The following is a 50,371-nucleotide window of genomic DNA, read 5'->3' as shown; positions in this document are numbered from 1 at the left end:
AGAGCAGCAAGAACGGGTCGAGGTCGAGAAGGCCGCCGCATATGCGGTATGGAAGGAGCGCAACGGTCACTTGGCCACGCAGAAAGCGAAGCGAACCAACATCAAGGTGAACTGGGTCGCTACTTCCTTGAAAAGGTCGCCTACTTCAAGTCGCGCTGACCCTATCAACACGTTCATCGGTGGCTATGCAGGTCACTAGCAACAAACCGCATTCCAAACAACTTAACGAGGTACGTATTGTGACGGCATTGGTAGCCAACTTGGTAGAGACCTACTCCAGCCGAGGTGCTTACAAGGGCGCCATTAGCGCTTGGCGGGTTTCAAGTGATATGGCCAACAAAATCTCCACCGTCATTGGGGTTTACAAGTCTCAAGTCGTGGTTGTCATCGAAGGCTGCCAGCTGAAACTCTCGGCACCTGATGCCAATGAACTACACGATGACGGGTGTGATGGTCGTTACTTCGTGGTCGGTGGAGACGTTTACGAAGACACCAAAGCTTGGCTAAAGCCGCATCCGTGGTTATTCAAGTCACTGGCCAGCGTACAAGGCCCACGCTACCTGAGCCTCGAAGAGGCCAACCAGATACCTTCAGGCAGCGTCATACTGAAGTAAGCCATATCTACACATCTTGATAGATAAGGTGAGGGAGGCTCGCGCCTCCCCCACTCAACACCACACCTCACACAAGCTCTCTGCCTGCGCCAGAACCAGCTGAGCAGCCTCTTCCTGCTGGTCTGGCGGGTACTTGTACTTGCGCAGGATGCGCTTGACCATCAGCCGCAGTTTGGCGCGCACGCTTTCGCGGCTGCTCCAATCCACGGTCACGCTACGGCGCAGGTTGGCTGTCAGCTCATGGGCTATCTTGGCCAGTATCTCGTCCCCCAGCTCACGCACTGACGCCTCGTTGTTGGCCAACGCATCATAGAAGGCGAGCTCGTCATCGTTAAGGCCCAAGGCCTGCCCCCGCTTGCTTACGGCGGCAAACTTCTTGGCCATGTCGATCAGCTCCTCGATCACCTGTGCGGTTTCGATGGAGCGGTTCTGATAGCGTGCGATCACCTTGGTCAGCATCTCCGAGAACTTCTTCTCCTGGGAGAGGTTGGTCGCGAACTTCGACTTGATCTCCCCCTCCAGCAGTCGCTCCAGCAACTCCACCGCAAGATTGCGCTCCGGCAGGTTGCGCACCTCGGCCAGAAACTCATCATCGAGCAGGCCGATATTGGGCTTGTCGAGCCCCACCGCTTCAAACACATCGACCACATCGCCCGATACCACCGCATTGCCGATGATCTGGCGAATGGCCAAGTCGCGCTCTTCGTCGGTTTTCTTCTTTTGGGAGATCGCCTTCTTGGTCAACAACACTTTGACCGCCTGCAAGAAGGCCACTTCTTCCCGCACTGCCTTGGCCTCGTCAAGGGTGCAGCAGAGCGTGAACGCCTTGCTCATCGCCAGCGCGTTGTCGGCAAAGCGCTTCTTGCCATCCTCAAGGCCAAGAATAAAGTTGGCGGCCCCGGCGAGCAGCTTGTGGCCACCGGTGAGGTAGTCGCTGTAATCAAAGCCATGCAGCAGGGCGCGCAGGATATCGAGTTTCTCCTCCAACACCGCGTAGGCCTCATGGGCATCGACGGTCGGCTTGCCCCGTCCTTTGCTGGCGGTGTACTCCTTGATGGCGCTCTTGAGCTCGTTGGCGATCCCGATGTAATCGACCACCAGCCCGCCTTGCTTGTCCTTGAACACCCGGTTCACCCGTGCAATCGCCTGCATCAGGTTGTGGCCCTTCATCGGCTTGTCCACATAGAGGGTATGCACGCAGGGCGCATCGAAGCCGGTCAGCCACATATCACGCACGATGACCAGCTTGAGCGGGTCACTCGGGTCTTTGAACCGCTTCTCCAGCCGTTTCTTCACTTGGGTGGCATGGATGTGGGGCCGCAGCAATGCCTTGTCAGAAGCGCTACCGGTCATCACGATCTTGATGGCCCCCTTGTCGGGGTCCGGGTCATGCCAGTCGGGGCGCAGGGCCACGATGGCATCATACAAGTGCACGCAAATCTCGCGGCTCATGGCGACCACCATGGCCTTGCCATGCTGCGCCTGATTGCGCTCTTCGAAGTGGGCCACCAGATCGGCGGCAACCCGCTCAATTCTTGGCTTGCTGCCAACCACCTTCTCCAAGGCTGCCCACCGTGACTTAAGCTTGGCCTGCTCGCTCTCTTCCTCATCCTCGGCCAACTCATCCACTTCGTCGTCGATGTGGGGAAGCTCTTCGTTATTAAGTGACAACTTGGCCAAGCGTGACTCGTAGTAGATGGCAACCGTGGCACCATCGTCCTTGGCCTGCTGCATGTCGTAGACGTGGATGTAGTCGCCAAAGACGGCGCGAGTGTCGCGGTCTTCCGCTGATACGGGCGTACCGGTAAAGGCCACGAACGTCGCGTTGGGCAGCGCGTCGCGCAAGTGCTGTGCATACCCGACCTGATAGCGCGCAGCCCCTTCTGCAACCTTGCCTGGCGCTTTGAGCGAGGCGCTGAAACCGTACTGGGTTCGATGTGCTTCATCCGCGATGACCACGATGTTGGCGCGGTCGCTGAGCACAGGGAACGTGTCCTCATCCTCGCCGGGCATGAACTTCTGGATGGTCGTGAACACGATGCCACCGGAGGGCCTGTTGCCAAGCTTGTCACGCAGGTCACCTCGCGTACTCACTTGCACCGGCTCCTCGCGCAGCAGATCTTGCGAGAGTGAGAAGACCCCGAACAGCTGGCCATCAAGGTCATTGCGGTCAGTGATGACGACGATGGTCGGGTTCTCCATCGCGGCGTCTCGCATCACCCGGGCCGCAAAGCAGGTCATGGTGATGCTCTTGCCACTGCCCTGGGTATGCCACACCACCCCGCCCTTGTGGCTGCCGTCTGGACGCGATGCGAGCACCACCTGCTCGATGGCCGCCCTGACTGCATGGAACTGATGGTAACCGGCGATCTTCTTGACCAACCGGCCATCATCTTCAAACAGCACGAAGAAGCGCAGGTAATCGAGCAACATGGCCGGGGTCAGAATGCCGCGCACCATGGTCTCCAGCTCGCCAAACTCGCCGTAGGGGTCGAGGTTGACCCCATCCACAGTGCGCCACTGCATAAAGCGTTCGGCATCCGCAGACAGCGATCCCATCCGCGCCTCGCTACCATCGGAGGCAATCATGATCTCGTTGTACTGGAACAGGTCGGGGATCTGCTCCTTGTAGGTCTGCAGTTGGTCGAATGCCTTCCAGATGTCGGCATGCACGTCGGCCGGGTTCTTGAGCTCCAGCACCACCAGCGGCAGCCCGTTGATGAAGAGGATGATGTCGGGGCGGCGGGTGTGTTTGGGCCCCTTGATAGAGAACTGGTTGATGGCGAGCCACTCGTTGGCGGTGGGCTGCTCGAAGTCAACGAGGCGGACAAAGTCCCCCACCGTTTCGCCATCGCGCTGGTACTGGACTGGCACTCCATTCACCAGCAAGCGGTGAAATGCCCGGTTGGCCGACAGCAGCGCTGGGGTATCGAGGTTGACCACTTGGGTCAGCGCATCTTCACGCGCCACCAGCGGCACGGAGGGGTTGAGCCGGGCAATCGCCTCCCGCAAGCGCTCGCGCAGCAGCACTTGCTGGAACTGCTCACGCCACGGGTTATCAGAATCGGGGGCAACGTCGTAGCCACACACCACGCGATAGCCCACCTCGGCCAACCACCCCAGCACCTCTTGTTCCAACTGATCTTCGGTCATGCACCATCACTCATCAACAAGGAGAAACGCCCGTCAGGCGGGCTCGGCGGGTCTCAGTGGCAAGCGCAGTTCGCACGCAGAATCCGCCCTCGGCTGGCAAGGCAATATCAGCCGGTGGGACGAACTGGCAGCCAAGTCAAACGGCAAGACCCACAACGTCAGGCGGGCATCATAACAAAAAGGTTCGAGTGGAACTTTGAGCTGGCTCCATGATGGATAAATCAATACCAGATGACCATCATCCTGCTCGGTCAGGTACTTGTGGCCGTAGGCAAACAGTTGGTAGAGGTCACCCTGGCTGATGCCGTACTTGCCGTCACGGTCGCTGCTATCGAGCCGCTTCCACTTCACATCCATCACCCAACGCTTGTTGCCGTGCTGCAACAAGAGGTCCGGCTGTAACTGGAACATCTCCTTGCCTTGGTGAGAACATAGGTACTGACTCTTTACTTGCCGCTCCAACTTGGCATCGGGCAACAGCTGTTCACGCAGGCACGACTCTACATAGCGCTCGAACAGCTTCTCCATGGGGAACAGCAGGCTGATGCCGCGCCACTCACCATTCAGGGCACTCGGCATGGCACGATAGAGGATGAGCTCACACCACGGCCGAACACCTTGATAGTGAGCCATCAAGCGGTCATGTCGCCACAGTCTGAAGTCCCCTTCCACATCGCGGCTGGCAGGCACATCCACCAGCAAGTGGCGCAGCTCCTGTGCCAACCGCCAGTTGTCCGGGTGCTGAGTCGCATTGGCGACGGTCTCCAGCGCCCGCTTGAGCAGCCGGTTCTCGGCCCGGTCGGGCAAGAAGAGGTCGTAACGTAACGCAAAGTGGTGGCCCCGGCCCGGTGGCTGGCGCATCTGCCGGGCGACATCCAGCTGACCACGCAAGAACGGCTCTGTCGCCTCAAGACGCTGATAGTCACTGCGCACGCCGCGTTTGACCAGCTGATCGAGTTCGGCCAGAAAGCGCGCGATAACCCACTCGTTGAGCGGCATATCAAAGCGTTCCAGCGACGCCTCCGCCGTTTCACGGGGTGGCAGATCCAGGGCTCGCTCCAGCATCCGACGGATCAACTCACGACCATCCTCGAGTGGGTCATCCTCATTGGCGGTCTTGGGCAGGATCTCGATCACCTGCCCGGTGGGGGTCTCTATCACCCCCACGTAGTTGTCCAGTTGCAAGGTTCGGCTATCTTCCACCTGCGCAAGAGCGGGTGCATGACTTACCTTGTAGCGCTGGCTCAACTGACATAGCCAATCGAAATCAACCCGGTCTATATGGGCAAGCGCCAGCGTATTAACAGCGTTATCTCTAACAGTTAGCCGACCATACTCACGAACCGTGATGGGAGCCTTCACTGCGCCCCCTTGTCACCCTCGATGGTCAAGACATAGGCCTCAATACGCCTAAACGCCTTCTCATTGATGCTCCAACGTTGGCGTTGTCCCCCAACCGCTATATCACCAAGCAGGGTCTTGATATCGAGTTTGGGAGGCGTGAGGAACATCGCCTCAGCCTTGCTCTTGCGATGATCATTGAGCACCCAGGCGATGCGCTGCCAGTCCTCAAAGAAGTACTCCTGCAATAGCGGCAGGATCTGATGCTGGAAGATGTATCCCAACTGCGCCAAGGTTGGCTTGGCAGCCGCTTTGAGCGGCATAAAGTAGGCATGACCGAGGCAATGGTCGCGGTCCAACAGCACCTCGATACGCTGGTTCAGCATATGGAGCAAGCGGCCTACGTCTACCTTGTGCCCCTCTTCCTCGATGACCACGCCATCAAGCAGCTCGGCCCTGGGCGGCATCTCCTCAAACACAAAGCGGCGACGCAGTGCAATATCGAGTCCGGCCAAGGAGCGGTCAGCGGTGTTCATGGTGCCGATAAGGTAGAGGTTGTCCGGTACGCTAAAGGGGCGCTTGGAGTAAGGCAGAGTAGTGGTCAGCGCCTCGCTTGCCCCAGCTCGCTTGCTTGGCTCTATCAGGGTGATCAACTCACCGAAGATGCGCGAAACGTTGCCCCGGTTGATCTCGTCGATGATCAATACGCGTTTGTTCGATGGCGTGACGCCAGGTTCACTCTGCGACCCAACTTGTGATGCTGTGGCATTGACCAGAGCAAGCAGCTTCTCCGGGATCAAGGTCGGTGCCTTCAACTCATAGAGCGTCATCTGGCTAAAGCGGCCGTTGATCAGCTCACCGCATGGGAGCGAGGGGCTGAACTGGCATAGCCACTTGACCGGCCTGACCTGCGCGTAGCTGTCATCACCCTCGTAGTGCACGTCACTACGATAATCACCGGTAATCTCGCCGATAGCGCGGAACTTGAAGTTGCCGTCGGTGACCACCACGAGGTCGCCAATCTTCATCCGGTTCACCAGCGTCATCACGCTGGTCACGGTGTAGTCATAGGCGTTGTCTATCTTGCCCACCGACTGCTCCAACACGCGCTGAACGTCGCTGCGTGTCTTACACTCGCTGTAGTCGTGAGAGCTGCCATAGCCCAACCGGATAAGACCCTGCTCAATGCAGTCGTCAAAGATATGGGCATCATCGCCCTGAGTATTGCCAAGCGACATCTTCCAGACCCGGCGCCCCTCCAGCGTCATCGCCTCATGGCTGTCGCTGCGCGTGACTTTGGCGGCCACCGCGTCACACATGCGCTTGAAGACGCCATCAACCACGTCATAAGTCAGTTGGCCATTATCTGGATCACTTTCGGCACGGATCCCCTCCACAAAGTCTTCATAACTGAAGCTCTGGTGGAAGGTCACAAAGTCGATACGTCCCTCCTTGACCAGCTCATCAAAGCGCGCTTTAAGCGCCTTGCGGGCCTCTGGGCTCACATCATCGTCGTGTTGTGCCAGACACTCGGGGTCGAGAATAGCCAGCGCCTTGTTGATAGTGTGGTAGGTCTTGCCGGTGCCGGGGGGACCATAGAGGATCTGGTTGAGTGGGGATGGTGCAAGTTGTGGCATGGGAGCGTCCTGCTGCGATGCGGATGGGGTGGGAGGAGTCATAATCGAGCCATTCGGAATATGGGTAAGTTGATACCGATAGGGGTCAGAGCCTATCCGAGCCAATTGCAACTGATCGCCAGCACATACAGACAACTGCTTGAACATGGTTCCAAAGCGTTTCTGCAACCGGCCAAACTTACCCAGCACGGCGGTAGTGACCTTCTCTCCGGTTGGCAAAACCAGCTCAATAGCTGCATCTGCTTCACCTTGGTCATTCGCTATAACATCCACAGGAAAGAAGGCAAATTGGTGGCGCCCGATGCTGATATAGCCATTATCAACAGCCCCCTGGGTCAACTTGACGACGAGCGTAGCGGAGTGCGCCTCAGTTGCGAGTATCATGCTTGCGCCTCCGACACCATTGCCTCGGCATCCGGCAAGCGCAGTTGACCGGAGATCAGGCGGGGTAGCAGTGTATCGCGCAAGTTGGCGAGGGTTTGGGCTTGCTCTAAATTGGCACGAATCTGTTTATAAAGTGGCGATACTGTAGCTTCAAATTGAACAAGGACCTCAGGTAATGGAATGACGCCCAGCTGAGCCCCTAAGTCTTTCTGAGTCAACAATGGTTGTGACGATCCGCGATTCAAGGCATGGACATCTATTGCGCTCACCCAATGTAGGCAGAAGGCAAATATTGAATCCTCTGCTGGAGTCAGGACGAGGACGTTGTCAGAAGCCCAGAATGGCGGATATGCTACATGCACCTTGCCGAGTGTACCAACGCGTCCCGTGACAATACGTGGAGTCTCAAACAGTGACGCTGATGTATAACCCATTAGACCCGCGCCTCCATACAAAGGGATGTGACACTCATCCGAGAGTTCATCACTCCGCTCAGGAGGTCGCTTTCCACTTGAAATCGAACAAATTTCAGATAGTGTACCGACCGCCCACCCCTGTGGCACCATACCCAACTCGAACTCTTCGAAGCTGTCGGGGAACAGGGCCGCGACCTCGGGGGCCAGACCTGCTGGTTGCTCGCCACGAGCACGGGCATGAACCGGCTCGAAGTCAACAAACCACGACTTGAACAACGCCTGAGCGATGGCCTCCAGCGTAGCGTTGGTCTCGCGTAGCAGGGCGATGCGATCGTTGATCGGTCTTAGTGCTGTGGCGATAGTTCTTTGCTCTGAAAGAGGTGGAGCCCAGAAGCGGATTTGGCTAAATGCAGACTTGTTCAAAATTGGTTGGGCCGAGCCACCTGCAAGTCCACGTATTTCGTCTTTGCGTAAGCTCAAGTTGTAATAGATAAACTCAGGGCAAAACTTAGTTTCATCTACAAGCACTGCATTGATTTGTTGATTAGTCACGCATCGAGATGCCGTTAAGGCTGCCTTCCCCATGTCAGAACCAATACAGGTCACAAGCACGCTACACCGAGGGATGATGCTACCTTTGACAGATTGTGCACCAAGCTCAGAGATGGACCGATTAGCCCGCTCAATCCACATGGAACCATTGAAGTCTGGTGGTGTTACGAAAGGAACATCGCTCCCTTCGAACTCTGGTATGCCCCCCCTCGGAGTCTTTCCAGTAACGATACTACCTGCATCAGCCAGACAGAACTGTTGCCACTCAGAGCCCATACCCCAACCCTCCCAGCTTTTGGCGGATAAGCTGATCCAGCTCAGCCCCCTTGGTAATCTGATCATCCAGTTGCTTGGTCAAGCGAGCCATCTTGTCGGCAAAGGCCTCATCGTCCTCCTCCACCTCTTCGGCGCCCACATAACGACCGGGAGTCAACACATGGCCGTGTTCGGTGATCTCGGCCAAGGTTACGCTGCGGCAGAAGCCCGCGACATCTTCGTAAGGCTGCTCGCACTCCCCGTCCCCTTTCCATGCGTGAAAGGTATCGGCAATACGGGCAATCGCGCTCTCATCGAGTTCGCACTGCACCCGGCTGATCATGGTGCCCAGCTTGCGGGCATCGATAAACAGCACCTCACCCTGGCGGCGGGTCTTGTTCTTGGCGAGGAACCAGAGGCAGGCCGGGATCTGGGTGTTGAAGAACAGCTGCCCCGGCAGGGCTACCATGCACTCCACCACGTCCGCCTCCACCATGGCACGACGAATATCGCCTTCGCTGTTCTGGCTGGAGCTCATGGAGCCGTTGGCCAGCACGATACCGGCGCGGCCAGTTGGCTTGAGGTGGTAGAGCATATGCTGCAGCCAGGCGTAGTTGGCGTTGCCCGCAGGCGGCGTGCCGTAAACCCAGCGCGGATCCCCCTCGAGGCTACCATGCCACCAGTCGCTGATGTTAAACGGCGGGTTGGCCAGCACGAAGTCGGCACGCAAGTCAGGGTGCTGATTGCGGGTAAAGGTGTCCCCGTTCTCGCGCCCGAGGTTGTAGTCCATCCCCTGGATGGCGAGGTTCATGGCCGCCAGCCGCCAAGTGGTCGGATTTGACTCCTGACCGTAGATGGAGACATCACCCAGCTTGCCGCCATGGGCTTCGATAAACCTCTCCGACTGCACGAACATGCCACCTGAACCGCAGCAGGGGTCGTAGACCTGACCATGATGGGGAGCAAGTACTGCCACCAGTGTCCGGACTATGCTGGCAGGCGTGTAGAACTGGCCCCCCTTCTTGCCCTCGGCACTGGCAAACTCGCCAAGGAAGTACTCGTAGACCTGCCCCAGGATGTCACGCGCTTCACCGACATCACTGCCAAAGCCAATCTTGGAAACCAGATCCACCAGCTCGCCGAGCTTGCCATCGGGCAACTGGGCACGGGCGTAGCGCTTGTCGAGGATGCCCTTTAGGCGCGGGTTCTCCTGTTCGATCAGGGTCAGCGCATCGTCAATACGCTTACCGATATCGGCCTGCTTGGCATGGGCCCGCAACCCCTCCCAACGGGCCCCTTCCGGTACCCAGAAGGCGTTCACTTCACGGTAGTAGTCGCGGTCTTCCAGCTCCTCGGCCAGCAGCTCATCGTCACAGTCGTAGAGGAAGTACTCGTCGCTCTCATCGGCAAAGCGGCGGGTTAGCTCGGCACGACGGGCGGCGAAAGAGTCGGAGATGTACTTGAGGAAGATAAGGCCCAGCACGATGTGCTTGTACTCGGCGGCGTCCATGTCGGCACGCAGCTTGTCTGCGGCAGCCCACAGGGTCTTCTTCAGCCCCTCGATACCGGTAGCTTGCGGCTCATCCTTGGCCTGCTTGCCCTTGCCACTGGCTTTCGGTTTGCGTGGTGCTGCAGCGGCGGCTTCGCCTTCCAACACCCGAAGCACAGCACCACCTCGCCCGCGCCCCTTGCGCAGTACGCCCTGTTCCAGCAGAGTCTCGCGTGCGGCGGTAAATACCTCATCGGTCAGGTCGCTGAATTGGGCTTTCAAGGTTTCCATCAGGGCTTGGTTACCGATGCTGCTGCCATCTTCAGGAACGGCGGCCAGCAGCGCCTGGCTGAGCTCGTTGAGGTCGGTCATGGGGTTCTCCGGTTATGCATGTTGCCGTCACAGCCCACCTGCGCGAAAGCCAAGGTGAGGATGCGGGCCAAGTTGTCAGACTGACGGAACGGCGCATGCCGAGCCTTACGGGCACAGCAGGGGCCTATCCAGGGTGGTGGGTCAACAGAAGGCGATGCCGCCAAGGTGATGCATCGGCGAGAAAAAGTCCGGCCCGTCAGTCGTCTATCCATTATCTGGCGGGCAGTTTATACAAATGAACCCCGCAGCACTATGCGTAATGTCACGCGAAAGGTGATCACTGCGCATCGTTGTTATTGCAGAGATGAAATGGTCAACGTCTCACGTTAGCGGGCAAAAAAACAAAGGAAAGGCCATGAATTGGGCTTCCCCACGACCTATCCCATTAATCACGGATGAGTAGGTGCCAAAATGTAACCACAAGCGGATTGGTGGTCACGTCTTGCGCTTAGGATTGGCGTCCATGTTCGTCGCTGGGTAAATGACTAAGTAGACATAGCCGTGGCTGCCAAGGGTATCGGCTTCGCAGGTAAAGCCTCCATGCTGGATAGTGATACGCTGCTGACGTCGGGCATCCAGTTCGCCTGTCAGCAATTTGCCCTCCAGTTCTTTGATGAGGCGAGGAAAGGCAATTTCCAGCTGGTCTATTGCCTCCTTTGCCCATTCACCTACCAGTGATGCCCGATCTGACAGAAAGTGCAGACGATGATGCTCTTGAATGAGACGAGCGCCAAAGCGCGGCGTCACGGTATGGGGCAAGCCCCACTGCGCAAAAATCCGGGTGGACTGGTCTGGCGCTGCGGGTCGGTGTTCGTCATTGGTGTGGGTGGTTGTCGTGGTCATGATTAGCAATACCTCAGTCGAATGTCTATGCGGGTGCCGGGCACGTTGTGCCGCTGGCGTAGTCTGGTCAGGTGCTCTGGAAAGTCTGTCAGGCTGGCCAGTCGCCCCCGGTAGAGCCGTGAGAGATTGACGTAGTCAGGGTGACTCACCGTGATGGTTACCTGATGCCCAGGCTGCCAGCGGCCAAATAGACGGGCTTTGGCCTCTTTGATGGTGGTGATGCCGGGAGCGGGTAACGTCTGCCGGTTACGCAGATGCAGTTTATTGAGCTCGGGGGCATAGCGATGCACTTCGAGCCCGATGATTAGACGGGTCATGTTCGATGATTCCAGTGTTGCAAAGGGCCAGCCTGTGAAGGCTGGCCCTTTATGCTGTGTGTGGATGAGCGAGACGGTTGGCGTCAACGAGCGCAGTCAGCCATCTCATTGATAACCAGTTTGCCATTCAGCCGGTCCAGCAGGTGCAGCGAGCCGTATTGAGCCACCAGCCGGTCTATGGCCATCTGGGCGCATGCCGTTCTGCTGGGCTTATTTTCAGGTATTGCGTAACGAGCGGTGAGCCAGCCACCGAGCAGGGCGATGCGGTATCCGCTCGGGATGTGAGTGAGGGACGTTCCTATCCCCCTACCGTGAATGAGGAAAGGCACGGCCTGGCCGCCGATGCCGATATCGATGCGTTGGCCCTTAAGCTCAAAGGTGGTGATCTCGCCGGTTCGCGGATGTTTGCCGGGCACCTTGATGGTGATGTTCTTAGCCATTTCACACCTCCGGTTTGGCTTCAAAATGGTGGGTCACCGTGCCCGCTTCCGGGTCGATGCTGATAAACGCCGGGGCTTGCGGGTGGTACTGGTAGAGCCGCGCCAGCTCGGTACGAAACGCCTCAACGTTTGGCGCAATCACATGGTGGGTGTCGCCCTCGGCGTAGGTAAAGGTCTCCAGCCTTTCTGTGTTAATCCAGATGCCGAAGTACCACGCATCTTCTTCGGTGTCGTACTGCTGCCAGCCCTGAGCCAGCAGTGTTCGGTCGTAATAGTAGCGGTCAGCCTGATGGCTACCCCGGTCGATGCGGCAGCCGGTCACTGTAAGTTCAAACGGGATACGCCCCGCCTTGTGGGCCTTCTTGACTCTGCGCAGCAGCTTGAGGGCTTTGGCTCTACTACGGCCATTACCGAGTGGTTGCGGCTGCCTGGCCCGCAATCCCAGGTGGGTCATTATCTTCGGCGCGGTGTTGTGGTTGAGCTGACCGATGGCAGTGGTGATCTGCCGAGCGGTCAGGGTCTTGTAATCACGCAGGTCGTGCATGGTTGGGCTTCCTTCAAATGCAAACAGCCCCTCGGAGTGAGGGGCTGTATGGGAGCATGGGTGTGTGCTGGTGGCCGTGGCTCAGGTGTGACTACTCCAATCCGGCTTGTCATTACTACCGTGGTTGACGTAGGCCCCGACAATTACCCGTTGCCACTCACCGACCGGCTGACCCGCTGCATTACAGGCGCAGCGAAAGCGGGCGAAGTTAATCTCTCGTGGCAGGTGCTCACGCATATCCCGTGGACTGACAAAGAGCGTGGTCTTGTGCAACACAGGGTTGGGGGCCACCAGCGGGCCACCAATACGTCGCCCCTCCACATCGTGGGCATAGGCAAAGCCCGGCAGCATCAACTGCTGACTGATGAGCTTGGCAAGCCCTGAGTGAGCACACATGGCCTCCGCTACGGAGGCCTGGCTAAAGCTGTCGTTGAATTCGATCATGGGTGTTTCTCCTTTTCCTCCGGTGAACGGTAAGCAGCTGCCAGCAGCGCAAACTGTTCGACCAGATAGCTGATACTGATGCCCAGTTCATCGCTCACCCCATCCCCTAGACGGTGATGCAGGTGTGCCATGTCATCGGCGACACGTTGGGCTAGGTGGGCCATTGAACTCGGTGGCGAGCTTGCCACTGTCAGGGTGATGTAGAGATCCATCACATCTCTCCCCAGGGTGCTTGCTCCCACAGTGACAGCCGGGTCAGCACGTCTTGCGCCAGCGCCTGCTGCAACTGCTGTATTACCTTCACCAGCCGCGGGGCCTGCTCAGGACTCCCGCTCCATTCGCTCGACTGGTACAGGGCGCAGCAGGTGAATTTGTAGAGGGCTACCAGTTCGGCATCGGTGAGTGGTGCCTGGTGGTAACGATGGGCAGGTTTAAGCGGCCCCAGCTTGTTCGAGCGGTGCTGATGTGGTTCCTTGTGGCCCTGCTGACGCCCAAGCTGATAGCGATGCCAAACAGCACGGCGATTGGCGAGCATCATCAACCGTACCAGCCGGTCAACCCGCCACGTCCAGGTGCTGGTCGTGTCTGCTGGCGGCTGCCACCAGAGGGTGCGCAGTAGCTCCAGGGTGTAGTGCGGTGGCATGGGGGCATTGCAAAAGCGATGTAGCTGCACGGCAAAGGCTAGGTAATCCTTGCGGTCAATCATGAAGGCAGACATTGAGTGACTCCTTGAAATGAACAAGGCCACCTGTAGTGAGGTGGCCTTGCTGGGGGGATCGGAATATCCGGATCATGGTGTTGGCGCGGATGATCCGGGTTTGGGGATGCTGGCGTTATTCGTGCGCCTGCTCTGCGTCTGGGTAAGCCGCATCAAACAGGATGGCGTAGAGCGCACAATCAATGCCGTTGACGGCATCGTGATGCAGGTAATAGGGCGGTGCGTCTCGGGAGCGCTCGAAGTAGTCGCCAAAGCAGCTGAGGCATTCGCGGATCTCGATGGTGGATCCCCGCAGCAAGGCCTCTTCAAGCTGCCTGGCATAACCCTCGTCATCACGCGCCTTGGTGACGGCTTTTTCCAGTAATGCCAGCGCCTCCTCGTTGCAGGCAGTAGCCAGACGATGGCGCAGCTTGCTCAGGGTTTCCTCAAGGGAATAGGGGTTAGGTAATCGCATCGCTCATTTCTCTTTTGGAACGGACTAATGGCGCAGCTGATGCAGCAGCGCATCAATAGCCTCGATACTATCGGCCTGGGTGAGCGGGGAGCCGTTAGGCAGGTGAGCCACGATGGCGGGCTCGGTCTGCATCTCGACGTTGTCTGCCAGCCAACAGCGCAACTCGATGAGGATATCGAGGGCGGTGAGGTGGGTTTTGCCTGGGGTCTGGTTCATAGCTGACCTCTTTCGGCCATCGAGACTAAGCCCTCAGCACCGACCACCAGATGGTCAAGCAATCGCACATCGACCAGCGCCAAGGCTTCTTTGAGGGCCTGGGTAAAGACCCTGTCAGATTGACTGGGTTCCGGGTCACCGCTGGGGTGATTGTGCACCGCGATGATGGCCCCACTGTTGAGCAGTATGGCCCGCTTGACCACTTCCCGTGGGTAGATACTGGCGCTGTCCAAGGTGCCGCGAAACAGCTCCTCAAAGGCCAGTACACGATGTTGGGAGTCGAGGAACAGTGCACCAAACACTTCATGCTCCCGGTCCTGTAGTAGGGTCTGCAGCCGCTCAGCGGCCTCTGTGGTACTGGTGATGGCGGAGCCTTTGGCAAGACGCTTGCGAGCAATCTGATTGGCGATACGCAACAGGTCTTGCTCGGTCACGGGTTCGGTGACGACATAGGTGCCGGGGCATTCCCCGGCTTTGAGTTTGTGGTAACGCATGTGGGGTTCTCCAAATAAACAAAACCCCGGCACACATAAAGCATGTCAGGGTTAAAGGTAGAGCGGTTGTTGGTTCACTGTGAGGGGTGTTCAGTTGGCCTTGGTGGCGGCTTCTGCTCCTGTTCCGGCTGTAGGGGCGCGCTTCACCGGCATCAGCGGTCCGGGGACCAGTACGTTGAGTAGGATAGCGAGCGCAACGCTCAGCCGTTCCGCCAGTTGGTAGGCCGGTCCTATGGTGTCGTAGTCAGCTACCTAGGTGGCCAGCGCCAACCCACTGCCCTCCAAAGCCCGCAGGTAGACGCTGTAGCCCTGAACCGCCAGGCTACTGCCGCGCACCACTTGCGTCTCCCCCTCTCGATTAATCGCCTCCAGCTCAACGGCTATCGGTTGTTTGGGCATCTTGAGCATCCTCATGGGGTAAGGGGTCACTCTCTACGCAATAACCGTGATGAATGCAGGTACGCTGCAGGTTGCTCAGAAAGTCTCCCAGTACACGGGGCTGATCAGAGAACGGGACGGGCCCTGCCTGGCTACGCCAGAAACAGCGGCGCGTGAGATCCACACATATTTCATCTATCGGCCGGCTCATCGTGCGCCAATCCTCGGCATTGGTGAGGGAGAGCAGTTGCCACTGCACCCCAGACCAGCGCAGGTGCAGCGTAACGGTGCGGGCATGGGGGCTATCAGGAGTGAGGTGTAGTAACCAGCGCTGGCCACGGTGGCGCGGTTGTATCTTGGCCTTGGCGGCGACCAGTCCCAGCCACTGGCGCGAGTAGTGGGTCAGCGGCAGTTCGTTAGTCATCACACACCTCCTACTCCCCGCTGACCGTGACGGTGAAATACCCCAACTGGGCGTAGCTAATGAAATTGCTCTGCCACAGGGCGAACAGTTCCCGCGCTTCCACGCCGGGCAGTGGTCCCCAGCCCTGCAGATAGTGTTCGTCGCAGGAGAGGTTGAAGTCGAGCTCTTTGCAGAGCTCGGCATCCTGGCCCAGCCCCTGGTAACTGAAGTCGGTGATGTAATCGAAGACCCAGCCGTGCAATCCCCGAATAAGCCGCAACTCTACCGGATGGACGCCACCCGTCTCGGCACTGTAGCCGGGGCTGCGAAAGTTGAAGGTCAGGGTCGAGAGGTCGGTGAGGTCGCGCTGTTGTTCCCGCACGACTTTGCGCAGTAAGTCAGGCAGCTCGGGGGAAATCGGCAGGGCCATCCCTGCCAAGTGAAATGGCATGGTCATCATGGTGTGTCCTTTTGGTATCGAATGTGAGAACCGTTAATCCCTGAACCAGCGCCAAGCGCGGTAGAGGCCGTAGGTGGCAGCCAAGGGTGCCGCCAGCGAGGTGGCCGAGCTACTCAGCAACGTACCGACTGCAGCGGTCACCACAGTCGTTGCTGATGGATTCAGTGCCGTGCTGGTGGCCATGCTAGGCAGGGCCGCAAGGGTAGGCTGCCGAGCCACAGAGTGAAGCACCTGATGTGCGATACACCCCGTGGCAATCAGCTGGTTAATCTGCTTGCTGTTGTGAAAGCCCTCGATACACCAGAGCACGAAGTGCTCGCAGTTGTTAAAGAGCGTGCTGTAGTGCGCCTCTCCAAGACGGGAGTAAGCACGGTCGATACTCTCCTCCCGGTTGAAAGCTCGTGCACTATGGTGCTGGATGCGATAGCCCCGCCCTTGGCTAAACTCGGCAAGGGTGGCGATAGCTATCTGACCGGAATGTATACCGGCACTGACCCCCTGGTAGTGGATAACCTGATGGTCTCCCAGATAGATACCGTGGTGCTGGTAACCGGTGCGGGGTGAAACGAGGTGGTCCCCCGGTTGTGGTAATGGCATGAACCGTTCCTTAAATAAAATGCGGCATAAAACAGAGGGCACCCGAAGGTGCCCTGATGGTGGTGAATGTGTGGAGGCTGGTGGTCAGGACTGCTTGCGCAGCGTTAAGCTGTTGGCATCCCATACCCAGCGCTGACGAGGATTGCCGGGCAGGTCGAGGGTGAAACCGTTGGGGGCGGGGGTCAGCTTGCCTTCGTCGCTGCAGGTACCAAAGGGCTGTGAAAGCATGGTCAGCGCCCCCGTCTGAGCGACCGCGAACTGATAGAGTACCGGGCATGCCACACCGCCACTGTGCAGCTCAAACAAGACCGCCTGCCCATTGGCCAGCGGCAATCGGTGCGTGAGCGTGATGGCGTCATATTCATCGGTGCGCAGCAGTACCTCACCCCCATACCGGATCTCGATGTTGTAATCGTCATTTTTCACGATGGTAAATGACGCGGTACTTGATGCGGCTGACGAGGGTGCAAAGGAGGGTTCGAAGTAACGGCTACCATCCGAGTAGGTCAGCATCATGCCGTTCAGTGAAACCGGCTGGCTGACACTGGGGATGAGCCTTGGCTCATCTTCATCCAGCGGCATCAACATGATGCGTTCCCCTTTCGAGGTCTCTATCCAAAACTGCATGCTGGCGAAATTGAGGGTGCCCTCAACGTTGGCCGGTACCCGTTTAGTGACCGTTGGCACAGTGAACTGGGGCGCCGCCCAGGTCGGTAAAGCAAACAGCGATAACCATGTGCACCACAGTGCCAGTCTGATTTTTTCTGTCATGTCACTCTCCAAACGAGTTATTCAATGGTGTAAGAGGCATTGCCCAGATTGGTGAAGAGGATGACCTCCCTCAATCGGCACGGCTCGGTCATGACCAGCCGCCAGCTTTCGGTGTAATTGAGCTTGAGTGGGAAATGGGTCCCCCCAAGCTGACCACCGATGTCATTGCGCAGCATCACCCGGCAGTCAGAGGGGGCTATACAATTTCCTTGGTGAAAGCGAGGCTCGTCACATTTTGAGAGAGCGCAGCGCCCCTTCTTTGGCGGCTAACATTTTGATGAATTCAGGGGCCCACTTCCTTCCCGTAACAATATCAATAATCGTCCTGTCGCTCATCTTAGGTACGTTATAAATGAGCTTGATGATAAGGCCACCCAAGCTATTGCCATTTATAGTTGTAAGCGTTTTCCAAAGTCCCATATTACCAACCTTCATGATTCAATTTTGACCATTAACATGTGCATCCGATAATCAACTATCTCTGCAAATCAACCAGTAAAGTAATCCGGCTAAAATCGGGTCAATTATAAGTCCGAGAATGAACCAGCCCCAGAATGAGCGTCCGTTACCAGCCGCAACAAATCCCAGTAATAAAGCAAGTCCAACCCAGATCAGGACTAATGGCATGAGGAGTCTCCTGTAATGTGTAAATGGCAAAAGAAAGCCGGGCCGATAAGGCGAATCTATCGGGTAGGCGAGACATTCGAGTAATGTCAGTGGGAGTGCTGGATCGATAACCAGACTCAGTCAACAAAGTGGCCAGAGGTGAGATCGTGTCGAACTCCTTTCGATGTTGGGGTGACTACTTCACTAAATTAGATCTAATGAGGTGATCCTCATCCCAAAGGGTCCTTAATGTCAATAAGTCCATGGCCAACCATACAGGTTGACTGGAGGACTTATGACAGACATCAACTTTGACGATCTAGCCAAAAGCGTCGGTAAAGCGATTGGACGGCAACGCCAACAAGCGGGACTGACCCAGGATCAAGTCGCAGAGCACCTGGATATCGGGATGGAAGCGGTCTCTCGGATGGAGCGGGGAAAAGTGGTGCCTACCGTGGTGCGGTTGGCAGAGCTCGCCCAGCTGTTTGAGTGTGAGCTTGCAGACTTCCTGCGTGAGACCAGCAACCGCCCCACCGAACAAGGCATTGTGCTCAGCCAACAGTTGGCTAAGCTCGATACAGAGGACAGAGCGCTGGTGCTGGAGGTGGTAGATAAGCTGGTGGCACGATTGGCCCCTTAACAGCTCGCAGTGCGCATCTGTGACTGACTGACACCCGATGCCAGGGTCAATAACTTGGGAGGCCGTAATGGCGCTCCCAAGCAGCTTCACAGCGATATCTGTTTACTCTCCCTTGATAATATCTATCTGAGTTCCTTTTCAATCAGACCGACAGAACAATAACCTAGGTCTGCCAAGGCGAGGTTGGCGTGATGGTCTCTCCATACGCCCGAAGGTCCGACGACCAGCTGGCAATACCGCCAATATTTGCGTATCCAGCTTGGTCAGATAACTCAGCGCATTAATCAGGTTTATGCGCTTGGTTGTATCGCTGTAGTGGACCATCCCAATACCATCAGTTCCCCATTCCCGATATTCCTCCCGCCTGACCTGACAATTGAAATAGCTCCCGTTATTGTCGGACATATCTTCCCATACCTCTCCCAGCGCTATACCCAGCGAGATATCTCGTTGGTGAACTGCCCCATTAAAAATGAACGTAATGTGGGTATGGAAACGTCTATCAACACCGAACTCCAGTTTCCAGATATAGCCTAACAGAGCGGGATATTTGTTCTGTACTCGACGAAGGTAACAATTCCGATCTTCCGTCACGAGGTCTAACGTGAGCTGGTCGTAGTAGTCTTCGTGATAGCCGATATCCAATCGGATGACTAATAGCTTGGCATGCTGGTCGAATAGGCTATTAACATACGTCGCTATACTGAGCTGATTGCGGTTCTTAGCGCGTTTGAGGTTATTGAGGCGCTTACGGTGCGCCTTACTCTTGAACTCTCTTAGAAACGCATACAGCGCGTTATTAATATCCCTGGCTAATTCGTCACCGACATCACTATCGAGATATCGCTCATGGATGAGATGCAATCCATAAACCTCTCGCATATGCGTTAGGAATAGCGCTACCGTTGGATGCGCTGACGATACCTCCTCATGACAATAAAAATAATCACATACGGTATCCAACGCATTAAAGAGTTTGGTTGATAGCCTACGACCAATGCAAGTAATGCGTGACTTACCTGGGGCTGAATAAACAGCCCTGACAATAGGAAGCGCTGTATTTTGGAGTCGGTCTGTTAAGGTTAGGATATCTAATAGCCTGACTGAATTAAACATGAAGGCCTCGCTTAGGCAGGAGTAACCCTACGCTGTGTGATAGACACACGCGTATATAGGGGCGATTGGTGGAGTGGTATTGGCTAACTATGCTGGTGGTAGCATGACCACCACATGGGAGTGGTGTAATGGTACTCGATAGTGGTTATTGGTTGTATATGGGTGGCTGTACATAGCGTAGGAATAGTATTGAATAGAAGTAATGTTTAATGAATGGTAGTGATATCAAATAATAAATATACCTAAACGTGATACGCATGCCTTACCTACGAAAACGCCAAAAACATATATAAGAAGGCATGGCTATTTCCCTAACCCATGAGCCTATCAAGGCATGATTTATAACACTGGAAGTTATGGAGCTCACTAGGGATGGAAAAAATGTATTCAAGACTGGCTGCGATGAATAAGCCAGCTATCAACATCGTGTTCAAACCAACCAATAGAGGACTGACCTATCTTGAAGGGTTTGGGGAATGTCTCGTCATAACGAGGGGACTTGGGATTAAGCCAGTCATAGATAGTAGACCTAGACATGCCAATCTTGTTGATGAGGTCTTTGATGCGCAGGACTTTGATGGTGTTGTTCATGGTGTACTCCTGATGATGTAGTGGGTTGTTTCATCAGAAGAGCGGGCCAGTGAAAAAAAAGATGGTAGTTCAGCGAGCTGAGTGGTCATGATGCCAAATACAAGTATGTGCCTTCATATTGGTAGCTTTCTATGGTTTGGAATGGTCACCCTCTCGGTGCACATAGGTAGCGATAGCCGGAGTAGTAGCCATAGGTAGGAGCATGCACATAGCCCATGGAGAATGAGTGAAAATTCAGATGAGCTTCGCTTTGCCATGCAAAGTCACTTCCCATGTTAAGTGTGATCATGGTTATGTACCGTGATTTTTAGCTAAGTGTGCGAATCGGACATCTAGAAGTCCGCCATTTTACTTCTTTGCATTTTTATCGTGATATTCAGCCGGAGTTATGGTTATTTGATAGACAAGTAATTCATCATCATAGCTAGTGACGTAAAAGGAGAATACTCATGACTGACGAAATTGATGTGATAGCAAAAGAAGAAAGGAGGAAGGTAGATAAGGGAGAAACAGAAGAAATAATTAAAAAGTTTTCAATTTATGAGTATAGCGATTCCCTACTGAAAGCAGCTCAAAGAAATAGAACTTATGCCCATATTGCAGCTACGATAAGTAGAGGTCTTATGCTCAAAACATCTGAAATTGATGACTATAGACTTCATTTTATAAAATCTTTTGGGGTGAATCGGCGCCATTACCTGAAAAGAAGTCGGATTGTTTCGGGTGACGCTGATTTCTTTGAACGAATTTTTATGTTGCTTAGATATATTGGGACTATTCGAAAATACAGTTACTACCATTTACCTATGATTGGTCGGCGGATTTTTGAAATAAGTAATTTGGAAGATGAGCAGAGTGTTAGCAAGGCATTCGAATTAATAAAAGATAGAATGGTAAGTCAAAAGGATTTATTGCCTGTGTATAGTGCGGCACAGAAGAAAGAGATTAGAAAGATACTTAGAAAGCTAATTTTGTCAAATATTAATGCATTTATTTCAGATGAAGACTTTGGGAGGCGTTTCAATGTGCATCCTGCAGTGCCATACTTTATTAAAGCTATAAAGTTTCATAGACTGTCAATTGATGGTGATATTGATTTCAATGAATATTACTCAGATGATGTTATTGGTGGGTTGGTAAGCTTTCTTAACGTTGTCTTTGACTCGAACAGCTATAAAGAAAGTGTAAGGGTGAGAGTGTTTAATGTTGAGCAAAATATTAAATCCATCTTTGGCTACGTAAAAGAAAAAGAGGAAGGAAAAGCTCATTATGTGGTCAGATTTAGTTTGGGTTTCAAACCAGAGATAGAGAATATGTATGCTGAAGATGATGACATCCATATCGAGTCTAGTAATGTAGCTACACCGTCTGAAAAAAAAGACTTGGATAAAGATCCATTGAAAATGTCTTCCCAAACCGAAGGCTTCAAATACAAGCTAGAAGAGTTAGTCGATGGGCGGCGCAAGCTCTTTATAAACTGCTCGAGAAACCCATTATTTAGGCATGTGGATGGATATATTTGGAAGTTGGACTATTGCTCTATCAGAGGATACTACATGCATGTTTTTTTGTTTTTAGGTCGAGGCTGGGAGCATAAACTTGACATAAGAGAGACGATGGGGCAACTCTGGAAAAGCACTATCATAAAGGACGGTAAAGGGGATGTTTTTGCTTATCCTGGAGATAGGTATGAGTTTAATTTAATGGATGGTGACAATAGTTGCCATGCTTTATATGAAGAGTTAGAGGCTCTATTTAGGCAGGATATTTTAGCCCATGTAGACACAACCCGTTCAAATGGTAAAAAAGCACGTTCTTTTGGCAAGGGATCGCAACACAAGCCAGTAAGGAATAGATCTAAATATAAATTTTCGCAACAGCCTAAGGATTAAGATAAATCCACAAAATTGAGCCGTGGATTACTCACGCCAGCTAAAAAAACAAAATTCGCAACTTTTTGCGTTATACTTTCATGGCTTGAGCGAAGTATTGCTCGAATCTGTGCTTTCTGACATGCCAGAGGCGATAAGGGCGAGTATGCCAAGTGGCAAAGGGTCTATCAGGATCACCGGCAGCAGACCACCTGACAGGCAAGGCTAATGGCCAGGGAAGGCGCCGCATCAGCTTTGTGCTCATCAGGTGGCTGCGTAGCATAACGGAGCAGACAACAAGATGGCACTAGCTGTACAGGCTGGGTAAAAATACATGGAGGGTAAACCCGGTGTACCCTCCATAGGCACAGTCTACAAATCACTGAAGAAAGTGCTGTGCTCCCCTACCCCACTTGTAGATGCACAATATTGTCTGGCGGTTGTTCTGATGGGTTTAAAATCCCTCCCCACAACTCCAGCGCCATTTTTTGTTCCGGTAACCGAACCGTATGAACATAGTGAGCCATTACACCAGGTAGAGCATGGCCTAAAATTTGTTCCACGACATGAGGGGCAATCCCAGCCTCGTTTAGGCGGGTCGCCAAGCTCCTTCGCAGATCGTGCCATGTCCAAGGGGCGCTATGCCCGAGCCGCTTCCAAATCCCCCTTCCCCACTGACTTACCGCTTCTGGTCGCTTGAGTTCCCCTAGCAAGTATGGGGATGACTGTGCGGCGGCGGCTTTCAGCAAGGCGTCTATCGTCGGCCGAATAAAATCAGGTATTGGTCTCACGATTTTATTACCTGTTTTTGAGTTAGACGCAGGTACTGTCCATGTACCTTCGGCTAGATTCCATTCTTCGGGTGCTGATAGCCGAGCTTCTTGAGTTCTTGCACCGAACGACAATAGAATCTTGGCCAAATTTCCGTAGTAGCAATATGGACCTAGCTTCTCAGCCCAATCCCATAGTGTTCGCAGTTCTTCTAGCGTCAGAACCCTATCTCGCTTACTTGCTTTTTGCCCAACATCAGCGACGGTCAAGTCATCCAATGCATTACTCACTGCAAACTGTCTGACACGGCAAAACTTCAGAGCATGCTTACAGTTTTGGAAACAATACCCACTAGCCACAGGTGCTACCTTCGAGTATTCGTCAAAGACGCTCAACCAGTGACGAGTATCACAATCTGACAAAGGAAGATCTCCGATACGGGGATAGACCCACTTAGCAAATTGCTGGCGATGCTTCTCACTGTTCGACCTTTTCTTATCGGCGTGATGGCAGAGCCAATACTCGAGTGCATCTTTAACCGTGACAGGCTTAAGCCTTTCATCTTTCCCGATCCTAGTCATCAAGGCGGGATCATTGCCCTCTTCCAACCAAGCTCGACATTGCGCCGCCTTTTTCCTTGCCTCGGAAAGCGACAGCCCCCCCTCTTGGCCGGTATAGGATCCCAGAGTCAGATTTTTTGCCTTGCCTAAAATTCGATAGCGGTACACAAAGCTGACTTTTCCGCTATTCCTCCACAGAACAGATAGCCCATCTCTGTCTGCAACCTTTCTGGGTGTATCATCATCGTGACCACGCAGCATTGCTTTGAGTTTTGAATCTGAGATTGCCATTTTGAACCCACATTTGAACCCACACTTGTCTTATATATCCTAAGATGGCTTTAGACAAGAAAGGTAATTTTAAAGATAAAAATCAGATAGATAGACTACACTTGGGGGCGACATCAAACAGCATTAGACAGATAGTGTGATAATACGGCATGAACTGATTGCTGGCCGCGAGCCGCGACGGCGGTTCAAGGCAGATGCGAAAGGCGCCAGGTAGCAATACCTGGCGCCTTTCCTTTATGCTCTCCCCTCCATTTCACCATGACGACCCCGATGAACCGCACACCTCTGCTGCTGATGGTACTGGTCACCCTGCTGGCCGCTGCTGGCTGGCTCTTCTCGAAAGAGGCGATCCGCGAACTGCCGCCCGCCGCCTTTATCGGCAGCCGCTTCCTGCTGGCGGCGCTGCTGTTGCTGCCCCTCGCCTGGCTGCGTGAACCGCCGCCGACTCGCGCCCAACTGCTGCGCGCCGCCGGCTGCGGCACATTGCTCGGTGCCAGCCTGCTGCTGTGGGTCACCGCCATCAGCCAGAGCGATGCACTGGGCAGCGGCGCCTTTATCATGAGCGTCGCCACCCTGATGGCCCCGCTGGCCGCCTGGGGAGCCTTTCGAGCCAAGCCCGGCCACCACTACTGGCTCACCCTGCCCATCGCCATCGCCGGTTTGCTGCTGCTTTCCAGCAGTACCCACTGGGGCGTGTCGCTCTCGCTGTTCTGGTTTTTGGCAGCGGCCACCACCCTCGGCATCCAGCTTGCCGTCCATCGCCACTTTGCCCAATCCATTGCCCCCACCTGGCTCACCTGCATCCAGCTGGCGATGACCGGCCTGCTCGGCACCCTGCTCTCCCTGCTGACCGAGCAGTGGCCCGAGGCCGGGGTTAGTCACAGTATCTGGGGCTGGTTTGCGGCGAGCGTCTTGATCGCCACCACCCTGCGCTACTGGCTGCTCACCCATGCGTTGAGCAAGATGACCACCGCCCACGCCGCCCTGATGATGCTGCTGGAACCGGTCTGGACTCTGCTGCTGAGCACCCTCTTCTACAACGAACCCCTCGGCGGCGCCAAACTGGCCGGTGCCGGACTGGTGCTCGGCGCTCTGGTGCTCTACCAGCTTCCCCTGCTGCTGCGCAGTGCACGGCTCAAAACGCCCGTCTGATCCGCGTCACCGCCCTGCGGGGCGGTGTCACCATTTCCCTCCTGTTTGCTTATCTTGTCCTGCCAATGCTGACGTTCTGTTAACCGCCTTTAACCCTTGGTATCCAGAGGGTTAAAGGGCATACCTCATGAAAAAATGCCATATGGCCAGCTTGATGAAGGTCACATACCTGCCCCTCTTAGCCCCCTATGATGCCCCCATCATCGGTCTGGACAACCCTGACGATGGCCACACATGGGAATAACAAGAGAAAAGACTATGCAGCAAACCAGCCCCCTCAAGACGGTCACGGTCAGCATATTGGCAACCGCCATGCTGATCTTTGTGGCCCAGTACCTGATAGGCAAACAGGAGATCAGGATCGGCATCGCCATCATCCCGATCCTGCCGATGCTCTTTGCCGTCATCATCGGCATGATTGTCTCCGCCAAACCGGTCAAGGATCGCATCCCCGGCTGGAAACAGCTCTTCACCGAAAAAGAAGAGGGCTTCTGCGGCAAGATGGTAGGCTTCAGCCTGCTGATCCTGGGCACCCAGTATGCGGGGATGATCATCCCCAACCTGAAGATGATCCTGAGCGTCGGCGTGCCGCTGTTCCTGCAAGAGATTGGCAACCTGCTGCCGATCCTGATCGCCATCCCGCTGGCGGTGAAGTTCGGCTTTGGCCGTCGCGCCATCGGGGCCTGCTCCTCCATCAGCCGTGAGCCGTCCGTTGCGGTCATTCAGGGCAAGTTCGGCACCGGCTCCCAGGAGTACATCGGTGTGCTGGCCATCTACCTGTGCGGCTCCGTTATCGGCACCCTCTGGTTCAGCGTACTGGGCAGTATCGCCCCGCTCACCGGCCTGCACCCGCTGGCGCTGGCTGCCGGCTCCGGTGTGGGCTCGGGCTCCATGCTGAGTGCCGCCTCCGGCGCCCTGATCAACGGTCTCGACGAAGCACTGGCCCAACAGGTGCTGAGCATCGCGGCAGCCTCTAACCTGCTCTCGTCTGCCCTCGGCGCCCTCTCCCTCACCTATCTGGGTCTGCCGCTCGCTGAAAAAATCTATGCCCTGACAGCCAAAGGAGAGAAAGCATGAAAAGCATCGTAATGGATATGCGGTTCGTCTTTCTGGCGATCCTGCTGGCCATGTTTACCCAAACCCTGACCAGCGGCACCCCGCTCTGGCTGATGGGTGACAGCTTCATCGCCATGTCGCTGGTGGTGTTCGCTTCGCTGATTGCCAAGCGCTATCTGCCCTCCTCCCTGCCGGCGTTTGCCTATGCCACCATCATCGGCATTCTCATCTGCCTGCCGGAGACCCCGGTGCGCGGTCTCTTCATTGACGCCGTCGCCAAGATCTCCTTCCTCTCCTGCTGCGTACCGCTGCTGGCCTTCGCCGGTCTCTCGGTGGGCGGTCAGCTGGAAGAGCTGAAGAAGATGTCCTGGAAAGTGATCCTGATCTTCATGATCGTCTCCACCTGCTGCTTCTTCGGCGCCTCGCTGGTAGCCCAGCTCGGCTTCTCCATTCAAGGGATCATCTGATGAACAACATCCACATTGAACCGGCCTTGCTGGCCCTGCGCGACTTCAGTCAGGAAGTGCGCCACCATCTGCACACCATTCCGGAGGCTTCCGGCGTCGAGTTCAAGACCTCGGCCTACTGCCGCGAGCTGATGACAGGCTTTGGCTACTGTCTCACCGACTATCCGGGCTTCACCGGTTTCCACGGCGATCTGGTGGTTGACCCGGTACTGCCGACCATCGCCTTCCGTGCCGACATGGATGGCCTCGAGATGCACGACATGAGCGACGTTACGTTCAAGTCGACCCACGAGGGAATGGCTCACAACTGTGGTCACGACTCCCATATGGCGATCGCCCTGACCGCGGCCAAATTTCTGGCCGCCAACCGCGATCGCTTGCAGTACAACGTCCGCTTTATCTTCCAGATGGCGGAAGAGGATATGCGGGTGCCGGGCGCCGAGAAGATGGTGGAGCTGGGCTGCATGAAGGGAGTAGACGAGGTCTATGCCCTCCATAACGACGGCGCCATGGAGACCGGCACCATCAAGTTCAACCACGGTGTGATGTCCTCCTGGGGCTCCGCCTGGACGCTGGATGTGCACGGCATCTCCGCCCACGGATCCACCCCCCACAAGGGGCTGGATGCCATCCGCGAAGCGGTGCGGATCATCGAGGATATGGACTACATCGTCGCCAAGCGCACCAGCCCGTTCAGCCCGGCGGTGTTTGGCTGCGGCATGATCAACGGCGGCACCATCCCCAACGCCATCGCCGACCATGTGCAGGCGCGCGGCACCATCCGTGCCATGGATGCCGAGACCGACCAGATCCTGAAGAACAGCTTCAAGGAGATCGTGGCCCAGAGCGAACTGCGCGGCTTCAAAACCAAGATGGTCTATGCCGGGTATCCGGCGGTCGAGAACCACGCAGAGGCCTGCGCTCGTCTGTTGCAAGCGGCCGTCGACGTATTGCCCTCCGAGGGGATCAACGCTCAGGGTCAGCCGATGACCGGCAGCGAAGATTTCAGCTACATGGTCAACGCCTGCCGTGGCCGCAAGGGGGCCATGTTCTTCCTCGGCAGCGGCTGTCAGGCCAAAGGGATCTGCAACTATCTCCATGCAAACCCCTACTACCTCGATGACGACTGCCTGCTGGTCGGAGCCCAGATCTTTATCAATCTGGCGACCCGCAGCGCTTAATCCCGCCTACCGATAAAACCAGAAGAGAGGCCATGGCCTCTCTTTTTTTATCTCTGCATGTTTGCTCTGTGTACGATAAACAACCCGCGGCTAGAGCCACGGCAACTCCGCCATATTGGCAGTCGGCGGCTGGTTGATAAGGTGCAGCTGTACCGTCTCCCGGCTGATATGGGGGGCGTAGAGGTGGATAAAGTCGTACATGTAGTCGCGCAGGTGGGCATGTTTGCGCAGGCAGATATGGGTGGCGCTCGAGGCGATCAGGTGGTCGATGTTGAGGCTCACCAGAGCCTCCCTATCCCCCTCGTCAAAGGCTACGCTTGCAATCACCCCGACCCCCATGCCGAGCCGGACGTAGTGCTTGATCACGTCGGTGTCGGTGGCGGTCAGCACGGTTTTCGGCGAGAGGCCGTGACGGCTGAAGGCCTTGTCCATCTTGGATCGGCCGGTAAAGCCGAACACATAGGTGATGAGGGGATAGCGGGCCAGATCCGCCATCGACAGCGACTGGCAGTCGATCAGCGGATGACCGTGGGACACCACTACGCTGCGCCCCCAACGATAGCAGGGCACCGCGGCCAGCTCATCGAACAGATACATGGACTCGGTGGCGATCGCCATATCCACATCGCCGCTTTGCACCATCTGGGCCAGTTGGGCAGGCGCCCCCTGATGGAGCTGGATCGCCACATCGGGATAACGACGGCTGAACTCGGTGATCACCGCTGGCAGCTTGTAGCGAGCCTGGGTGTGGGTGGTGGCGATACGCAGCACCCCGCTGGTGGCCAGTTGCTCCCCCAACGACAGCTGGTTGATCTGCTCCACCTGCGCCACTACCCCCTTGGCCAACTCCATCACCTGCTCGCCTGCGCTGGTCAAGCCGACCAAATTTTTCCCTTTGCGGGTAAAGAGGGCGAGCCCGAGCTCATCTTCCAGCATCTTCATCTGCTTGCTGAGGGTCGGCTGGGAGGTATAGAGCTTCTCCGCCGTCGCCGAGATGTTGAAGTTGTTCTTCACAATCTCGGTAAAGTTCTTGAGCCGGGCGATGTTCATCTGGGCAAGGGATCTCGCTGCTGCGGCCAGTGGGGCTGACCTGAAAAAGAGAGAGCGGGGCTGGCCCCGCAACTAACCGCCGACCATACCACAGCGCGGCGCACGATAATCTGCCCTAGGTCAGAAAGCGGCGAGCTAGTCGCTGGCCAGCTTGATCCCGAGCCCGACAAACAGGGTGCCGATACCCCGGTTGAGCCAGCGACCGAGACGCAGTGACAGCCGTACCTTGTGGCTGGCATAGACGGTGGTAAAGACCAGCAAGTGACACCAGATGATGCCGCCCAGATTGAAGATGCAACCGAGCAGGATAAAGGCGAGCGCCTTGTCGGGGGCATCCGGTGCGATGAACTGGGGCACGAAGGCGAGGAAAAAGAGCGCCACCTTGGGGTTGAGCACATTGGTCAGCACTCCCTGCCGGTAAATCTGACCATATGAGAGGGCTGGCAGGGTGGCCCCTCTCTCCATTGACCCCGTAGCCTGCTGGCGCAGCAGAGAGAACCCCAGATAGATGAGGTAGATGGCGCCAGCCAGCTTGATGAGGGCAAACAGCTCGGCCGACGCGCTGAGCAGGGCCGACAGACCTAGGGCCGCCGCCAGCACATGCACCATGACACCGGTGCCGATGCCCAACGTCGCGACCGAACCGGCACGCCACCCTTGCGAGCCACTGCGCAGCATGACCAGCAGGGAGTCGGGTCCCGGCATGATATTGAGCAGCAACCCCGAGACCATAAACAGTGCAAGATCATGAATACCGAACATCCCCGCTCCCCTCGTAAAGAAAAACCAAACAAAAAGGGCTCCGCAGAGCCCTCTTTTCTTTCACTCTGTGGCAGCTGACGCATCATCAGCTGTCCCGCCAGCCATCAGGGCCGCAGCGCCTTGTCCGCCCGCGAGATGCCGCAGACGCCGGAGCGCACCACTTCGATGATCTCGTTGGTCTGGGCGGCAGTCTTGATAAAGGCATCCAGCTTCTCGCTGGTGCCCACCAGCTGTACCGTGTACTGCTCGGGGGTGACATCGACGATCTGGCCACGGAAGATATCCGCCAGCCGTTTCAGCTCGTCACGGGCTCCACCGGCGGCGCGCGCCTTGACCAGCGCGATCTCCCGCTCGATATGCTCCCCTTCGCTCAGGTCGCACACCTTGAGCACATCCACCAGCTTGTGCAGCTGCTTCTGGATCTGCTCCAGCACCCGCTCGTCACCCATGGTGACTATGGTCATGCGCGACAGGGTGGGATCCTCGGTCGGCGCCACCGTCAGGGTCTCGATGTTGTAGCCGCGCTGGGAGAAGAGACCCACCACGCGGCTCAGGGCGCCGGATTCGTTCTCCAGCAGTACTGAAATGATGTGTCTCATCAGGTTCTCTCCGTCTTGCTCAGCCACATCTCATCCATGGCGCCAAACTTGATCTGCATCGGATAGACGTGCTCATCCGGGTCGACCGAGATATCCATGAACACCAGCCGATCCTTCATGGCGAAGGCTTTCTCCATGGCGCTCTCCAGCTCGGCCGGATCGCTCACCGCGATACCGACGTGGCCGTAGGCTTCCGCCAGTTTGACGAAGTCCGGCAGGGACTCCATGTAGGAGTGGCTGTGACGACCGCCGTAGAACATCTTCTGCCACTGCTTGACCATGCCCAGCGCACGGTTGTTGATGGAGATGATCTTGATGGGCACCCCGTACTGCATGCAGGTAGAGAGCTCCTGAATGTTCATCTGCACCGAGCCGTCGCCGGTGACGCAGCAGACCACCGCATCCGGGTTGGCAAACTGGGCCCCCATGGCTGCCGGAATACCGAAGCCCATGGTGCCGAGGCCCCCCGAGTTGATCCACTGGCGCGGTTTGGCAAACGGGTAGTAGAGGGCCGCAAACATCTGGTGCTGGCCCACGTCGGAGGCAACAAACGCCTGACCCTGAGTCACCTTGTAGAGGGTCTCGATCACCTGTTGCGGCTTGATCTGGGTAGCCGACTTTTCGTAGGCCAGACAGTGACGAGAGCGCCACTGGTTGATCTGGCTCCACCAGTCCGCCAGCGCCTCCTTGTCGTTATCGAAGCCACACTCGCGGATCACTTCCAACATCTGCTCCAGCACGGTTTCCACCGAGCCGACGATAGGCACATGGGCCTGCACCGTCTTGGAGATGGAGGTGGGGTCGATATCGATATGAACCACGGTCGCATTGGGGCAGAACTTGGCCACGTTGTTGGTGACGCGGTCATCGAAGCGGGCTCCCACGGCGAAGATGAGATCCGCGTTGTGCATGGTCTTGTTGGCTTCGAAGGTGCCGTGCATCCCCAGCATGCCGATAAATTGCGGATGGACACCGGAGAAAGCCCCCAGCCCCATCAGGGTGGTAGTCACCGGCAGATTCAGCAGCTCCGCCAGCTTGGTCACCAGATGGTCCGCATTGGCGTTGATGGCGCCGCCGCCCACGTACATCACTGGGCGCTGGGCATCCACCAGCAGCTTGGCTGCCCGCTTGATCTGCCCTTTATGGCCAGACTTGGTCGGGTTGTAGGAGCGCAGGGAGACCGTCTCGGGATACTGGTAGGGGAATTTTTCTTTCGGGTTCTGCACATCTTTGGGCAGATCCACCACCACCGGCCCCGGGCGGCCGCTGGCGGCAATGTAGTAGGCCTTCTTGATGGCCTCGGGAATATCGCTCGCCTTCTTGCACAGGAAGCTGTGCTTCACCACTGGGCGGGAGATACCGATCATGTCGGTCTCCTGGAACGCATCCTCACCGATCATGCTGGTCGGCACCTGGCCGGAGAGGATCACCAGCGGAATGGAATCCATATAGGCAGTGGCAATACCGGTAATGCAGTTGGTCGCTCCCGGGCCTGACGTTACCAGCACAGTCCCCACCTTGCCGGTGGAACGGGCGTAACCGTCAGCCATGTGAACCGCGGCTTGCTCGTGCCGCACCAAGACATGCTCCATCTTGCCGTTTTCGAAGAGAGCGTCATAGATGTCGAGCACTGAGCCACCAGGGTAGCCGAAGACGTGCTCAACTCCCTGATCTTCCAGCGCTCTAACCACCATCTGGGCGCCTGATAACATCTCCATGATAAAGCCCTCCAGGCTTTGCTCCGTTTAGCGAATCCCGCCGACGATGCTGTGCTTCCCGGCACGGCCCGATCCGTTTCTTGTTGTTATCTGAATGCAGATCGGCCCAATTCAGCCCCGTCGACAGTAGAAAAAAAGGATTTTTCCGTCATTCACCCGAAAATAGGGTGAAAAACCAACTTAACCCGCTTCATAACGCTTGTCCACGGCTTTATCTGACCAGAACAGTCATACATTTCAACCGGCTATTAACATTCAATGACTTGCTGTAGCGACCATGAGACAAAAGGGAAGGAAGTCGGGGAATGGCCAGCGGATCATTCCGCAGAGGGGAAAAACAGCCACAAAAAAGCCCACCGCTCAGCGATGGGCTTGATGCCGAATGATGACTCAGTTCTCCTGATCCGGCTCCGCCAACCAGATCTGCTGATCCGGATCGGTCTCTTCACTGACCGAAATGCTGACACCCATATCGAGCAACTCGTGCAGGGTGAGATTGTCAGCCAGGTTCATGACTTCGCCGTTTTCATTGGTAAAGCGCATTTGCTCCGTCCTCTCCTTGGTGGGATCGCCTTTCAGTCTAGTCAACAACGCTCACTTGCGATAACCAGCAACTGGATAAACAGTCGCCCCCATCCAGCTCGCTCAGGCGATCACTCACCTCCTCCGGAAACAGGGTGCGCGCCCAGAGCCGCCGCGACAGAGAGGCCACGCTCTCGTCAGCGCCCGCCGCCAGCCAGCGGGCCAGCTCCCCCGCTACATCGGGGTAGCAAACCGCCCCCGGCGAGGCGCTGTCGAGCCAGGTGCGCACCAGATTGGCATCGAGCACATCCATCAGGGTCGCCAGTCCCATCATCTCGAGGGTCTTGCCGTTGGTCAGCTGCTCGAACTGGCCGCCGAGGGGTTTGACCAGCAGTTTCTTGCCGAGGGTGAGCGCCTCGGAAGCCAGCTCGAAACCTGCGTTGGAGATGACGCCGCGACAACCGGCCAGCACGGCGATAAACCCGTGTCGCGACGGCGGCTCGAAGCGCAGATTGCGCCATTGGCTCGGGGTGCGAATGGCGGGGTGAAAGCAGACGAAGCGCTGCTGACCAAAGCGCGACAACAGGGCGGCGATCGCCTCGGTCTGCTCGAACGGCAGATAGACCAGGATCTCGCCGTTATCCGGTGCGGTGGCAATGGGGTCGATCACCGGCGGCAGCAAGGGGTGACCGAAGTGAAACCAGTGCAGCCCGAGCGGCTGATCCACAGGAGCAAAGTGGCGCATCAGCTGGCGGCTGACCCCATCCTCCCCCCAACGCGGTATGGGCCAGTTGAAGCTGGCCTGATGACTGACGGTGAGGCTCGGCTTGCCATAGCGGCGGGCAGCGTGGGCGGTCAGCGGCTCAAAATCGCTCACCACCAGATCGTATTCGCTGCAATCGAGAGACCGCAGATCCCGCCAGAAGGTGAGCGGCGAGGCGGCCTGCAGGGTGCGCCACGGAGAAACTCGCCCCTCGTGACTGACAAAAGTGAGGCCGGGAAAGGCGCGGTAGGCGCCGAACTCCTCCATGTCGAAGTAGCGGTCGGCGGGGCGGCCGCTAAAGAGATAATCCACCTCGACCCCTGCCGTGCGCAGCGCCCGCGCCAAAGTGCGACTGCGACTGATATGACCGTTGCCGGTGCCTTGCACCCCAAACAGTATCCTCATGAGTGGCTCCAGCCGAGCGCCAGCACGGCGCAACCGCCCCCCAGCAGGGCACCGGCCACCAGATCGCTCAGGTAGTGTACCCCGAGCAGCAGCCGGGATGCTCCCACCAGCGCCGCCCAACCAAACAGCAGGGGTGCCCAGAGCGGAAAGCCGGTGGCCAGTATGGTGGCCATCAGAAAAGCGGCGGCGGTGTGGCCGGAGGGGAGGCTGTAACGATCGGAGGGGGTGATAAAGACCGGCAAGCCGACCGGCCGTTGCCGTTTCAGGCTGTTTTTCAGCAGCAGATAGAGGGGCAGTTCGATGACGAAGGCAAGTAGCGCCAGTCGCACCAGCTCCCGCTCTGCTTCCCCCTGCCACCAGAGCAGGGCGGCCAGCACGACGTAAAGCGGGCCATCACCGGTACGGGAAATGAGACGACTCACCCTCGCCTGCTGCCGGTTGTAGCCGTGAAGCAGGCAGACCCGGCACACCTGCAGGTCCCATTGCTGGATCTTGTTCATATCCCCTCCTTCCCTGAATTCTGCTTGCAGAGTAAGAAAGCGGGATGACGTTACGTTGAACAAGGGATAACAGATTTATGAAAAAAGGGCCGAATGGCCCTTTTTAATCTCGATGTTGCGGCAAAATCAGTGGCTGCCGCGCAGACCGGTCTCCATCAGACGGCAGTTGTGGTCCGCCAGACGGGCCATGAAGTGCTCATCCACTTTCAGGCCAAACACCTGCTCGTAGAGATCTTTCATCACGAATGGCTGCCACATCATGCTGAGGAAGGAGATCTTCAGCATGTCGGGATCCAGATTGTCACCCAGCTCGCCGTTGGACTTCATTGTTTCCAGCAGGGCATCGAACTGCGGCAGCTGGCGTTCCAGCAGGCGGTTCAGCACAAAATCCCGGCCCGGGCTCTTCTCGGTCGACAATGCGCTGGAGATGGCAGAGGTCAGCTCGCTGTTGGGCGCCATCACCTGATAGTAGGTGTTGAGCAGCTCGTTGAGGCTGTGATTGCTGTGTTCATCTTGCCAGGCATGGTCGAGGGGCTCGGCGACATCGCCCAGCACCGCTTTGTAAAGACCCTCTTTACTGCCGAAGTAGTAGTGGATCATTGCCAGATTGGAGCCAGCAAGCTCCGCGATTTCGCGTGTAGTCACCTTGCTATAGGGAGTATTGAGAAAACGCTCACGGGCGGCAGCAAGCAACTTGTCACGAATGTCAGAACGTCCGACCGGACGACCAGGTCTACGTTTTTCCATTTAACACCTCAGATAATTCAGCCAATGCTGATAAGTCGATCTGGTTGTGCAGAGAATAGAGCACAGCAGGAATGACCAGATAATCGGTCATGGGCCGAATATGGGACAAGGAAATTTGCAATCCTTTACAATCCGATTAAATACGTCAGCAGATTGCCCCTGACCTTCCGTGTTGACACAGCATAAAAATCTCGATATTGGTAAAAGCGTTATCGACTGGAAGGAATAACAACGTCATGCGTATCGCCACCCCGCTACTACTAATCTCCCTAATCGCGTTAACTCGCGCGGGATCCTTGTAGCCGGGCTAAGGCATAGCCGGAATTTACAAAAACCCGTGCACCCTGCACGGGTTTTTTTATGCCGCCGCAGGATGCACGTTACCGAACTTAGGAAGAGGGAAGTCACATGTCAGATCGGGTCATCATATTCGACACCACCTTGCGTGATGGTGAGCAGGCCCTGGCGGCCAGTTTGACAGTCAAGGAGAAGCTGCAGATCGCCCAGGCGCTGGAGCGGCTCGGTGTCGACGTCATGGAGGTGGGCTTCCCGGTCTCCTCTCCCGGCGATTTTCAATCGGTGCAGACCATCGCCCGCCACATCAAAAACAGCCGGGTCTGCGCCCTCGCCCGCGCCCTGCCCAAGGATATCGACGCCGCAGGTGAAGCCTTGCGGGTCGCCGAGGCCTTCCGCATCCACACCTTTATCTCCACCTCCTCCATCCATGTGGAGAGCAAGCTGAAAAAGAGCTTCGAGGATGTGCTGGAGATGGGGGTCGGCGCCATCAAGCACGCCCTGCGCTACACCGATGATGTGGAGTTCTCCTGCGAGGATGCGGGCCGCACGCCGATCGATAATCTCTGCCGCATGGTGGAAGCCGCCATCAAGGCGGGGGCCCGTACCATCAATATCCCCGATACCGTGGGCTACACGGTACCGACCGAGTTCTCCGGCATCATCCACACCCTGTTCAACCGGGTGCCCAACATCGACAAGGCGATCATCTCGGTCCACTGCCACGATGATCTGGGGCTCTCGGTGGCCAACTCCATCGGCGCGGTGCAGATGGGGGCCCGCCAGATCGAGTGCACCATCAACGGCATCGGCGAGCGGGCGGGCAACTGCTCGCTGGAAGAGGTGGCGATGATCCTCAAAACCCGCGCCGACCTGCTCGGGGTGCAAACCAATATCCGCCACAACGAAATTCATCGCACCAGCACACTGGTCAGCCAGCTCTGCAACATGCCGGTGCAGCCCAACAAGGCGATCGTCGGGGCCAACGCTTTCTCCCATAGCTCCGGCATCCATCAGGATGGGGTGCTCAAGGCGAAAAATACCTACGAAATCATCACTCCCGAGAGCATCGGCCTGACCCAGAACAACCTCAACATGACCTCCCGCTCCGGCCGCCACGTCATCAAGCACCGGATGGAGTCCATGGGCTACGCCGAGAGCAGCTACGACCTCGACCACCTCTACGGCAAGTTCCTGACCCTGGCCGACAAGAAGGGTCAGGTGTTCGACTACGACCTCGAAGCGCTGGCCTTCTTCAGCCAGATCCACGAAGAGCCGGAACACTTCAAGCTGGAGTATCTCGGGGTGCAGAGCGGCAGCTCGGTACTGGCCACCGCCTCGGTCAAATTGAAGGTGGGACAGAATCTGATCTGCGAAGCGGCCACCGGCAATGGCCCGGTGGATGCGGTCTACCAGTGCATCAACCGCATCACCGGCTATGAGATCCGCATCGACAAATATGCCCTCAAGAGCAAGGGCGAAGGGGAAGATGCCCTCGGTCAGGTCGATATCGTCGCCGAGTACAAAGGGCGCAAATTCCACGGCATGGGGCTGGCCACCGACATCATCGAATCCTCGGCCCACGCCCTGCTCCATGTGATCAACAGTATCTGGCGCGCCGATCAGGTGGCCGAGCAGATGGAACGCAATAACAGCATCAAATCAGAAACCGTCTGAACAGGGCCCGGAACCAAACAGACGGGATGGAATGACAGCATCACATCGGAAACCGTCTGAGCAGGACTCGCAGCCACACAGACGGCATGGAATGACAACATCGGGACGGGGAACGTCTGAACCGGCAACCGCGCACAGATTAGCGAAAACCGGACAGAGGGATCTCAAAGACAATATCAGGATGGAGAGTGTATGAGCAGTTATCGGATCGCAGTATTGCCGGGTGACGGCATTGGCCCGGAAGTGATGGCCGAGGCCGTCAAGGTGCTGGAGAAGGTGCAGGCCCAGTTCGGCCTCGCCTTCGAGTATGATCACCACGACGTGGGCGGCATCGCTATCGACAACCACGGCACCCCGCTGCCGCAAAGCACCATCGCGGGTTGTGAAGCGGCCGATGCCGTGCTGTTTGGCTCGGTGGGCGGCCCGAAATGGGAACATCTGCCCCCTAACGATCAGCCTGAGCGTGGCGCACTGCTGCCCCTGCGCGCCCACTTCAAGCTGTTCTGCAACCTGCGTCCGGCCCGTATCTATACCGGTCTGGAACAGTTCTCCCCGCTGCGCGCCGATATCTCCGATCGCGGTTTTGACATCGCCTGCGTGCGCGAGCTGACCGGTGGCATCTACTTCGGCCAGCCCAAGGGGCGTGAGGGAGAAGGGGCGAACGAGAAGGCATTCGACACCGAGGTGTACCATCGCTTCGAGATTGAGCGCATCGCCAAGATTGCCTTTGAGTCGGCTCGCGTGCGCCGTGGCAAAGTCACCTCCATCGACAAGGCCAACGTGCTCGCCTCTTCCATTCTGTGGCGCGAGGTGGTGACGCAAGTCGCCAAGTCCTATCCGGACGTAACCCTCAACCATATGTATATCGACAACGCCACCATGCAACTCATCAAGGATCCGTCCCAGTTCGATGTGCTGCTCTGCTCCAACCTGTTTGGTGACATCCTCTCCGACGAGTGCGCCATGATCACCGGCTCCATGGGACTGCTCCCCTCAGCCAGCCTCAACGAATCGGGTTTCGGCCTGTTCGAACCGGCCGGTGGTTCGGCCCCGGATATCGCCGGCAAGGGTATTGCGAATCCTATTGCCCAGATCCTCTCCGCCGCCCTGATGCTGCGCTACAGCCTGGGCCAGGAAGCCGCAGCTCAAGCCATCGAGCAGGCCGTGGCCCAGACCCTGGCCGAGGGTTACTTCACCGCCGACCTGCATCAGGCCAGCACCCGCCATCCGGTGCAGAGCACGTCCGAGATGGGTAGCCAGATCGCCGCCCGGATCTGAGCCGCATAACAGAGAACAAGGAAGAGAGAAGCAATGGCCAAGACCCTCTATCAGAAAGTATTCGACGCCCACGTGGTACGGGAAGTGGAAGGGGAGACCCCCCTCATCTACATCGACCGCCATCTGGTGCATGAAGTGACCAGCCCGCAGGCATTCGACGGCCTGCGCGCCATGAACCGCCAGCTGCGCCGCCCGGACCTGACCTGGGCCACCATGGATCACAACGTCTCCACCACCACCAAGGACATCGCCGCCTCCGGCGAGATGGCCCGCATCCAGATGGAGACGCTGGCGGACAACTGCAAGGAGTTCGGGGTTCGCCTCTACGATCTCAACCACAAATATCAGGGGATCGTCCATGTGATGGGCCCCGAGCTCGGCATAACCCTGCCCGGCACCACCATCGTCTGCGGTGACTCCCACACCGCCACCCACGGCGCCTTCGGCTCGCTGGCATTCGGCATCGGCACTTCCGAAGTGGAACATGTGATGGCGACCCAGACCCTGAAACAGGGCCGCGCCAAGACCATGCGCATTTCGGTCAACGGCAAGCTGGCCGAGGGCATCAGTGCCAAGGACGTTGTGCTGGCCATTATCGGCAAGGTCGGCCATGCCGGTGGTACCGGCTACGTGGTGGAGTTTGCTGGCGAGGCCATTGCGAGCCTCTCCATGGAAGGGCGGATGACGGTGTGCAACATGGCCATCGAGCTCGGCGCCAAGGCCGGCATGATCGCCCCCGACCAGACCACCATCGACTACATTCGCGGCAAGGAGTTCGCCCCCAAGGGTGAGGCGCTAGAGCAGGCCATCGCCTTCTGGCAGAGCCTCAAGAGCGATGAAGGTGCCCGTTTCGATGCCGAAGTGGTGCTGGACGCCGCCGATATCGCCCCGCAGGTCACCTGGGGGACCAACCCGGGCCAGGTGATTGCCGTCAATGAGCCGATTCCGGCACCGGAATCCTTCAGCGATCTGATGGAACAGCAATCCGCCCGCAAGGCGCTCGCCTACATGGACTTGCAACCGGGCCAGAAGCTCTCCGACGTTGCCATCGACAAGGTGTTTATCGGATCGTGCACCAACAGCCGCATCGAGGATCTGCGTGCCGCAGCCGCCATCGCCCGCGGTCGCAAGGTAGCCGCTGGCGTGCAGGCGCTGGTGGTGCCGGGCTCCGAACAGGTGAAGGCGCAGGCCGAAGCCGAGGGGCTGGACAAGATCTTCATCGAGGCCGGTTTTGAGTGGCGCCTGCCCGGCTGTTCCATGTGTCTGGCCATGAACAACGACCGGCTGCAACCGGGAGAGCGCTGCGCCTCCACCAGCAACCGCAACTTCGAAGGGCGCCAGGGCCGCGCCGGCCGCACCCATCTGGTGAGCCCGGCCATGGCCGCCGCTGCCGCCGTCACCGGCCGCTTCGCCGACATTCGCGCACTGTAAGAGGACATTTAGATGACAGGATTCAAACAGCATAAAGGGATCGTCGTCCCCCTCGACAGCGCCAACGTCGACACCGACGCCATCATTCCCAAACAGTTTTTGCAAAAAGTAAACCGCATTGGTTTTGGCAAGCACCTGTTCCACGACTGGCGCTTTCTGGACGATGCCGGCCAGCAGCCCAACCCCGAGTTTGTACTGAACCAGCCGCAATTCGCCGGTGCCAGCATTCTGCTGGCCCGCGAGAACTTCGGCTGCGGGTCTAGTCGCGAGCACGCCCCCTGGGCGCTGGCCGACTACGGCTTCAAGACCATCATAGCCCCGAGCTTTGCCGACATTTTCTACGGCAACGCCATCAACAATGGCATGGTGCCGGTACGTCTGAAGGAAGAGGAGGTCGACGCCCTGTTCCAGCTGGTCGCCGTCCAGCCGGGTATCGAGATCGAGGTGGATCTGGAAGCCAATCAGGTGCGCGCTGGTAGCCTCAGCTTCGGTTTCGAAATAGATGAGTTCCGCCGTTACTGCCTGCTCAACGGCTTGGATGCCATCGGTCTGACCCTGCAGCACGAGGCCGCCATCAGCGCCTTTGAGGCGAAGCAGCCGAGCTGGATTTAACGCGCCAGTTGCAAAAAAACGAGTAGAATCAACAGGGAGCTTCGGCTCCCTGTTTTACTGTCCGCGACGCTTCCCACTTTGGGCCACCGGAACTGGCCCGTGCCACAGGAAAGGATGATGAAGAGACCGACGGCAATTCCTCTGCTCTGTGCCCTGCTGCTTGCCCTGCCTGCGGATGCCAGCCAAACCAGCTTCAACAACAGCCTCGGCCAGATCAGCGTCGGCTGGCAAGATAGCGAAGGCAAACCCCAACAGCTCACCTACCGGCTCGAACAGGGCAAGTTACCGCCCCTTATCGCCTATCGCCCGGCCAGAATGCAGGAGGAGGTGTTGCAGGTGTTGCTGCGGGAGGTGCGCCAGAACTACCCCGAGGTGCAGTTCACCCTCGCCCGTCCCTCGCTGGAGCTGCATCTGAAAAGCCGCAATCAGGACAAGGCGCGCGAGGCGATGGCCTTTCTGCAGTCCAAGCGGAGCAAAGAGGAGCAGGCGTGGCTGACCAAACACTACTTCCAGTACTTCAACACCCCGGACGGGCAGCTGGCGGTGAAGCAGGATCATGTGCGCATCGCGCTGGAGAGTCGCAGCGGGCTGGCTCCGCTGGCGGATCAACTCAAGCAGCAGGGCAGCACCGAAACGGAAGCGCGCCAGAAGACCGTGGCCCATATGCTCACCTTTATCCAGAGCATCCCCTATCAGCAGCTCGACAGCCTGAACGGCAGGCAGGGCAAGGGATTTCTATCTCCCCGTCAGGTGCTGGAGCAGAACAGGGGTGATTGCGACAGCAAGGTAACCCTGATGGCCGCCATGCTGGCCCAGCTCTTTCCCGAGCTGAAACAGGCCATGGTGTTCGTCCCCGGCCATGCCCTGCTGGCCGTTGACCTGCCCGCCAAGCCGGGGGATGTGACCCTCAACTGGCAGGGGCAAAACTACCTGCTGCTCGAACCTACCGGTCCCGCTACCTTGCCTGCAGGCCAAATAGCATCGACCAGCAAAACGCTGGTCGATAGCAAGCAGTTGAGTGTGCAGCCGGTTCAGGAGAAAGGTTAATCCCCTCCCTCTGCCGATGGGGAGAGAGGATTAACCCTGAGGCAGAAACTCTACCGCCAGCAGCAACCCGCTCTCCTCCTCCAGCACCCGGATAATACGGGCATGGGCTTCAAAGGGGGGCAACAGGTTGTTGTTGGTGGCAAGACTGATCCGGATGGGCTGATTGATGTCGAGCTGGTGTTCAGAGACCGCAATCCCCATGCCGTTGGCACTGAGATCCCGGCAGATCCCCTCCAGCACCAGCTGCTGCTGATAGACGGTGACCGGAGCATTGATGACCATGCGCGCAAAGGCACGCCTTTCCTTGGTATTGGTAAGCACGCGAACATCCTCTGTTGGGTGGGCGTCATCTCATGGGTATTGCACAATTGTGCTGGTCTACCCAAAAGAACGTTAATACAATGCGGTTCGTTTCTCAAACGGGGTGCGGTTTACCGCTGAGATTATACCCGTGTACCTGATCCAGATAATGCTGGCGGAGGAATTTGAGGCATGGCGCTCATTTTTTGCGCCCTCACCCGCTGGCACCTCGTTATTAACAAGTAATAGGGAGTGCCACCCATGAAGACCCTGCTGCTGGTCACCACCGGCCTGCTGTCGGCCAATGTGTTCGCCGCCGACACCCTCACCGTCTATACCTACAGCTCTTTCACTGCCGAGTGGGGTCCGGGGCCCAAGATCAAACAGGCCTTCGAAAAAGAGTGCGGCTGCACCCTCAATCTGGTTCCCCTCGAAGATGGGGTCGCCATCCTCAACCGGCTGCGGCTGGAGGGCAACCACAGCAAAGCCGATCTGGTGCTGGGGCTCGATGATGCTCTCATCAGCGAAGCCAAGCAGAGCGGCCTGTTCGCCCCCCATCCTGCCAAGCTGGATGGCATCAAGGTGCCGGGTGGCTGGCAGGATGACACCTTCGTCCCCTACGACTACGGCTACTTCGCCTTCGTCTATGACAAAGACAAACTCAAGCAGCCGCCCAAGAGCCTGAAAGAGCTGGTGGAGCGTCCCGACCTCAAGGTGATCTATCAGGATCCCCGCACCTCCACCCCGGGGCAGGGGCTGATGCTGTGGATGAAGTCTGTCTACGGCGACAAGGCGCCTGCCGCCTGGGCCGAGCTTGCCAAAAAGACGGTCACCGTCACCAAGGGGTGGTCAGAGGCTTATGGCATGTTCCTCGATGGCGAAGCGGACATGGTGCTCTCCTACACCACATCTCCGGCCTATCACCTGATTGCCGCGAACAAGCCCCAGTATCAGGCTGCCGCCTTCGAAGAGGGTCACTACCGTCAGGTAGAAGTGGCCGCCAAGCTGAAGAGTGCCAAACAGGGGAAGCTGGCTGACCAGTTCCTGCAATTTATGGTGAGCCCCGCCTTCCAGAACGAGATCCCGACCGGCAACTGGATGTATCCGGTCATCGACACGCCGCTGCCCAAGGGCTTCGAGCAGATGATCACCGTAGCCAAGCCGCTCGCCTTCAGCAGCGATGAGGTGGCAGCCAATCGCAAAGGGTGGCTCCGCGAGTGGCTGCAAGCCGTCACCCAGTGAGCCGTTATCTGAAACCACAGGCTCGTCCCCTCTGGTGGTTGCCGGGCAGTGCAGCCACCTTGTTGATCCTGCTGTTATCCCTCGGGCCGCTCGCGGCCCTGTTGTGGCAGGCCGGTTCGCTGGCCCCCCGCACCCTGCTCGCAGACCCTTATCTGCGTCATGTGCTGGGCTTCAGTCTGGGACAGGCACTGCTCTCCACCCTGCTCAGTCTCGGGCTGGCCATTCCGGTGGCCCGCGCGCTGGCGCGGCGCCGTTTTATTGGCCGAACCCTGCTGATCAAGCTGTTTGGTCTCTCGCTGGTACTGCCGGTCATCATCGCAATCTTCGGTATCGTGGCGGTACATGGCAAACAGGGGTGGCTGCCGCAACTGTTGCGCTCATTGGGGCTGGATCCCGGCAACTACCTCTACGGTCTGTTTGGTATCCTGCTGGCCCACGTCTTCTTCAATATGCCGCTGGCGGCACGCCTGATGTTGCAGAGCATAGAGAGCATCCCCGAATCGAGCTGGCGCCTCGCCAGCCAGCTCGGCATGCGCTCATCTCACATCTTTAGGCTGCTGGAGTGGCCGCTTATTCGCGGCATATTGCCGGGGCTGGCTAGTCTCATCTTTATGCTCTGCTTCACCAGCTTCACTACCGTGCTGGCGCTGGGCGGCGGCCCCAAATCCACCACCCTGGAGGTGGCCGTCTATCAGGCGCTGCGCTTTGACTTCGATCTCGCCACCGCGGGCGGATTGGCGCTGGTGCAGCTGATCCTGACCGCCGCCCTGCTCGCCCTGCAACACAAGCTGCAGAGCACCCCGGCCAGCCGGGTGACGCCGCGTCGTCCCTGCCTGCGGCCGGACCGTCATCAGCCAGGCACGGCCGTGGTGGATCTGCTCTCGCTCTGTATCGGGCTCGCCATCTTTCTGCCACCGCTGCTGGCCATCGTGGTGGCAGGCCTTCAACCCGACCTGCTGACAGCGCTCACCTCCACCAAACTGTGGCAGGCGAGCGGTCAATCGCTGCTGATTGCACTGGCGGCAGGCACCCTGGCGACCCTGCTCGGCAGCGGCCTGCTGCTCACCAGCCGTCACCTCAAGGTGCGCACCCGCCAGCGGCGGGCTGCCGCCCTGTGGGAGGCCAGTGGTTCGATGATCCTGATGATCCCGGCGGTGGTGCTCTCCACCGGACTCTTTATCCTGTTTATGCCCTTTGCCGATGTATTCACCCTCGGTCCCTGGCTGGTGGTGCTGGTCAACGCCCTGATGGCGCTGCCCTATGTGCTGCGCACCCTCTCAGCGCCCATGCAGCTGGTGGTGCGCCAATACGACCGGCTGGCGGACAGTCTGGGGGTACGCGGCCTGCATCGCCTGCGACTGGTGGAGTGGCCGCTGCTGCGCCGCCCGCTGGCACTGGCGATGGCGCTGTCGATGATCCTCTCGCTGGGGGATCTCGGCGCCATCGCCATGTTTGGCAGTCAGGAGCTCACTACCCTGCCCTGGCTGCTCTATCAACAGCTTGGCAGCTATCGATTGACCGAGGCAGCCGCCACCGCTCTGCTGCTGCTGACGCTCTGTTTCTCTCTGTTCTGGCTGGTGGAACGGGGGCTTGGAGGAAAACATGCTGAACATTGATACGCTGGTGACCAGCTACCCCGACTGGCGCGTCAACTTCAGCGCGACCCTGCCCAAGGGAGAGATCACCGCACTGATAGGCCCAAGCGGCGCAGGTAAATCGACCCTGCTCGGGATGATCGCCGGCTTCGTGCCGGTGGAATCAGGCCGCCTCAGTTTCGATGGTGAAGACCTGCTGCCACTGGGCCCCGCCGAGCGACCGGTCACCACCCTGTTTCAGGATCACAACCTGTTCCTCCATCTGTCGGTGTTCGACAATATCGCCATCGGCTTGCACCCGGGCCTGCGCCTGAGTGCCGCCCAACGGGCACAGGTGCTCGATGCAGCCGGGCGGGTAGGCCTTGGTGAGATGTTAGACCGCCAGCCTGAACAGCTCTCCGGCGGCCAGCAGCAGCGGGTCGGGCTGGCTCGCGCGTTGGTGCGCGGCAAACCGCTGCTGCTGCTGGATGAGCCCTTCTCGGCCCTCGAGCCCGCCCTGCGCCGGGAGATGCTGGCGGAAGTGGCGAGGCTAGCCTGCGAACAGGGCATTACCGTACTGATGGTCTCCCACAATCCGGAAGATGCTCAGCTGATTGCCGATCAGGTGCTCTTTGTCGACGAGGGGCGCATCGCCCTGCAAGGCAAGCCGGATATTCTGCAAAACAGCGACTACCCGGGGCTGCTGCGCTACCTTGGACAGTGACCCAAGGACACTGAACTGGTGACGGGATCAAAAAAGGGAAGCCAAGTGGCTTCCCTTTTTCATATGAATATAGTCAGCTAAATCAGAGATTTTCCTCGGCGAACGAAGCCAGTCGGCTGCGCACCACGCCATTGAGGAAGATGTTGGCACTGCCGTCGAAATCCTTGAAACGCTCGACTATGTAGGTGAGCCCCGAAGTCACCGGGCTCAGGTAGTTGGAGTCGATCTGGGCCAGGTTACCGGAGCAGACGATCTTGGTGCCCTCCCCGCAACGGGTAATGATGGTCTTGATCTGGGATGCGGTCAGGTTCTGACACTCATCTAGCAGCACGAAGGTATTCTGGATGCTGCGCCCGCGCATGAAGTTGACCGATTTGAATTGGATGTTGGCCTTCTCCATGATGTAGCTGAGCGAGCCGCTCATGTTCTCGTCCTGCTTGTGCAGCACCTCCAGGGTGTCGGTCACCGCCGCCAGCCAGGGCATCATCTTCTCCTCTTCGGTGCCGGGCAGGAAGCCGATGCTTTCGGCAATTTCCGGGGTATTCCGAGTGACGATCACCTTCTCGTAAATGCCCTTCTCAATCACCAGCTCCAGCGCTGCAGCCATAGCCAGCAAGGTCTTGCCGCAACCCGCCGGGCCGGTCAGGATCACCAGATCGATGTGCGGATCGAGCAGTGCATCCAGCGCCATCCCCTGATAGACGTTCTTGGGATGCACACCCCACGCCTTGCGGGACATCAGCCGCTCGCGGCCCAGATCCTTGATGCGGATCTTGTTGCCATCGTGGCTGAGTACCCGGGCGGCGAAGAAATTCTCCTCATCCACCAGATACTGGTTTACATGAACCCCTTCCAGCAGATTGGCATCGATCACATGGATGGTGTCGCGGCCATGGGTCTCACTCTCGCACTCGCCAACCCGCTCCCAGAAGCTGCCGGGCACCACCTGAAAGCCTTTGGCCAGCAGGCGGATATCGTCGATCAGCTGGTCGCTACGGTAATCTTCAACGTGAGCAAGCCCGGCCCCCTTGGCCTTGAGGCGCATGTTGATGTCTTTGGTGACCAGCACCACCTGACGCTTCAACTCGTGCTTTTGCAGATAGAGGGCCGCGTTGATGATGCGGTTGTCGGCCTCCTTGTCGGTAAACACCTCGGCATCCTGCGGCAGATGGTGATCGCTGAAGATGCAGATATTGCCGCTCGCTTCGCCAGCCAGCGGAACGCCTTGGGTGATCTGATCCGGGGTTGCATCGCGGAACACATCTTCCAGCGCACGAATGGCCACCCGCGCGTCGCGGCTGACATCCTTGTTGCGATCCTTGATGTTATCGAGCTCTTCCAGCACCGTCATGGGGATGAGCACGTCGTGCTCTTTGAAGGAGTAGATAGCGAGGGGTTCGTGAAGCAGAACGTTGGTATCCAGGATAAACAGCTTTCGGTCCGTATTGTCCATAAGCATCCTCCTTGGCACTGAAGGGCCACGTGTGTGAATCTCAGATGTCATTGAAACCACACGGCCGTGACAGTTTTATTACCCTCAACGCTACGCCCGATTTTACTATCGCGCAACAAATCACTTGGCCGCCTGATTTGATTGAGCATAAAAACAGCAATAAAAAGACCGACGCTATGGCCGGTCTTTTTTTTATCGTTCAACTACTTGGGCATGTCTGTCAGCCGCACTTGGAGTCGCCACAGTTGAGGCAGGTCATGCAGCCATCCTTCAGCACCAGCGCCTTGGTGTGGCACTTGTAGCAGAGCGCGGCATTGGCCGGGAAACCACTGCCAGTCTGTTGCTCTTCAGCCTCCTGAGCCGCCTTCAACTCGGCCTGCTTCTCGGCCAGAAACGCCTGCTGATGCTCGTCCAACCCCGGCGCCTTGAGCATGCCGATCTCGGTGAGATGGCTCTCGATCACGTTGCCAATTTCGGCGATCAGCGATGGCACATACTTGCCCTTGTTCCAGTAGCCGCCCTTGGGATCGAATACGGAACGCAGCTCCTCGACCAGGAAGGTGACATCCCCACCCTTGCGGAATACCGCCGAGATGATGCGGGTCAGCGCCACGATCCACTGGTAGTGCTCCAGGCTCTTTGAGTTAATGAAGATCTCGAACGGACGGCGGGTTTCGTGAACCGTGCCCTCGTTGAGAATGATGTCGTTGATGGTGATGAACAGTGAGTGCTCGGAGACATGCTCCGGCGTCTTCAACTTGTAGGTGGTGCCCATCAGCCGCTCCGGGCGCAGCACGGTTTCGTGCATGTGCACCACGTCATCCTGCGCAGAGAGATCTTCTTGCGGCTCATCCTTGGTACGCACCTTATAGGCGACGATTTTCTTGTCGATCTTCTTGACCATAATGTCGTTCTCAGAATTTACCGTAATAGCCTTCTTTCAAGGCGTCGTAGAGGTTGGCGGCGGTATGCAGCTCACCATCGTATTCGATCTCTTCGTTCCCCTTGACGGAGATGACGGAGCCATCCTCCAGGGTGAAATCGTACAGGGTATTCTCCAGATCCTTCTCCTTCACCAGCACGCCCTGGAAGGCCTCCGGATTGAAGCGGAAGGTAGTGCAGCCCTTGAGACCAGAGTCCGAGGCATACATGTAGATGTCCTTGAACTGCTCGAACGGGAAATCGGTCGGCACGTTGGCAGTCTTGGAGATGGAGGAGTCGATCCAGCGCTGGGCCGCCGCCTGAATGTCCACGTGCTGGGCCGGGCTGATGTCGTCAGCAGTAATGAAATATTCCGGCAGACGGCTCGCCTCATCATCGGCATAGGGCATGGCGGCCGGATTCACCAGCTCGCGATAGGCCAGCAGCTCGAAGGAGTAGACATCGACGCTCTCCTTGCTCTTCTTGCCCGGCTTGATGACGTTGCGGCTGTAGTGGTGGGCAAAGCTCGGCTCGATGCCGTTGCTGGCGTTGTTGGCCAGGGACAGGGAGATAGTGCCGGTGGGTGCAATACTGCTATGGTGAGTGAAACGCCCACCCACTTCCGCCAGCTCGGCGACCAGCGCAGGATCCACTTCGGCAACCTGCTGCATATAACGGCTATAACGAGCGTGCAGCACCTTGCCCTTCACCTTGTCACCCACCTTGATGCCATCAGCCGCCATTTCCGGGCGCAGACGCAGCATCTTGCCAGTCACTTCAAACTCCTGCTCCATGATGGGGGCCGAGCCTTTCTCCTTGGCCAGACGCAGGGACTCCTGCCAGCCGGTCATCGCCAGCTCCTGAGATACCTGCTCGGTAAAGGCGACGGACGCGGCAGAACCGTACTTGATCTGCAGCATGGCCAGGGTCGAACCAAGCCCCAGGAAACCCATGCCGTGCCGGCGCTTGGCTGTGATCTCCTCGCGCTGTTTGGCCAGCGGCAGTTGGTTAATCTCCACCACGTTGTCGAGCATGCGGGTGAAGATGGCTACCACCTTGCGAAACGCCTGCCAATCGAACGCCGCGTTTTCAGTAAAAGGGTCGCGCACAAACTTGGTCAGATTGACCGAGCCCAGCAGACAGGCACCGTAGGGCGGCAACGGCTGCTCGCCACAGGGGTTGGTCGCGCGGATCTCTTCACAGAACCAGTTGTTGTTCATCTGGTTGACCTTGTCGATCAGGATGAAGCCGGGCTCTGCATAGTCATAGGTGGAGGTCATGATGACATTCCACAGCTTGCGGGCTGGCATGGTCTTGTAGACCTTGCAGGCGACCTGCCCCAACTCGTTGAATACAACCCCTTCCTTGTTGGGCCAGTCGGCCCATAGCACCTGAGCGGGATCATCCAGCGCAATGCCATCCTGCTCCACCTCTTTGGCGGTGTAGGGGAAGATCAGCGACCAGGGGGCATCCTCTTTCACCGCCTTGACGAAATCTTCGGTGATGAGCAGAGAGAGGTTGAACTGACGCAGGCGGCCATCTTCACGCTTGGCCTGTATAAACTCGATCACATCGGGATGGCGGATATCCATGGTGCCCATCTGGGCGCCGCGACGGCCACCGGCTGACGAGACGGTGAAACACATCTTGTCATAGATATCCATGAAGGAGAGCGGGCCGGAAGTGTAGGCACCGGCACCGGAGACAAAAGCACCGCGCGGGCGCAGGGTCGAGAAGTCATATCCGATGCCGCAACCGGCTTTCAGGGTCAGACCGGCCTCGTGCACCTTGCCGAGGATATCGTCCATCGAATCTTCGATGGTACCGGAAACAGTACAGTTGATGGTTGAAGTAGCAGGCTTGTGCTCAAACGCCCCCGCATTGGAGGTGATGCGCCCCGCCGGAATGGCCCCATTGCGCAGCGCCCACAGGAACGGCTCATACCAGGCCTCAGGCTCCAGCTCCTGCTCTGCCAACGCACGGGCTACCCGCTGGTAAGTCTCATCGATAGAGCTGTCGATGGGAGTACCATCCTTGCTCTTGAGGCGATACTTGCTATCCCAAATCTCGAGGGACGTTTCCTGCATGGGGATAAGGCGGGAGCCAAGCTCACTCTCCAGCACCGGGTTCGATTTAGCCATTTTCAATCAACCTTATGTGAATGCATCAACATCATGACAACAGCAGAAAACACAACTAATGGTGCCATCTAAAATTAATGGCACAACATATAGTACACCTGATGCCATGAGGGCGCCGATTCTAACCTAAAAAAATGCCCCGGCCAGCAGATTTCTGGGCCAGGGCACTTAACTGATTAATTTGCTGAGAGATTTAACACTCAGAGATAGATCAGGGCTTCTTGACGTAAACGGTCGGTGTTTCACCCGCCATATTCAGATAGAACTCGTAGACGCCATCAGCATCTGGTGAGAACTTCATGTCCTCATACTTGGAGCAAGGGTTGACCGGCACCGCCTCACCACCCAACACGGCAACACCATCACTCGGGCTCTTGTAGCCAAAGTTGGTACCGCAGCTCCAGCCTGAATCAGCAAACTTGAACTTGTAGGGGGCCCACTCTTTCTTGAGGGTGCCTTTGGCCATATAGAGCTTGTCGGCCACCTTGACTACCTTGCTTTCATCAGTCGCCATCCAGTCGTTCATCTCCCCGCGCAGGTAGATGGACTTGCCACCGAAGTCGCTGTTGTCTGCCCCCGCCTGCTCTGCACCACCATTGGATGCGCAACCGCCTAATACCAGGGTTCCCGCCGCCAGCATCATCGTTACTGTTCTTTTGAACATGGGTCTATTCCTTAAATTATTGTGATTCCTTGGTCCATCAATATGGACTGAAGAATTAAACCAGAGCAGGCATCACAAGAAAGGTAGAGGCATCACATTCTGTGCTTTTTATATCCAACACATTGAACTAGTGAGGAAATATCGAACAGAAAAGAGGCCTTTTTGGGGCTTTAGAAGGCTAATCAATGAATGACAAGAAGGGGGAAGTCTAATAATCCGGCGACGTGATGAATTGCAGGCAATAAAAAAACCCGCTCGATGAGCGGGGTTCTTAAGTTGGGTGCCTGGCAGTGTCCTACTCTCGCATGGCGAATGCCACACTACCATCGGCGCTACCGCGTTTCACTTCTGAG

General features: G+C 57.3%; 54 protein-coding genes, 1 pseudogene and 1 riboswitch. Of the genes and pseudogenes, 17 read left to right on the top strand and 38 right to left on the bottom strand.

All coding sequences use genetic code 11. The annotated features are described in order from the left end of the window. Positions 1-199 (top strand): annotated as a pseudogene (locus OKC31_RS19255) (hypothetical protein); the annotation flags it as partial. 130 nt (positions 200-329) lie between these two features. Then, complete coding sequence (locus OKC31_RS19250) at positions 330-614, top strand: hypothetical protein (protein ID WP_201976379.1); 285 nt, start codon at positions 330-332, stop codon at positions 612-614. Between the two features lie 54 nt (positions 615-668). Here the strand turns inward: OKC31_RS19250 and OKC31_RS19245 are convergent, their stop codons facing one another. From OKC31_RS19245 to OKC31_RS19235, 3 genes are read right to left on the bottom strand one after another with little or no spacing between them, the layout of a single operon-like run. Beyond that, a complete protein-coding gene (locus OKC31_RS19245) occupies positions 669-3,767 on the bottom strand; it encodes a type I restriction endonuclease subunit R (protein WP_201976382.1) in 3,099 nt (1,032 codons plus the stop codon). Between the two features lie 33 nt (positions 3,768-3,800). Further along, entirely contained in the window at positions 3,801-5,129 is a 1,329-nt protein-coding gene (locus tag OKC31_RS19240; RefSeq protein WP_270657422.1) for an McrC family protein, read from the bottom strand. Then, the gene (locus tag OKC31_RS19235; RefSeq protein WP_234923785.1) at positions 5,126-6,745 is read right to left on the bottom strand and encodes an AAA family ATPase; all 1,620 of its coding nucleotides are present in this window, start codon (positions 6,743-6,745) and stop codon (positions 5,126-5,128) included. The genes OKC31_RS19240 and OKC31_RS19235 overlap by 4 nt, the downstream gene beginning before the upstream one ends. Before the next feature lie 60 nt (positions 6,746-6,805). Here OKC31_RS19235 and OKC31_RS19230 point away from each other — a divergent pair, with 60 nt between their 5' ends. Further along, on the top strand, positions 6,806-7,177 hold the full coding sequence (locus tag OKC31_RS19230; RefSeq protein WP_201976384.1) for a hypothetical protein: 372 nt from the start codon (positions 6,806-6,808) through the stop codon (positions 7,175-7,177). Here the strand turns inward: OKC31_RS19230 and OKC31_RS19225 are convergent. The 19 genes from OKC31_RS19225 to OKC31_RS19135 all read right to left on the bottom strand — a co-directional run bounded on the left by OKC31_RS19225 (position 7,126) and on the right by OKC31_RS19135 (position 17,919). Then, complete coding sequence (locus tag OKC31_RS19225; protein WP_201976388.1) at positions 7,126-8,373, bottom strand: restriction endonuclease subunit S; 1,248 nt, start codon at positions 8,371-8,373, stop codon at positions 7,126-7,128. The genes OKC31_RS19230 and OKC31_RS19225 overlap by 52 nt on opposite strands. Next, positions 8,363-10,213: a class I SAM-dependent DNA methyltransferase gene (locus OKC31_RS19220; RefSeq protein ID WP_270657421.1), complete on the bottom strand. Its 1,851-nt coding sequence runs from the start codon at positions 10,211-10,213 to the stop codon at positions 8,363-8,365. Before OKC31_RS19220 ends, OKC31_RS19225 begins: the two co-directional genes overlap by 11 nt. Positions 10,214-10,648: 435 nt before the next feature. Further along, positions 10,649-11,056: a type IV toxin-antitoxin system YeeU family antitoxin gene (locus tag OKC31_RS19215; RefSeq protein WP_029303594.1), complete on the bottom strand. Its 408-nt coding sequence runs from the start codon at positions 11,054-11,056 to the stop codon at positions 10,649-10,651. A 2-nt stretch (positions 11,057-11,058) separates the two neighbouring features. Beyond that, positions 11,059-11,373 carry a hypothetical protein gene (locus OKC31_RS19210; protein ID WP_201976391.1) on the bottom strand — a complete coding sequence of 105 codons (315 nt, stop codon included), beginning with the start codon at positions 11,371-11,373 and terminating at the stop codon, positions 11,059-11,061. 83 nt (positions 11,374-11,456) lie between these two features. Further along, complete coding sequence (locus tag OKC31_RS19205) at positions 11,457-11,813, bottom strand: hypothetical protein (protein ID WP_043850493.1); 357 nt, start codon at positions 11,811-11,813, stop codon at positions 11,457-11,459. A gap of 1 nt (position 11,814) precedes the next feature. Then, the gene (locus OKC31_RS19200) at positions 11,815-12,357 is read right to left on the bottom strand and encodes a hypothetical protein (protein WP_103828994.1); all 543 of its coding nucleotides are present in this window, start codon (positions 12,355-12,357) and stop codon (positions 11,815-11,817) included. Between the two features lie 81 nt (positions 12,358-12,438). Beyond that, the gene (locus OKC31_RS19195; protein ID WP_043170869.1) at positions 12,439-12,801 is read right to left on the bottom strand and encodes a hypothetical protein; all 363 of its coding nucleotides are present in this window, start codon (positions 12,799-12,801) and stop codon (positions 12,439-12,441) included. Beyond that, positions 12,798-13,013 carry a hypothetical protein gene (locus OKC31_RS19190; protein ID WP_029303599.1) on the bottom strand — a complete coding sequence of 72 codons (216 nt, stop codon included), beginning with the start codon at positions 13,011-13,013 and terminating at the stop codon, positions 12,798-12,800. The genes OKC31_RS19195 and OKC31_RS19190 overlap by 4 nt, the downstream gene beginning before the upstream one ends. Further along, entirely contained in the window at positions 13,013-13,519 is a 507-nt protein-coding gene (locus OKC31_RS19185; protein WP_077098445.1) for a hypothetical protein, read from the bottom strand. Before OKC31_RS19185 ends, OKC31_RS19190 begins: the two co-directional genes overlap by 1 nt. Positions 13,520-13,634: 115 nt before the next feature. Then, positions 13,635-13,973: a hypothetical protein gene (locus tag OKC31_RS19180; RefSeq protein ID WP_181023123.1), complete on the bottom strand. Its 339-nt coding sequence runs from the start codon at positions 13,971-13,973 to the stop codon at positions 13,635-13,637. 24 nt (positions 13,974-13,997) lie between these two features. Then, positions 13,998-14,189: a hypothetical protein gene (locus tag OKC31_RS19175; RefSeq protein WP_029303518.1), complete on the bottom strand. Its 192-nt coding sequence runs from the start codon at positions 14,187-14,189 to the stop codon at positions 13,998-14,000. Beyond that, positions 14,186-14,683, bottom strand: a complete 498-nt coding sequence (radC, locus tag OKC31_RS19170; protein ID WP_042045083.1) for a RadC family protein — start codon at positions 14,681-14,683, stop codon at positions 14,186-14,188. The genes OKC31_RS19175 and radC overlap by 4 nt, the downstream gene beginning before the upstream one ends. 252 nt (positions 14,684-14,935) lie before the next feature. Next, positions 14,936-15,082: a hypothetical protein gene (locus OKC31_RS19165; RefSeq protein ID WP_270657419.1), complete on the bottom strand. Its 147-nt coding sequence runs from the start codon at positions 15,080-15,082 to the stop codon at positions 14,936-14,938. Then, positions 15,057-15,485 (bottom strand): hypothetical protein, encoded by a 429-nt coding sequence (locus OKC31_RS19160; RefSeq protein WP_270657417.1) that lies wholly within the window; start codon positions 15,483-15,485, stop codon positions 15,057-15,059. Before OKC31_RS19160 ends, OKC31_RS19165 begins: the two co-directional genes overlap by 26 nt. Positions 15,486-15,495: 10 nt before the next feature. Then, on the bottom strand, positions 15,496-15,921 hold the full coding sequence (locus tag OKC31_RS19155) for a DUF2787 family protein (RefSeq protein WP_198506623.1): 426 nt from the start codon (positions 15,919-15,921) through the stop codon (positions 15,496-15,498). Positions 15,922-15,957: 36 nt separating this feature from the next. Next, positions 15,958-16,521: a lecithin retinol acyltransferase family protein gene (locus OKC31_RS19150; RefSeq protein ID WP_201976392.1), complete on the bottom strand. Its 564-nt coding sequence runs from the start codon at positions 16,519-16,521 to the stop codon at positions 15,958-15,960. 84 nt (positions 16,522-16,605) lie between these two features. Continuing rightward, the gene (locus OKC31_RS19145) at positions 16,606-17,292 is read right to left on the bottom strand and encodes a hypothetical protein (protein ID WP_234923786.1); all 687 of its coding nucleotides are present in this window, start codon (positions 17,290-17,292) and stop codon (positions 16,606-16,608) included. A gap of 228 nt (positions 17,293-17,520) precedes the next feature. Further along, entirely contained in the window at positions 17,521-17,727 is a 207-nt protein-coding gene (locus tag OKC31_RS19140) for a hypothetical protein (RefSeq protein ID WP_162626349.1), read from the bottom strand. Positions 17,728-17,763: 36 nt separating this feature from the next. Further along, entirely contained in the window at positions 17,764-17,919 is a 156-nt protein-coding gene (locus OKC31_RS19135; protein WP_113721835.1) for a hypothetical protein, read from the bottom strand. A gap of 274 nt (positions 17,920-18,193) precedes the next feature. Between OKC31_RS19135 and OKC31_RS19130 the strand changes: the two genes are divergently transcribed. Continuing rightward, positions 18,194-18,538, top strand: coding sequence for a helix-turn-helix domain-containing protein (locus OKC31_RS19130; RefSeq protein WP_043851830.1), 345 nt, complete (start codon positions 18,194-18,196; stop codon positions 18,536-18,538). A gap of 138 nt (positions 18,539-18,676) precedes the next feature. On the opposite strand, the gene OKC31_RS19125 is transcribed toward OKC31_RS19130, so the two are convergent. Together OKC31_RS19125 and OKC31_RS19120 are read right to left on the bottom strand one after the other, a co-directional pair. After that, a complete protein-coding gene (locus OKC31_RS19125) occupies positions 18,677-19,654 on the bottom strand; it encodes a YagK/YfjJ domain-containing protein (RefSeq protein ID WP_234923787.1) in 978 nt (325 codons plus the stop codon). A 387-nt stretch (positions 19,655-20,041) separates the two neighbouring features. Then, a complete protein-coding gene (locus tag OKC31_RS19120) occupies positions 20,042-20,245 on the bottom strand; it encodes a helix-turn-helix transcriptional regulator (protein WP_034165687.1) in 204 nt (67 codons plus the stop codon). A 449-nt stretch (positions 20,246-20,694) separates the two neighbouring features. Between OKC31_RS19120 and OKC31_RS19115 the strand changes: the two genes are divergently transcribed. Continuing rightward, complete coding sequence (locus tag OKC31_RS19115; protein ID WP_201976394.1) at positions 20,695-22,137, top strand: hypothetical protein; 1,443 nt, start codon at positions 20,695-20,697, stop codon at positions 22,135-22,137. Positions 22,138-22,520: 383 nt separating this feature from the next. Here OKC31_RS19115 and OKC31_RS19110 read toward each other — a convergent pair whose 3' ends face one another. Then, positions 22,521-23,738 (bottom strand): tyrosine-type recombinase/integrase, encoded by a 1,218-nt coding sequence (locus OKC31_RS19110; RefSeq protein ID WP_077098358.1) that lies wholly within the window; start codon positions 23,736-23,738, stop codon positions 22,521-22,523. A gap of 270 nt (positions 23,739-24,008) precedes the next feature. Between OKC31_RS19110 and OKC31_RS19105 the strand changes: the two genes are divergently transcribed. The 4 genes from OKC31_RS19105 (at position 24,009) to OKC31_RS19090 (ending at position 27,594) form a co-directional block, all read left to right on the top strand. After that, the gene (locus tag OKC31_RS19105) at positions 24,009-24,890 is read left to right on the top strand and encodes a DMT family transporter (RefSeq protein ID WP_247823945.1); all 882 of its coding nucleotides are present in this window, start codon (positions 24,009-24,011) and stop codon (positions 24,888-24,890) included. A 258-nt stretch (positions 24,891-25,148) separates the two neighbouring features. Further along, complete coding sequence (locus OKC31_RS19100) at positions 25,149-25,967, top strand: DUF3100 domain-containing protein (RefSeq protein WP_005341166.1); 819 nt, start codon at positions 25,149-25,151, stop codon at positions 25,965-25,967. Further along, on the top strand, positions 25,964-26,413 hold the full coding sequence (locus OKC31_RS19095) for a hypothetical protein (RefSeq protein ID WP_247823944.1): 450 nt from the start codon (positions 25,964-25,966) through the stop codon (positions 26,411-26,413). The genes OKC31_RS19100 and OKC31_RS19095 overlap by 4 nt, the downstream gene beginning before the upstream one ends. Further along, positions 26,413-27,594 (top strand): M20 metallopeptidase family protein, encoded by a 1,182-nt coding sequence (locus OKC31_RS19090; RefSeq protein ID WP_247823943.1) that lies wholly within the window; start codon positions 26,413-26,415, stop codon positions 27,592-27,594. The genes OKC31_RS19095 and OKC31_RS19090 overlap by 1 nt, the downstream gene beginning before the upstream one ends. A 90-nt stretch (positions 27,595-27,684) precedes the next feature. Here the strand turns inward: OKC31_RS19090 and OKC31_RS19085 are convergent, their stop codons facing one another. The 8 genes from OKC31_RS19085 to OKC31_RS19050 all read right to left on the bottom strand — a co-directional run bounded on the left by OKC31_RS19085 (position 27,685) and on the right by OKC31_RS19050 (position 34,660). Further along, the gene (locus tag OKC31_RS19085) at positions 27,685-28,644 is read right to left on the bottom strand and encodes a LysR substrate-binding domain-containing protein (RefSeq protein ID WP_247823942.1); all 960 of its coding nucleotides are present in this window, start codon (positions 28,642-28,644) and stop codon (positions 27,685-27,687) included. 135 nt (positions 28,645-28,779) lie between these two features. Next, positions 28,780-29,406: a LysE family translocator gene (locus OKC31_RS19080; protein WP_042052500.1), complete on the bottom strand. Its 627-nt coding sequence runs from the start codon at positions 29,404-29,406 to the stop codon at positions 28,780-28,782. 104 nt (positions 29,407-29,510) lie between these two features. After that, the gene (ilvN, locus tag OKC31_RS19075) at positions 29,511-30,005 is read right to left on the bottom strand and encodes an acetolactate synthase small subunit (RefSeq protein WP_005311605.1); all 495 of its coding nucleotides are present in this window, start codon (positions 30,003-30,005) and stop codon (positions 29,511-29,513) included. After that, a complete protein-coding gene (locus OKC31_RS19070; RefSeq protein ID WP_043823044.1) occupies positions 30,005-31,723 on the bottom strand; it encodes an acetolactate synthase 3 large subunit in 1,719 nt (572 codons plus the stop codon). Before OKC31_RS19070 ends, ilvN begins: the two co-directional genes overlap by 1 nt. A gap of 390 nt (positions 31,724-32,113) precedes the next feature. Continuing rightward, on the bottom strand, positions 32,114-32,266 hold the full coding sequence (locus OKC31_RS19065; protein WP_005339147.1) for a hypothetical protein: 153 nt from the start codon (positions 32,264-32,266) through the stop codon (positions 32,114-32,116). A 37-nt stretch (positions 32,267-32,303) separates the two neighbouring features. Continuing rightward, positions 32,304-33,413, bottom strand: coding sequence for an MJ1255/VC2487 family glycosyltransferase (locus OKC31_RS19060; protein WP_108540914.1), 1,110 nt, complete (start codon positions 33,411-33,413; stop codon positions 32,304-32,306). Further along, on the bottom strand, positions 33,410-33,913 hold the full coding sequence (locus tag OKC31_RS19055; protein WP_199415536.1) for a phosphatase PAP2 family protein: 504 nt from the start codon (positions 33,911-33,913) through the stop codon (positions 33,410-33,412). Before OKC31_RS19055 ends, OKC31_RS19060 begins: the two co-directional genes overlap by 4 nt. 126 nt (positions 33,914-34,039) lie before the next feature. Then, entirely contained in the window at positions 34,040-34,660 is a 621-nt protein-coding gene (locus OKC31_RS19050) for a TetR/AcrR family transcriptional regulator (protein ID WP_005349170.1), read from the bottom strand. Between the two features lie 408 nt (positions 34,661-35,068). Here OKC31_RS19050 and leuA point away from each other — a divergent pair, with 408 nt between their 5' ends. The 5 genes from leuA to OKC31_RS19025 all read left to right on the top strand — a co-directional run bounded on the left by leuA (position 35,069) and on the right by OKC31_RS19025 (position 40,999). After that, positions 35,069-36,631, top strand: a complete 1,563-nt coding sequence (leuA, locus tag OKC31_RS19045) for a 2-isopropylmalate synthase (protein WP_128815260.1) — start codon at positions 35,069-35,071, stop codon at positions 36,629-36,631. Between the two features lie 192 nt (positions 36,632-36,823). After that, positions 36,824-37,909: a 3-isopropylmalate dehydrogenase gene (gene leuB / locus OKC31_RS19040; RefSeq protein WP_247823941.1), complete on the top strand. Its 1,086-nt coding sequence runs from the start codon at positions 36,824-36,826 to the stop codon at positions 37,907-37,909. 33 nt (positions 37,910-37,942) lie between these two features. Next, entirely contained in the window at positions 37,943-39,340 is a 1,398-nt protein-coding gene (gene leuC, locus OKC31_RS19035) for a 3-isopropylmalate dehydratase large subunit (protein WP_158111898.1), read from the top strand. Positions 39,341-39,352: 12 nt separating this feature from the next. Beyond that, positions 39,353-39,952, top strand: a complete 600-nt coding sequence (gene leuD / locus OKC31_RS19030; RefSeq protein ID WP_106842200.1) for a 3-isopropylmalate dehydratase small subunit — start codon at positions 39,353-39,355, stop codon at positions 39,950-39,952. 117 nt (positions 39,953-40,069) lie between these two features. Beyond that, the gene (locus tag OKC31_RS19025) at positions 40,070-40,999 is read left to right on the top strand and encodes a transglutaminase domain-containing protein (RefSeq protein WP_247824169.1); all 930 of its coding nucleotides are present in this window, start codon (positions 40,070-40,072) and stop codon (positions 40,997-40,999) included. Positions 41,000-41,029: 30 nt separating this feature from the next. On the opposite strand, the gene OKC31_RS19020 is transcribed toward OKC31_RS19025, so the two are convergent. Continuing rightward, entirely contained in the window at positions 41,030-41,320 is a 291-nt protein-coding gene (locus OKC31_RS19020; protein ID WP_005339160.1) for a PilZ domain-containing protein, read from the bottom strand. 89 nt (positions 41,321-41,409) lie between these two features. Beyond that, positions 41,410-41,500: riboswitch (TPP riboswitch) on the top strand. Positions 41,501-41,560: 60 nt separating this feature from the next. On the opposite strand from OKC31_RS19020, the gene thiB reads away from it, so the two are divergent. The 3 genes from thiB to thiQ are packed head-to-tail and all read left to right on the top strand — an operon-like array spanning position 41,561 to position 44,839. Further along, a complete protein-coding gene (thiB, locus tag OKC31_RS19015) occupies positions 41,561-42,541 on the top strand; it encodes a thiamine ABC transporter substrate binding subunit (protein ID WP_247823940.1) in 981 nt (326 codons plus the stop codon). Further along, a complete protein-coding gene (thiP, locus tag OKC31_RS19010) occupies positions 42,538-44,157 on the top strand; it encodes a thiamine/thiamine pyrophosphate ABC transporter permease (protein ID WP_247823939.1) in 1,620 nt (539 codons plus the stop codon). Before thiB ends, thiP begins: the two co-directional genes overlap by 4 nt. Next, the gene (thiQ, locus tag OKC31_RS19005; RefSeq protein ID WP_247823938.1) at positions 44,144-44,839 is read left to right on the top strand and encodes a thiamine ABC transporter ATP-binding protein; all 696 of its coding nucleotides are present in this window, start codon (positions 44,144-44,146) and stop codon (positions 44,837-44,839) included. Before thiP ends, thiQ begins: the two co-directional genes overlap by 14 nt. Positions 44,840-44,921: 82 nt before the next feature. On the opposite strand, the gene OKC31_RS19000 is transcribed toward thiQ, so the two are convergent. The 4 genes from OKC31_RS19000 to OKC31_RS18985 all read right to left on the bottom strand — a co-directional run bounded on the left by OKC31_RS19000 (position 44,922) and on the right by OKC31_RS18985 (position 50,018). Continuing rightward, positions 44,922-46,292, bottom strand: a complete 1,371-nt coding sequence (locus tag OKC31_RS19000) for a PhoH family protein (RefSeq protein ID WP_005358170.1) — start codon at positions 46,290-46,292, stop codon at positions 44,922-44,924. A gap of 220 nt (positions 46,293-46,512) precedes the next feature. Next, positions 46,513-47,196, bottom strand: coding sequence for a TSCPD domain-containing protein (locus OKC31_RS18995; RefSeq protein WP_144713660.1), 684 nt, complete (start codon positions 47,194-47,196; stop codon positions 46,513-46,515). Positions 47,197-47,206: 10 nt separating this feature from the next. Next, on the bottom strand, positions 47,207-49,354 hold the full coding sequence (locus OKC31_RS18990) for an adenosylcobalamin-dependent ribonucleoside-diphosphate reductase (protein ID WP_247823937.1): 2,148 nt from the start codon (positions 49,352-49,354) through the stop codon (positions 47,207-47,209). 211 nt (positions 49,355-49,565) lie between these two features. Next, positions 49,566-50,018 carry a pullulanase gene (locus OKC31_RS18985; RefSeq protein ID WP_005349109.1) on the bottom strand — a complete coding sequence of 151 codons (453 nt, stop codon included), beginning with the start codon at positions 50,016-50,018 and terminating at the stop codon, positions 49,566-49,568. Between the last annotated feature and the right edge of the window lie 353 nt (positions 50,019-50,371).

It is taken from the genome of Aeromonas sp. Y293-4 (assembly GCF_027705905.1).
In the GTDB taxonomy this organism is placed as follows: Bacteria; Pseudomonadota; Gammaproteobacteria; order Enterobacterales; family Aeromonadaceae; genus Aeromonas; species Aeromonas veronii.
This window is presented reverse-complemented; position numbering and strand designations above follow the sequence as displayed.

What these genes read in the sequence shown, in the direction of transcription:
- OKC31_RS19250 (WP_201976379.1), top strand. Translation starts at nt 330, where the DNA reads ATGGCCAACAAAATCTCCACCGTCATTGGGGTTTACAAGTCTCAAGTC.
- OKC31_RS19245 (WP_201976382.1), bottom strand. Translation starts at nt 3,767, where the DNA reads ATGACCGAAGATCAGTTGGAACAAGAGGTGCTGGGGTGGTTGGCCGAG.
- OKC31_RS19235 (WP_234923785.1), bottom strand. Translation starts at nt 6,745, where the DNA reads ATGCCACAACTTGCACCATCCCCACTCAACCAGATCCTCTATGGTCCC.
- OKC31_RS19230 (WP_201976384.1), top strand. Translation starts at nt 6,806, where the DNA reads ATGGGTAAGTTGATACCGATAGGGGTCAGAGCCTATCCGAGCCAATTG.
- OKC31_RS19225 (WP_201976388.1), bottom strand. Translation starts at nt 8,373, where the DNA reads ATGGGCTCTGAGTGGCAACAGTTCTGTCTGGCTGATGCAGGTAGTATC.
- OKC31_RS19220 (WP_270657421.1), bottom strand. Translation starts at nt 10,213, where the DNA reads ATGACCGACCTCAACGAGCTCAGCCAGGCGCTGCTGGCCGCCGTTCCT.
- OKC31_RS19215 (WP_029303594.1), bottom strand. Translation starts at nt 11,056, where the DNA reads ATGACCACGACAACCACCCACACCAATGACGAACACCGACCCGCAGCG.
- OKC31_RS19210 (WP_201976391.1), bottom strand. Translation starts at nt 11,373, where the DNA reads ATGACCCGTCTAATCATCGGGCTCGAAGTGCATCGCTATGCCCCCGAG.
- OKC31_RS19205 (WP_043850493.1), bottom strand. Translation starts at nt 11,813, where the DNA reads ATGGCTAAGAACATCACCATCAAGGTGCCCGGCAAACATCCGCGAACC.
- OKC31_RS19200 (WP_103828994.1), bottom strand. Translation starts at nt 12,357, where the DNA reads ATGCACGACCTGCGTGATTACAAGACCCTGACCGCTCGGCAGATCACC.
- OKC31_RS19195 (WP_043170869.1), bottom strand. Translation starts at nt 12,801, where the DNA reads ATGATCGAATTCAACGACAGCTTTAGCCAGGCCTCCGTAGCGGAGGCC.
- OKC31_RS19190 (WP_029303599.1), bottom strand. Translation starts at nt 13,013, where the DNA reads ATGGATCTCTACATCACCCTGACAGTGGCAAGCTCGCCACCGAGTTCA.
- OKC31_RS19185 (WP_077098445.1), bottom strand. Translation starts at nt 13,519, where the DNA reads ATGTCTGCCTTCATGATTGACCGCAAGGATTACCTAGCCTTTGCCGTG.
- OKC31_RS19180 (WP_181023123.1), bottom strand. Translation starts at nt 13,973, where the DNA reads ATGCGATTACCTAACCCCTATTCCCTTGAGGAAACCCTGAGCAAGCTG.
- OKC31_RS19175 (WP_029303518.1), bottom strand. Translation starts at nt 14,189, where the DNA reads ATGAACCAGACCCCAGGCAAAACCCACCTCACCGCCCTCGATATCCTC.
- radC (WP_042045083.1), bottom strand. Translation starts at nt 14,683, where the DNA reads ATGCGTTACCACAAACTCAAAGCCGGGGAATGCCCCGGCACCTATGTC.
- OKC31_RS19165 (WP_270657419.1), bottom strand. Translation starts at nt 15,082, where the DNA reads ATGCCCAAACAACCGATAGCCGTTGAGCTGGAGGCGATTAATCGAGAG.
- OKC31_RS19160 (WP_270657417.1), bottom strand. Translation starts at nt 15,485, where the DNA reads ATGACTAACGAACTGCCGCTGACCCACTACTCGCGCCAGTGGCTGGGA.
- OKC31_RS19155 (WP_198506623.1), bottom strand. Translation starts at nt 15,921, where the DNA reads ATGACCATGCCATTTCACTTGGCAGGGATGGCCCTGCCGATTTCCCCC.
- OKC31_RS19150 (WP_201976392.1), bottom strand. Translation starts at nt 16,521, where the DNA reads ATGCCATTACCACAACCGGGGGACCACCTCGTTTCACCCCGCACCGGT.
- OKC31_RS19145 (WP_234923786.1), bottom strand. Translation starts at nt 17,292, where the DNA reads ATGACAGAAAAAATCAGACTGGCACTGTGGTGCACATGGTTATCGCTG.
- OKC31_RS19140 (WP_162626349.1), bottom strand. Translation starts at nt 17,727, where the DNA reads ATGAAGGTTGGTAATATGGGACTTTGGAAAACGCTTACAACTATAAAT.
- OKC31_RS19135 (WP_113721835.1), bottom strand. Translation starts at nt 17,919, where the DNA reads ATGCCATTAGTCCTGATCTGGGTTGGACTTGCTTTATTACTGGGATTT.
- OKC31_RS19130 (WP_043851830.1), top strand. Translation starts at nt 18,194, where the DNA reads ATGACAGACATCAACTTTGACGATCTAGCCAAAAGCGTCGGTAAAGCG.
- OKC31_RS19125 (WP_234923787.1), bottom strand. Translation starts at nt 19,654, where the DNA reads ATGTTTAATTCAGTCAGGCTATTAGATATCCTAACCTTAACAGACCGA.
- OKC31_RS19120 (WP_034165687.1), bottom strand. Translation starts at nt 20,245, where the DNA reads ATGAACAACACCATCAAAGTCCTGCGCATCAAAGACCTCATCAACAAG.
- OKC31_RS19115 (WP_201976394.1), top strand. Translation starts at nt 20,695, where the DNA reads ATGACTGACGAAATTGATGTGATAGCAAAAGAAGAAAGGAGGAAGGTA.
- OKC31_RS19110 (WP_077098358.1), bottom strand. Translation starts at nt 23,738, where the DNA reads ATGGCAATCTCAGATTCAAAACTCAAAGCAATGCTGCGTGGTCACGAT.
- OKC31_RS19105 (WP_247823945.1), top strand. Translation starts at nt 24,009, where the DNA reads ATGAACCGCACACCTCTGCTGCTGATGGTACTGGTCACCCTGCTGGCC.
- OKC31_RS19100 (WP_005341166.1), top strand. Translation starts at nt 25,149, where the DNA reads ATGCAGCAAACCAGCCCCCTCAAGACGGTCACGGTCAGCATATTGGCA.
- OKC31_RS19095 (WP_247823944.1), top strand. Translation starts at nt 25,964, where the DNA reads ATGAAAAGCATCGTAATGGATATGCGGTTCGTCTTTCTGGCGATCCTG.
- OKC31_RS19090 (WP_247823943.1), top strand. Translation starts at nt 26,413, where the DNA reads ATGAACAACATCCACATTGAACCGGCCTTGCTGGCCCTGCGCGACTTC.
- OKC31_RS19085 (WP_247823942.1), bottom strand. Translation starts at nt 28,644, where the DNA reads ATGAACATCGCCCGGCTCAAGAACTTTACCGAGATTGTGAAGAACAAC.
- OKC31_RS19080 (WP_042052500.1), bottom strand. Translation starts at nt 29,406, where the DNA reads ATGTTCGGTATTCATGATCTTGCACTGTTTATGGTCTCGGGGTTGCTG.
- ilvN (WP_005311605.1), bottom strand. Translation starts at nt 30,005, where the DNA reads ATGAGACACATCATTTCAGTACTGCTGGAGAACGAATCCGGCGCCCTG.
- OKC31_RS19070 (WP_043823044.1), bottom strand. Translation starts at nt 31,723, where the DNA reads ATGGAGATGTTATCAGGCGCCCAGATGGTGGTTAGAGCGCTGGAAGAT.
- OKC31_RS19065 (WP_005339147.1), bottom strand. Translation starts at nt 32,266, where the DNA reads ATGCGCTTTACCAATGAAAACGGCGAAGTCATGAACCTGGCTGACAAT.
- OKC31_RS19060 (WP_108540914.1), bottom strand. Translation starts at nt 33,413, where the DNA reads ATGAGGATACTGTTTGGGGTGCAAGGCACCGGCAACGGTCATATCAGT.
- OKC31_RS19055 (WP_199415536.1), bottom strand. Translation starts at nt 33,913, where the DNA reads ATGAACAAGATCCAGCAATGGGACCTGCAGGTGTGCCGGGTCTGCCTG.
- OKC31_RS19050 (WP_005349170.1), bottom strand. Translation starts at nt 34,660, where the DNA reads ATGGAAAAACGTAGACCTGGTCGTCCGGTCGGACGTTCTGACATTCGT.
- leuA (WP_128815260.1), top strand. Translation starts at nt 35,069, where the DNA reads ATGTCAGATCGGGTCATCATATTCGACACCACCTTGCGTGATGGTGAG.
- leuB (WP_247823941.1), top strand. Translation starts at nt 36,824, where the DNA reads ATGAGCAGTTATCGGATCGCAGTATTGCCGGGTGACGGCATTGGCCCG.
- leuC (WP_158111898.1), top strand. Translation starts at nt 37,943, where the DNA reads ATGGCCAAGACCCTCTATCAGAAAGTATTCGACGCCCACGTGGTACGG.
- leuD (WP_106842200.1), top strand. Translation starts at nt 39,353, where the DNA reads ATGACAGGATTCAAACAGCATAAAGGGATCGTCGTCCCCCTCGACAGC.
- OKC31_RS19025 (WP_247824169.1), top strand. Translation starts at nt 40,070, where the DNA reads ATGAAGAGACCGACGGCAATTCCTCTGCTCTGTGCCCTGCTGCTTGCC.
- thiB (WP_247823940.1), top strand. Translation starts at nt 41,561, where the DNA reads ATGAAGACCCTGCTGCTGGTCACCACCGGCCTGCTGTCGGCCAATGTG.
- thiQ (WP_247823938.1), top strand. Translation starts at nt 44,144, where the DNA reads ATGCTGAACATTGATACGCTGGTGACCAGCTACCCCGACTGGCGCGTC.
- OKC31_RS19000 (WP_005358170.1), bottom strand. Translation starts at nt 46,292, where the DNA reads ATGGACAATACGGACCGAAAGCTGTTTATCCTGGATACCAACGTTCTG.
- OKC31_RS18995 (WP_144713660.1), bottom strand. Translation starts at nt 47,196, where the DNA reads ATGGTCAAGAAGATCGACAAGAAAATCGTCGCCTATAAGGTGCGTACC.
- OKC31_RS18990 (WP_247823937.1), bottom strand. Translation starts at nt 49,354, where the DNA reads ATGGCTAAATCGAACCCGGTGCTGGAGAGTGAGCTTGGCTCCCGCCTT.
- OKC31_RS18985 (WP_005349109.1), bottom strand. Translation starts at nt 50,018, where the DNA reads ATGTTCAAAAGAACAGTAACGATGATGCTGGCGGCGGGAACCCTGGTA.